Source organism: Mesobacillus subterraneus, from assembly GCF_020524355.2.
Classification (GTDB): Bacteria; Bacillota; Bacilli; order Bacillales; family Cytobacillaceae; genus Mesobacillus; species Mesobacillus subterraneus_C.
The window spans coordinates 2,537,550-2,595,220 of the sequence record NZ_CP129019.1 but is presented as its reverse complement, the minus strand read 5'-3'; the positions used below and the strand labels follow the sequence as shown (position 1 = coordinate 2,595,220).

The 57,671-nt window shown below is 43.6% G+C and carries 47 protein-coding genes, 5 pseudogenes and 1 other annotated feature (1 of these 53 only partly in view); of the genes and pseudogenes, 50 read left to right on the top strand and 2 right to left on the bottom strand.

Going from position 1 to position 57,671, the window contains the following annotated elements:
• The first annotated feature begins 188 nt into the window (after nt 1–188).
• From mraZ to LC048_RS13215, 43 genes and pseudogenes are all read left to right on the top strand, one after another.
• A pseudogene (mraZ, locus tag LC048_RS13425) lies at nt 189–621 on the top strand (division/cell wall cluster transcriptional repressor MraZ).
• Nucleotides 622–678: 57 nt separating this feature from the next.
• Nucleotides 679–1,617: a 16S rRNA (cytosine(1402)-N(4))-methyltransferase RsmH gene (rsmH, locus tag LC048_RS13420; RefSeq protein WP_306047935.1), complete on the top strand. Its 939-nt coding sequence runs from the start codon at nt 679–681 to the stop codon at nt 1,615–1,617.
• 30 nt (nt 1,618–1,647) lie between these two features.
• Entirely contained in the window at nt 1,648–2,007 is a 360-nt protein-coding gene (gene ftsL, locus LC048_RS13415) for a cell division protein FtsL (protein ID WP_371931901.1), read from the top strand.
• The gene (locus LC048_RS13410) at nt 2,007–4,217 is read left to right on the top strand and encodes a penicillin-binding protein (RefSeq protein WP_226600524.1); all 2,211 of its coding nucleotides are present in this window, start codon (nt 2,007–2,009) and stop codon (nt 4,215–4,217) included. Before ftsL ends, LC048_RS13410 begins: the two co-directional genes overlap by 1 nt.
• Nucleotides 4,218–5,498: 1,281 nt before the next feature.
• Nucleotides 5,499–7,412: a stage V sporulation protein D gene (locus tag LC048_RS13405; protein WP_226600525.1), complete on the top strand. Its 1,914-nt coding sequence runs from the start codon at nt 5,499–5,501 to the stop codon at nt 7,410–7,412.
• Between the two features lie 218 nt (nt 7,413–7,630).
• The gene (locus tag LC048_RS13400; RefSeq protein ID WP_226600526.1) at nt 7,631–9,091 is read left to right on the top strand and encodes a UDP-N-acetylmuramoyl-L-alanyl-D-glutamate--2,6-diaminopimelate ligase; all 1,461 of its coding nucleotides are present in this window, start codon (nt 7,631–7,633) and stop codon (nt 9,089–9,091) included.
• A 1-nt stretch (nt 9,092) separates the two neighbouring features.
• Nucleotides 9,093–9,542: a hypothetical protein gene (locus LC048_RS13395; protein ID WP_226600527.1), complete on the top strand. Its 450-nt coding sequence runs from the start codon at nt 9,093–9,095 to the stop codon at nt 9,540–9,542.
• Nucleotide 9,543: 1 nt separating this feature from the next.
• On the top strand, nt 9,544–10,518 hold the full coding sequence (gene mraY, locus LC048_RS13390) for a phospho-N-acetylmuramoyl-pentapeptide-transferase (protein ID WP_226600528.1): 975 nt from the start codon (nt 9,544–9,546) through the stop codon (nt 10,516–10,518).
• Entirely contained in the window at nt 10,519–11,871 is a 1,353-nt protein-coding gene (murD, locus tag LC048_RS13385) for a UDP-N-acetylmuramoyl-L-alanine--D-glutamate ligase (protein WP_226600529.1), read from the top strand. It abuts the gene before it with no gap.
• A 104-nt stretch (nt 11,872–11,975) separates the two neighbouring features.
• Nucleotides 11,976–13,077: pseudogene (gene spoVE / locus LC048_RS13380) on the top strand (stage V sporulation protein E).
• A gap of 612 nt (nt 13,078–13,689) precedes the next feature.
• On the top strand, nt 13,690–14,784 hold the full coding sequence (gene murG, locus LC048_RS13375) for an undecaprenyldiphospho-muramoylpentapeptide beta-N-acetylglucosaminyltransferase (protein ID WP_226600531.1): 1,095 nt from the start codon (nt 13,690–13,692) through the stop codon (nt 14,782–14,784).
• A 61-nt stretch (nt 14,785–14,845) separates the two neighbouring features.
• Nucleotides 14,846–15,754 (top strand): UDP-N-acetylmuramate dehydrogenase, encoded by a 909-nt coding sequence (gene murB / locus LC048_RS13370; RefSeq protein ID WP_226600532.1) that lies wholly within the window; start codon nt 14,846–14,848, stop codon nt 15,752–15,754.
• Nucleotides 15,755–16,176: 422 nt separating this feature from the next.
• Nucleotides 16,177–16,968, top strand: coding sequence for a cell division protein FtsQ/DivIB (locus LC048_RS13365; RefSeq protein ID WP_226600533.1), 792 nt, complete (start codon nt 16,177–16,179; stop codon nt 16,966–16,968).
• Nucleotides 16,916–17,650, top strand: a complete 735-nt coding sequence (locus LC048_RS13360; RefSeq protein WP_306050506.1) for a DUF881 domain-containing protein — start codon at nt 16,916–16,918, stop codon at nt 17,648–17,650. Before LC048_RS13365 ends, LC048_RS13360 begins: the two co-directional genes overlap by 53 nt.
• A gap of 176 nt (nt 17,651–17,826) precedes the next feature.
• Entirely contained in the window at nt 17,827–18,507 is a 681-nt protein-coding gene (locus LC048_RS13355) for a DUF881 domain-containing protein (RefSeq protein ID WP_226600655.1), read from the top strand.
• A complete protein-coding gene (locus tag LC048_RS13350; protein WP_226600534.1) occupies nt 18,507–18,857 on the top strand; it encodes a small basic family protein in 351 nt (116 codons plus the stop codon). Before LC048_RS13355 ends, LC048_RS13350 begins: the two co-directional genes overlap by 1 nt.
• A gap of 137 nt (nt 18,858–18,994) precedes the next feature.
• On the top strand, nt 18,995–20,278 hold the full coding sequence (ftsA, locus tag LC048_RS13345; protein ID WP_226600535.1) for a cell division protein FtsA: 1,284 nt from the start codon (nt 18,995–18,997) through the stop codon (nt 20,276–20,278).
• Nucleotides 20,279–20,318: 40 nt separating this feature from the next.
• Nucleotides 20,319–21,464, top strand: a complete 1,146-nt coding sequence (gene ftsZ, locus LC048_RS13340) for a cell division protein FtsZ (protein ID WP_226600536.1) — start codon at nt 20,319–20,321, stop codon at nt 21,462–21,464.
• Between the two features lie 584 nt (nt 21,465–22,048).
• On the top strand, nt 22,049–22,987 hold the full coding sequence (spoIIGA, locus tag LC048_RS13335) for a sigma-E processing peptidase SpoIIGA (RefSeq protein ID WP_226600537.1): 939 nt from the start codon (nt 22,049–22,051) through the stop codon (nt 22,985–22,987).
• Between the two features lie 44 nt (nt 22,988–23,031).
• Complete coding sequence (gene sigE, locus LC048_RS13330; protein ID WP_041966016.1) at nt 23,032–23,751, top strand: RNA polymerase sporulation sigma factor SigE; 720 nt, start codon at nt 23,032–23,034, stop codon at nt 23,749–23,751.
• A 169-nt stretch (nt 23,752–23,920) separates the two neighbouring features.
• Complete coding sequence (gene sigG / locus LC048_RS13325; protein ID WP_023614979.1) at nt 23,921–24,700, top strand: RNA polymerase sporulation sigma factor SigG; 780 nt, start codon at nt 23,921–23,923, stop codon at nt 24,698–24,700.
• Nucleotides 24,701–24,854: 154 nt separating this feature from the next.
• A complete protein-coding gene (locus LC048_RS13320) occupies nt 24,855–25,130 on the top strand; it encodes a YlmC/YmxH family sporulation protein (protein WP_226600538.1) in 276 nt (91 codons plus the stop codon).
• Nucleotides 25,131–25,199: 69 nt separating this feature from the next.
• A complete protein-coding gene (gene pgeF, locus LC048_RS13315; protein ID WP_226600539.1) occupies nt 25,200–26,030 on the top strand; it encodes a peptidoglycan editing factor PgeF in 831 nt (276 codons plus the stop codon).
• Nucleotides 26,030–26,716, top strand: coding sequence for a YggS family pyridoxal phosphate-dependent enzyme (locus LC048_RS13310; protein ID WP_226600540.1), 687 nt, complete (start codon nt 26,030–26,032; stop codon nt 26,714–26,716). The genes pgeF and LC048_RS13310 overlap by 1 nt, the downstream gene beginning before the upstream one ends.
• A gap of 1 nt (nt 26,717) precedes the next feature.
• Nucleotides 26,718–27,158, top strand: coding sequence for a cell division protein SepF (locus tag LC048_RS13305; RefSeq protein WP_226600541.1), 441 nt, complete (start codon nt 26,718–26,720; stop codon nt 27,156–27,158).
• A 5-nt stretch (nt 27,159–27,163) separates the two neighbouring features.
• Nucleotides 27,164–27,424, top strand: coding sequence for a YggT family protein (locus tag LC048_RS13300; protein ID WP_226600542.1), 261 nt, complete (start codon nt 27,164–27,166; stop codon nt 27,422–27,424).
• 67 nt (nt 27,425–27,491) lie between these two features.
• The gene (locus LC048_RS13295) at nt 27,492–28,265 is read left to right on the top strand and encodes a YlmH family RNA-binding protein (RefSeq protein WP_226600543.1); all 774 of its coding nucleotides are present in this window, start codon (nt 27,492–27,494) and stop codon (nt 28,263–28,265) included.
• 91 nt (nt 28,266–28,356) lie between these two features.
• Nucleotides 28,357–28,878, top strand: a complete 522-nt coding sequence (locus tag LC048_RS13290) for a DivIVA domain-containing protein (RefSeq protein ID WP_215031857.1) — start codon at nt 28,357–28,359, stop codon at nt 28,876–28,878.
• A gap of 49 nt (nt 28,879–28,927) precedes the next feature.
• Nucleotides 28,928–29,168, top strand: a binding site (T-box leader).
• Between the two features lie 79 nt (nt 29,169–29,247).
• Entirely contained in the window at nt 29,248–32,007 is a 2,760-nt protein-coding gene (gene ileS / locus LC048_RS13285) for an isoleucine--tRNA ligase (RefSeq protein ID WP_226600544.1), read from the top strand.
• Nucleotides 32,008–32,304: 297 nt separating this feature from the next.
• Nucleotides 32,305–32,592, top strand: coding sequence for a TraR/DksA C4-type zinc finger protein (locus LC048_RS13280; protein WP_226600545.1), 288 nt, complete (start codon nt 32,305–32,307; stop codon nt 32,590–32,592).
• Nucleotides 32,593–33,078: 486 nt separating this feature from the next.
• Nucleotides 33,079–33,570: a signal peptidase II gene (lspA, locus tag LC048_RS13275; RefSeq protein ID WP_226600546.1), complete on the top strand. Its 492-nt coding sequence runs from the start codon at nt 33,079–33,081 to the stop codon at nt 33,568–33,570.
• Complete coding sequence (locus tag LC048_RS13270; RefSeq protein WP_226600547.1) at nt 33,542–34,453, top strand: RluA family pseudouridine synthase; 912 nt, start codon at nt 33,542–33,544, stop codon at nt 34,451–34,453. Before lspA ends, LC048_RS13270 begins: the two co-directional genes overlap by 29 nt.
• A 233-nt stretch (nt 34,454–34,686) precedes the next feature.
• The gene (gene pyrR, locus LC048_RS13265; RefSeq protein WP_226600548.1) at nt 34,687–35,229 is read left to right on the top strand and encodes a bifunctional pyr operon transcriptional regulator/uracil phosphoribosyltransferase PyrR; all 543 of its coding nucleotides are present in this window, start codon (nt 34,687–34,689) and stop codon (nt 35,227–35,229) included.
• Nucleotides 35,230–35,376: 147 nt separating this feature from the next.
• Nucleotides 35,377–36,696, top strand: a complete 1,320-nt coding sequence (locus tag LC048_RS13260; RefSeq protein ID WP_306047934.1) for a solute carrier family 23 protein — start codon at nt 35,377–35,379, stop codon at nt 36,694–36,696.
• Between the two features lie 176 nt (nt 36,697–36,872).
• Nucleotides 36,873–37,817 carry an aspartate carbamoyltransferase catalytic subunit gene (locus LC048_RS13255; protein WP_226600550.1) on the top strand — a complete coding sequence of 315 codons (945 nt, stop codon included), beginning with the start codon at nt 36,873–36,875 and terminating at the stop codon, nt 37,815–37,817.
• Nucleotides 37,780–39,063 carry a dihydroorotase gene (locus LC048_RS13250; RefSeq protein ID WP_226600551.1) on the top strand — a complete coding sequence of 428 codons (1,284 nt, stop codon included), beginning with the start codon at nt 37,780–37,782 and terminating at the stop codon, nt 39,061–39,063. Before LC048_RS13255 ends, LC048_RS13250 begins: the two co-directional genes overlap by 38 nt.
• Nucleotides 39,060–40,157 carry a carbamoyl phosphate synthase small subunit gene (locus LC048_RS13245; protein ID WP_306047933.1) on the top strand — a complete coding sequence of 366 codons (1,098 nt, stop codon included), beginning with the start codon at nt 39,060–39,062 and terminating at the stop codon, nt 40,155–40,157. The genes LC048_RS13250 and LC048_RS13245 overlap by 4 nt, the downstream gene beginning before the upstream one ends.
• Nucleotides 40,144–43,356, top strand: coding sequence for a carbamoyl-phosphate synthase large subunit (gene carB / locus LC048_RS13240; protein WP_306047932.1), 3,213 nt, complete (start codon nt 40,144–40,146; stop codon nt 43,354–43,356). The genes LC048_RS13245 and carB overlap by 14 nt, the downstream gene beginning before the upstream one ends.
• Entirely contained in the window at nt 43,353–44,126 is a 774-nt protein-coding gene (locus LC048_RS13235; RefSeq protein ID WP_226600554.1) for a dihydroorotate dehydrogenase electron transfer subunit, read from the top strand. Before carB ends, LC048_RS13235 begins: the two co-directional genes overlap by 4 nt.
• Nucleotides 44,123–45,065: pseudogene (locus LC048_RS13230) on the top strand (dihydroorotate dehydrogenase). Before LC048_RS13235 ends, LC048_RS13230 begins: the two are co-directional and overlap by 4 nt.
• On the top strand, nt 45,037–45,753 hold the full coding sequence (pyrF, locus tag LC048_RS13225; RefSeq protein WP_306047931.1) for an orotidine-5'-phosphate decarboxylase: 717 nt from the start codon (nt 45,037–45,039) through the stop codon (nt 45,751–45,753). The pseudogene LC048_RS13230 and the gene pyrF overlap by 29 nt, the downstream one beginning before the upstream one ends.
• On the top strand, nt 45,750–46,397 hold the full coding sequence (pyrE, locus tag LC048_RS13220; protein ID WP_226600557.1) for an orotate phosphoribosyltransferase: 648 nt from the start codon (nt 45,750–45,752) through the stop codon (nt 46,395–46,397). The genes pyrF and pyrE overlap by 4 nt, the downstream gene beginning before the upstream one ends.
• A gap of 178 nt (nt 46,398–46,575) precedes the next feature.
• Complete coding sequence (locus LC048_RS13215; protein ID WP_226600558.1) at nt 46,576–47,223, top strand: VTT domain-containing protein; 648 nt, start codon at nt 46,576–46,578, stop codon at nt 47,221–47,223.
• Nucleotides 47,224–47,276: 53 nt separating this feature from the next.
• Here LC048_RS13215 and LC048_RS13210 read toward each other — a convergent pair whose 3' ends face one another.
• Nucleotides 47,277–48,986 (bottom strand): Rqc2 family fibronectin-binding protein, encoded by a 1,710-nt coding sequence (locus tag LC048_RS13210; RefSeq protein WP_226600559.1) that lies wholly within the window; start codon nt 48,984–48,986, stop codon nt 47,277–47,279.
• A 21-nt stretch (nt 48,987–49,007) separates the two neighbouring features.
• Nucleotides 49,008–49,166: a hypothetical protein gene (locus LC048_RS13205; RefSeq protein WP_306047930.1), complete on the bottom strand. Its 159-nt coding sequence runs from the start codon at nt 49,164–49,166 to the stop codon at nt 49,008–49,010.
• Nucleotides 49,167–49,300: 134 nt separating this feature from the next.
• Between LC048_RS13205 and LC048_RS13200 the strand changes: the two are divergent.
• The 7 genes and pseudogenes from LC048_RS13200 to priA form a co-directional block, all read left to right on the top strand.
• A pseudogene (locus LC048_RS13200) lies at nt 49,301–51,989 on the top strand (calcium-translocating P-type ATPase, SERCA-type).
• A gap of 413 nt (nt 51,990–52,402) precedes the next feature.
• Nucleotides 52,403–53,278 carry a YicC/YloC family endoribonuclease gene (locus LC048_RS13195; protein ID WP_226600561.1) on the top strand — a complete coding sequence of 292 codons (876 nt, stop codon included), beginning with the start codon at nt 52,403–52,405 and terminating at the stop codon, nt 53,276–53,278.
• 56 nt (nt 53,279–53,334) lie between these two features.
• Nucleotides 53,335–53,599, top strand: a pseudogene (remA, locus tag LC048_RS13190) (extracellular matrix/biofilm regulator RemA).
• A gap of 9 nt (nt 53,600–53,608) precedes the next feature.
• Entirely contained in the window at nt 53,609–54,223 is a 615-nt protein-coding gene (gene gmk, locus LC048_RS13185; RefSeq protein ID WP_226600562.1) for a guanylate kinase, read from the top strand.
• On the top strand, nt 54,224–54,448 hold the full coding sequence (gene rpoZ / locus LC048_RS13180; RefSeq protein ID WP_041965989.1) for a DNA-directed RNA polymerase subunit omega: 225 nt from the start codon (nt 54,224–54,226) through the stop codon (nt 54,446–54,448).
• 370 nt (nt 54,449–54,818) lie between these two features.
• Nucleotides 54,819–56,030, top strand: coding sequence for a bifunctional phosphopantothenoylcysteine decarboxylase/phosphopantothenate--cysteine ligase CoaBC (gene coaBC / locus LC048_RS13175; protein ID WP_226600563.1), 1,212 nt, complete (start codon nt 54,819–54,821; stop codon nt 56,028–56,030).
• On the top strand, nt 56,027–57,671 hold the 5' portion of the coding sequence (gene priA / locus LC048_RS13170) for a primosomal protein N' (protein ID WP_226600564.1). Its footprint extends 770 nt past the window's final position; the window shows 1,645 of its 2,415 coding nt (coding positions 1–1,645); the start codon lies at nt 56,027–56,029; its stop codon lies beyond the right edge, outside the window. Before coaBC ends, priA begins: the two co-directional genes overlap by 4 nt.

Sequence of the window (57,671 nt, the reverse complement as noted above, 5' to 3'; positions counted from 1 at the left end):
CACTTCTGCATTACCTGAAAGGAAGAGAAACGACGAGATATGTTAAAAGCAACTTTTTTGAAATGAAAGAAATTAGTGGAAATGAATTTTCCTGGAAGGATTTCAAGGGAGCGGGGAGAATATTTAATATAAGGTGGTGAAAAGTGGGGGAATGTGGTACATTGTATTTAGAAAGTGGGGGTAGTGGCATGTTCATGGGTGAATACCATCATAATGTTGATAGCAAAGGCCGATTGATCATCCCTGCCAAGGTCCGAGAAAACCTGGGAGAAATGTTCATTCTTACCCGTGGACTTGACCAGTGTTTATTTGGTTACCCCGTTTCTGAATGGTCTGTGATCGAAGATAAGCTAAAAGGACTTCCACTGACAAAAAAAAGATGCACGAGCATTTACCCGATTTTTCTTTTCGGGTGCTACCGAGAGTGAAATTGACAAACAGGGGAGAGTAAATATCCCTTCCCCGTTGATGCAGTACGCCAAGCTTGAGAAAGAATGTGTGATTTTAGGTGTTTCCAATCGAATTGAAATTTGGAGCAAAGCCATCTGGGAAGAATATTTCGCAGAATCTGAGGAATCTTTTGCTGAAATTGCGGAAAATATGATTGGATTTGATATTTAAGGGTAACATTATTCTGATATAATATTACCTGCTCCTCGATTGGAAAGGTGGATCATAATGTTCAAACATACAACAGTTTTGCTAGAAGAAACAGTAGACGGGCTGGGTATCAAGCCTGACGGTACATATGTGGATTGCACTCTCGGTGGCGCAGGCCACAGTGAATTAATTTTGTCCAAGCTTTCGGGAAATGGAAAGCTATACGCGTTTGACCAGGACGATATTGCGATTGCGAATGCAAAAGAAAAGCTTGCTGCTTATGGAGACAGACTGACAATTATTAAAAGCAACTTTCTCCATTTGAAGGAAGAACTAGAAAACCATGGTGTAACGGAGGTTGATGGTGTCCTATATGACCTTGGAGTCTCATCTCCACAGCTGGACACACCAGAACGAGGCTTCAGCTACCATCATGATGCTCCGCTTGATATGCGGATGGACCAGGACGCACCATTGTCCGCTTACGATGTCATTAATGAATGGTCATATGAAAAACTGGTCAAAATCTTTTTCCAGTATGGGGAAGAGAAATTTTCAAAGCAGATTGCCCGAAAGATTGAAGCAGCAAGGGAAATCAAACACGTTGAAACCACTGGTGAACTTGTAGAGTTGATTAAGGATGCGATTCCTGCACCTGCAAGAAGAAAAGGTGGTCATCCTGCAAAGAGAGTTTTTCAGGCGGTAAGAATCGCTGTTAATGATGAACTTGGTGTATTTGAAAAATCACTCGAACAGGCGATTGACCTACTTGATATAGGTGGAAGGATCAGTGTTATCACCTTCCACTCATTAGAGGACAGAATTTGTAAGGTTACCTTGAAGAAAGCGAGCGAAACACCCCCGCTGCCTCCAGGATTGCCAATCATCCCTGAAGAATACCAGCCGAAGTTGAAGCTGGTCACACGAAAGCCAATCCTCCCTTCAGAGGAAGAATTGGAGTTCAATAACAGGGCAAGATCCGCAAAACTGCGTATCGCTGAAAAAGTAAAAAAATAAAAATATAAAATATAATTTTCAGGAGGGAAAATGATGAGCAATCTGGCTAGAAAATTGCAGCAAGAGCAGCAACAGCAAACTGTTCAGGTACCGGCAAAAGCACCGGCGAAACGCAATTCGATATTAACGCCCGGCGAAAAAATCCTGATGTTTGTTTTCGGGACAATTGTTTGCTTCGGCGCAACATTCATGGTTTCAAAACAGGCAGCCATTTACGAAGTCAACAAAGAAATCCAAATCATTGAAGGCGATATTCAGGAGCAGCAAAAGATTAACAGTGATCTTGAAATCCAGATTAGCGAATTAAGTACCTATGAAAGAATTAAGAAGGTAACAGAAAAGCTCGGTTTAACATTGAATGAAGACAATGTTAAAGGTGTGGAAAACTGATGATCAAGAAACAGCCAAATATGAATGCAGGAGCAGCGGTATTATTCGTAATATTCAGCCTGCTCTTTTTTATCTTGATTTTCAGGTTTATTTCAATCCAGGTCACCGGGGAAGTGCATGGACAAGCCCTGGCTGCAAGGGCGCAGCAAAAGTACTCAAATGAAAAAATAATCGAGGCGACTAGAGGAACGATTTTTGACCGAAAAGGCGAAGTTGTTGCTGAGGATACAACAGCCTACACACTTGTCGCTATCCTTAATGAATCTGTGACAACGAATAAAAAGAAACCAAAGCATGTGAGCAATCCTGCGAAAACAGCAGCCGTGCTTGCTAAGTATATTGATATGAGTGAGTCGGAAATATATAAAAGACTGACAAAACAAGGCGCTTGGCAGGTTGAATTCGGAAAAGCCGGCCGCGACATTTCCCATCAGGCCAAACGTGAGATTGAAGAGGAGAAGCTGCCGGGGATTACTTTTTTACGAGATTCAAAGAGGTTCTATCCGAATGGTGTATTCTCATCCCACTTAGTCGGATTTGTGGAAAAGGAAGAAACTGAGGACGATAAAACGGTTACTTCTGGACAGCTCGGGATAGAAAAAACACTTAATAAGGAATTGACTGGTAAAAATGGCTCTCTTTCATTCGAAAGTGATTTATGGGGCTTCCTTTTACCTGATGGAGAGAAAAAAGTCACACCTGCCGAAGATGGCAGCAATGTTTTTTTAACGATTGATAAAAAAATCCAGACGTTCGTGGAGGATGCAGTCGATCGTGTAGACAAGGAATACAAGCCAAAGAAAATCATTGCAGTCGTGGCTGATCCGAAGACTGGTGATATTCTCGGGATGGCTCAACGACCGAGCTTCCACCCGACGACAAGGGAAGGGCTCGATAACAGCTGGCATAACGAGGTGGTCGAAACACCAATTGAGCCAGGTTCGACGATGAAAATCTTCACGCTTGCAGCGGCAATTGAGGAGAATAAATGGAATCCTAATGAGTGGTATAAATCTGGTTCCTATAAAGTTACTGAAAACTCAAAGCCGATTCGCGACCATAACGGCAGCGGATGGGGTTCAATTACCTATCTTGAAGGAATTCAGCGTTCCTCGAACGTAGCAGTGGCAAAGTTAGTAAATGAAAAAATCGGTACAGAAAAATTCCGTGAGTACCTTACTGATTTTGGGTTTGACGAGCCCACAGGCATCGACCTTCCTAATGAAACAGCCGGAACGATTGTCTATAGATGGCCGATTGAAAAAATAACGACATCTTACGGACAGGGTACTACTGTGACGCCAATACAGATGATCCAAGCCGCAACAGCAGTAGCAAATGATGGGAAGATGATGAAACCGCGAGTGATCGATAAGATAGTCGATCCAAACACAGGTGAAGTGATCAAGCAGGAAGAGCCGAAGTCTGTTGGGCAGCCTATATCCGCTGAAACAGCAAAAAAGGTGAGAGATGTTTTAGGTACAGTTGTAACTGGTGAACATGGTACTGGTAAATCATACGCAATCGAAGGTTACGAGGTTGCTGGTAAAACTGGTACTGCGAACTTAACAGCTAACGGCAGTTATTTAGCAGGGGCGAGCGATTACCTGTTTTCATTCCTGGGGATGGCTCCAAAAGATGACCCTAAACTTATCGTTTATGTAGCCGTTCAACAGCCGGAAATCGACCATTATTTTAAAGGATCGATTCCTACATCCATGATTTTTAAATCTGTGATGAAGAGCAGTCTTCAGTATTTGAATATTAAACCTGCTTCAATGGAAAAAGCTGATTCGATAAAGGTTCCTGATGTAACTGGCATGAATTCAGGAGAAGCAAAGAGTTTGCTAGAATCTAAAGGGTTTGAAACAGTGATTATAGGAGATGGCAGCCAGGTTGAGGAGCAGTTGCCAAAGGCAGAGATAATGGCTCTCGAGGGAGAGAAAGTCTTTATCAAGTCATCGGGAGTCATGACATACCCTGACATGACAGACTGGTCACTCAGGGACGTCTTGAAGCTGGCGCAAATTACAGGGATTAAGTTAAACAAAGCCGGCAGCGGTTATGTTACAAAACAAAGTCTTAAGCCAGGATTGCCAATCAATGAAGGTGAAAATTTGATTGTCGAGCTGGAAACCCCGCTGCAGCAATTTGAGAATTCATTAAAAACTGAGGAAGAAAATGAAGAGACAGAGGAAGTGGGCGGGTGAGCCCTGCCTCTGTTTTTTTTTGTTTTGTTGTCGCTCCTAATATTTTGATTCGCAGAAGTCCAAAGTTCGGACAAAATCGTGTTCGATTCTACTCGTTTTGTCCGAAGTAGCACCAGGTTCGACAAAATCATGGCCGGGTCTCCTCGTTTTGTCCGAAGTCACATCAGGTTCAGACAAAATCATGGCCGGGTCTCCTCGTTTTGTCCGAAGTAGCATCAGGTTCGGACAAAATCGTGTTCGATTCTACTCGTTTTGTCCGAAGTAGCACCAGGTTCGACAAAATCATGGCCGGGTCTCCTCGTTTTGTCCGAAGTCGCATCAGGTTCGGACAAAAATCGTGGTTGGGTCTCCTCATTTTGTCCGAAGTAGCATCAGGTTCGGACAAAAACGTGTTCGGTTCTACTCGTTTTGTCCGAAGTCACATCAGGTTCAGACAAAATCGTGGCCGGGTCTCCTTGTTTTGTCCGAAGTGGCACCAGGTTCGGACAAAAACGTGTTCGGTTCTTCTTATTTTGTCCGAAGTAGCACTAGGTTCGGACAAAAATGTGTTCGGTTCTTCTCGTTTTGTCCGAAGTAGCATCAGGTTCAGACAAAATAGTGGCCGGGTCTCCTTGTTTTGTTCGAAGTCGCATCAGGTTCGGACAAAATCGTGGTTGGGTCTCCTCATTTTGTCCGAAGTCGCATCAGGTTCGGACAAAAACGTGTACGCTTCTTCTCGTTTTGTCCGAAGTCGCATCAGGTTCAGACAAAATAGTGGCCGGGTCTCCTCGTTTTGTCCGAAGTCGCATCAGGTTCGGACAAAAATCGTGGTTGGGTCTCCTCATTTTGTCCGAAGTAGCATCAGGTTCGGACAAAAACGTGTACTCTTCTTCTCGTTTTGTCCGAAGTCGCATCAGGTTCAGACAAAATAGTGGCCGGGTCTCCTCGATTTGTCCGAAGTCACATCAGGTTCGGACAAAATCGCAGTCGGATCTCTTTGTTTTGTCCGAAGTCACATCAGGTTCAGACAAAATCGTGTTCGGGTCTCCTCGTTTTGTCCGAAGTAGCATCAGGTTCGGACAAAATCCTAGTCTGAACTCCTCACTTTGTATAAAGTAGCTTCAGGTTCGAAAATTCCCCTGAAAATTTTCCAAGGCAGTAGAATCTCCACGTCCTAAACAAACCTCAGCTTGTCTCCACTTCTTGTTATATTCGAATTCGTACAAGCATATATTTGAACGAGTGTCTGAGAGTTTCTCAGTTTACTATTGGATCAACTATAGAGGGAGGTTCGTTCATTATATGCGTGTATCAAACGTGACGGTCAGAAAAAGGCTGGCTCTCGTTCTGGTGGTTGGAATTTTGGTGTTTTTCATCATAGATGTCCGGCTTGGGTATGTGCAATTCATGCTAGGAGATTTTTTGACAGGAAAGGCGAAGGATTCGTGGAGCAGAAACGTCCCATTTGAGCCACAGCGCGGGGAAATAACGGATAGGAATGGAGTGGCGCTCGCAACGAATATTAGTGCACCGACTGTTTACGTGGTGCCGCGCCAGGTGGAGGATCCCGAGGCTGCAGCGGAAATATTAGCGAAGGCTTTAAATATGTCAAAAGAGAAGGCCTATCAACATATTACAAAAAGAGCGATGATTGAGAGAATTCCAGAAGGCAGAAAGATTTCTCACGAGAAAGCGAAGGAAATCAGGGCACTCGATATCAAAGGTGTATACATCGGTGAGGATTCCAAGCGCCATTATCCATACGGCAGTTACCTGTCCCATGTCTTGGGGTTTGCGGGAATTGATAACCAGGGATTGATGGGATTGGAACTTTACTATGATAAAGAATTAAAAGGGCAAAAAGGTTCTGTCCAATTTTATGCGGACGCAAAACAGCAGCGAATGAACAATATGGCGGATGACTACGAGCCGCCGGTGGACGGGCTTGATCTGAAGCTGACGATCGACAGCAGGGTGCAGACCATCGTCGAGCGAGAACTTGATATTGCCCAAGCAAAATATAATCCAGATGGCATCATTGCGGTCGCCATGAATCCTAATAATGGGGAAATCCTTGCAATGTCAAGCAGGCCTGACTTTGATCCGGCTAACTTCCGTAATGTAGCACCGGAAGTTTACAACCGGAACTTGCCGATTTGGAGCACGTATGAACCAGGTTCTACTTTCAAAATTGTTACCCTCGCCGCTGCACTTCAGGAAGGAAAGGTCGATCTTGAAAAAGATCACTTCCATGACTCCGGTTCTGTCGAAGTAGCTGGAGCGAGAATCCGCTGCTGGAAAAAAGGAGGACACGGAAGCCAATCCTTCCTCGAAGTTGTCGAGAATTCCTGCAACCCTGGATTCGTTGAGCTTGGCGATAGGCTAGGTAAAGAAAAACTGTTTAAATATGTGAAGGATTTCGGTTTTGGCGAGAAAACAGGAATCGACCTTCAAGGGGAAGGAAAAGGGATTATGTTCAACCTGGAGAGAGTCGGTCCAGTCGAGCAGGCAACAACTGCATTTGGTCAGGGTGTTTCTGTCACGCCAATCCAGCAAGTCGCTGCTGTTTCAGCAGCTGTAAATGGTGGAATACTGTATACACCGTTTATTGCTAAAGAATTGATTGATCCCGTTACTGGAGAGGTTGTCATGAAAAAATCTCCACAAGCAAAAAGAAGGGTGATTTCTGAAGAGACTTCCAAAGAAATCAGGCATGCGCTTGAGAGTGTCGTAGCTAAAGGTTCAGGTAAAAATGCTTACGTAGACTCTTACAGAGTTGGCGGCAAAACTGGTACAGCCCAGAAGGCGAAGGATGGCCGCTACCTCGAAAATAACCATATCGTTTCCTTCATAGGTTTCGCTCCTGCAGATGACCCGCAAATCGTTATTTATGTTGCGGTTGATAATCCGAAAGGTACAGTACAGTTTGGTGGCGTAGTAGCAGCTCCGATCGTTGGCGATATAATGGAGGACAGTCTGCGCGCTATGGAAGTGCCTCCGCGGAAGGATCAGATTGAAAAGGAATTGACATGGCTCGATACACCTATGGTGGAGGTGCCTGACCTGATTGGCTTATCCAAACAGGAACTAAGGCAACAATTGATCAACTTCAAGCTTGATATAGCAGGCGATGGTGAGAAGGTTGTCAAACAGCTTCCTTCACCAGGGGTAAAAATTAAGGAAGGGTCAACCATTAGAGTTTATATGAACGATTAACTAAGAGCTATCATTAAAACAGAAACTCATGGTGAGCAGGAGGCGGCAGGATAATCATCCGCCGCCTGCTTTAGACTGCTGGCCATTACACTTGTTGAGCAGCAGGCCGAAACATACTGACGTAAAAAGGGCTTGCTCTTTTCATCTCAACAATGGCTAATTTCAGCCTAATCATGTAAAATAAGAGTCGCCATGTTGTTTGAGAGGATTTGATATTTATGAAATTACACGAATTGATCGGTTACTTGCACCCGTTCGTGGATTATAAGGGAGAAAATCCCGAAATTACTTCAATTGAAAATGATAACCGCAGAGTGACTCCTGGAAGTTTATTCATATGCATAAAAGGTTATACAGTTGATGGTCACGATTTTGCTGAATCAGCCGTGAAGAATGGAGCAGCAGCCGTTCTCGCCGAACGAGAATTGCCAGTGAATGTACCAGTCATTGTCGTGAAGGACACTGTAAGGGCGATGGCAGTGCTTGCGGATGCCTTTTACGACCAGCCTAGCCAGAAGCTTCATATGATCGGAATCACAGGTACGAATGGAAAGACGACGACCAGCCATATTATTGAACAGATTCTCAAGGATGCAGATCAGAAAACCGGACTGATCGGTACGATGTACACAAAGATTGGCGAGCAAATCTTTGAAGTGAAAAATACAACACCGGAGAGCCTGACTCTGCAAAAGACGTTCAAAAGAATGGTCGACGAAAACGTTGATACTGCGGTAATGGAGGTATCTTCGCATGCGCTTGTTTATGGACGTGTTCATGGGACGGATTACAATGTTGCTGTTTTCACGAACCTGACGCAGGACCATTTGGACTACCACAAGACAATGGAGGAATACAGGAAAGCGAAGGGACTTTTGTTTTCACAGCTTGGAAATGGCTTCAACCATGAGAAACCGAAATTTGCGGTCCTGAATTCAGACGATCCTGCAAGTGATGAATTTGCTATGCTGACAACTGCCCATATATTAACATATGGGATTGACAACCATGCCGACTTGCAGGCAATCAACATCGAGATGACAGCCAGCGGAACCTCATTTGATTTGGTTAGCCCGTTTGGCGTGAAAAAGGTTAATATCCAGCTGATTGGAAAGTTCAGTATTTATAATGTACTTGCGAGCATCGGGGCAGCCCTCGTTTCTGGCATACCTTTAGAGGATATCATCGAATCTGTTGAAGGTGTTAAAGGAGTTTCTGGTAGGTTTGAAGTAGTCGATGCAGGACAGGATTTCTCTGTGATCGTTGACTATGCCCATACCCCTGACAGTCTTGAAAACGTCCTGAAAACAATTCAGCAATTTGCACAGAAAAGAGTTTTCTGTGTAGTTGGCTGTGGTGGTGATCGGGATCGTACGAAACGTCCGCTTATGGCGAAAATCGCTTGTGAATATTCTACAGATGCTGTTTTTACCTCGGATAATCCCCGCAGCGAGGATCCGGCAGAAATCATTAAGGATATGGAAGAAGGAGTCAAAGGCGAAGTCTATACTTCGATCATTGACAGGAAGGAAGCTATCCAGCATGCCATAAAAAATGCGAAATCTGGGGATGTGATCCTGATTGCTGGGAAGGGTCATGAAACATACCAGCAAATAGGTGACAGGACATTCGACTTTGACGACCGAATTGTGGCACGCGAGGCGATAGAGGAGATGTAATATGCTGACATACCAGGATGTTTCAAGTCTATTTTCAAGAGCAACTGGAATAGGGGATGAGAATATCCAGTTTCATACTGTAAGCAGTCTGGCTGTTGTTCAACAGCCTAAAGGGCTATTTGTGCCGGTATCGAATGATTCCGGAACTTTACAGGAGGCGATATCGAATGGTGCTGTGGCAGCTGTATGGCCTGAAGGTGAGCAGGTTCCCGCATACACACCAAACCACTTCCCGATTTTTTACACACAAGATAATTTGAAAGGCTTAGAGAAAATTATGAACTTATACTATGATTACTTAACACAATACGAAGACATCAACGCAAGAACCAAATTCATTTTCCTGAACAAAGCACTTCTTAATAAAGCTGATGAAACATATGATATAGCTGTGATGGCCGAAAACATCAATGGTTTTGGCAGCAATCGTAATAAGGCAGGTGAGGAATAGAATGCTGGAGCAAGTTATCTTTTTCACAATATTGATGGGTTTCCTTATCACTGTACTGCTTTCTCCAGTGTTTATTCCTTTTCTGAGAAGGCTTAAATTTGGCCAGAGCATCAGAGAAGAAGGACCGAAATCGCATCAGAAAAAAACAGGTACACCAACCATGGGCGGGGTCATGATTTTAATCTCCATTACAATCACTACCCTCGTCATGACAGGGAAGTTCTCCCAGCCTTCAGTGGAAACGTACCTATTGCTATTTGTCACTTTAGGATTTGGCCTGCTTGGCTTTATGGATGACTTCATCAAGGTTGTGATGAAACGAAACCTTGGCTTGACTTCAAAACAAAAACTGCTTGGCCAAATTATTATTTCCGTTATTTTTTACTTCATATTCAAGCAAAGTGACTTATCAACGGTCATCAGCATCCCATTAACTGACATCTCTTTTGATCTTGGATGGGGATATGCCCTGTTCATTATTTTCTGGTTGGTCGGTTTTTCGAATGCTGTCAACTTGACGGACGGGCTTGACGGGCTGGTTTCCGGTACTGCTGCCATTGCTTTTGGTGCATTTGCTGTACTAGCGTGGAGTCAATCTCAATATGAGCTTTCTATTTTTTCAGTAGCTGTTGTTGGAGCTGTTTTAGGATTCCTTGTATTCAATGCACATCCTGCTAAAGTGTTCATGGGAGACACCGGTTCTCTCGCTCTTGGTGGTGCCATTGCAACAGTAGCGATCCTTGCGAAGCTTGAAATTATCCTCATCATCATTGGCGGGATTTTTGTGATTGAAACATTATCCGTTATCCTGCAGGTTATTTCATTTAAAACTACTGGGAAAAGAATTTTCAGGATGAGTCCACTTCACCACCACTATGAATTGATTGGATGGTCAGAATGGCGTGTTGTTGTCACCTTCTGGACTGTGGGCCTTCTCTTCGCAATCCTTGGAATCTATATTGAGGTGTGGATCTAGATGAAAGATATCAAAACATATCAACATAAAAAGATACTTGTACTTGGCCTGGCCAAGAGTGGAGTCAGTGCGGCTGCTCTACTACATAAATTAGGGGCTTTTGTAACTGTCAACGATAGTAAGCCTCTTTCTGAAAATCCTGAAGCGCAAGGATTGCTAGAGCATGGAATCAAGGTTGTGTGTGGAAGCCATCCCATCGAATTGATGGACGAAGGCTTTGAACTCGTTGTTAAGAATCCTGGTATTCCTTACTATAACCCTATGATTCGAAAAGCGATTGAAAAAGAAATTCCGGTAATTACCGAGGTTGAGCTCGCATATCAGATTTCTGAGGCTCCCCTGATTGGTATTACTGGTACAAACGGAAAAACAACAACGACCACTCTTATATTCGAAATTCTGGAGGCGGGGAACAGGCATCCATTGATTGCAGGTAATATCGGCACAGTAGCATCAGGTGTCGCTCAGGAAGCAACCGTTGAAAATACGATTGTTATTGAACTGTCATCGTTTCAATTGATGGGGATTGACCAGTTCAAGCCTAAAATTGCCATCATTACAAACCTGTATGACGCACACCTGGATTATCACGGCACAAGAAACGAATATATTGGTGCTAAGGCCAGGATTACACAGAACCAGACTGAAGAAGACTTCCTGATTGTCAATGCAGACCAGGAGGAATGCATGGAAATTGCTCGCAATTCAAAAGCCCAAATCGTTCCTTTTTCAACAAGGAAGGTGCTTGAAAGTGGCGCTTATGTCAAGGATGGCTGGGTTTGTTTTAACGGAGAGCAAATTATTGAAACGAAGGATATCGTCCTGCCGGGCAAGCATAATTTGGAGAATATACTATCAGCAGTAGCCGCGACACTGTTGTCAGGTGCAAATAAAGAGGCCATCAGGATGGTGCTTACTACCTTTGCAGGTGTTCGCCACAGGCTCCAGTATGTGGCCACGATCGATGAACGTAAATTTTATAACGACTCAAAAGCAACAAATATTTTGGCTACGGAAAATGCCCTGGCAGCTTTCGACGCACCGATCGTCTTGCTGGCCGGCGGTCTTGACAGGGGAAATTCTTTTGATGAGCTTGTTCCTTCATTAAAAAATGTGAAGACATTGATTACTTTCGGAGAGACTGCTGAAAAAGTTGGACAGGCAGGACATATTGCAGGAATAAAAACGATTTTGCGGGCCGATAATGTGGAAAAGGCCGTTCCCATGGCATTTGAACATTCAGAGCCCGGTGATGTCATCCTGCTGTCTCCAGCATGTGCAAGCTGGGATCAGTACAAAACTTTTGAGGTAAGGGGAGACATGTTTATCGAGACCGTGCATAAGCTTAAGTAAGGGCTTGTCTTGAACAACATGACTCAGGTTGCTTGGCCTCTCAGGTGCAGGCTGGATGGGAAACGGCATATGAGCCCTAAATCATACAGCCGAGGTGTATTGCTTTGCCAACGAAAAAATCTACCCCAGACATTTTTCTGATGATTGTTACATTTACGCTTTTGGCAGTGGGCTTAATCATGGTCTATAGCGCAAGTGCTGTCTGGGCGGACTATAAGTTTAATGATTCGTTTTTCTTTGCGAAAAGGCAAATGCTGTTTGCTGGTGTTGGAATCATAGCGATGTTTTTCATCATGAATATTGACTATTGGACATGGCGAACATGGGCCAAGGTCATTTTGATTATTTGTTTTGTCTTGTTGATCCTTGTTTTGATCCCTGGAATCGGGAATGTGCGGAATGGATCAAGGAGCTGGATCGGTGTAGGTGCCTTTTCCGTTCAGCCATCAGAGTTCATGAAGATTGCGATGATCGCCTTTCTCGCTAAATTTTTGTCTGAGAACCAGAAAGCAATCACTTCATTTAAAAAGGGGCTTTTCCCTTCTTTAGGTCTTGTGTTTTTGGCTTTTGGCCTACACTATGCTTCAGCCTGATTTGGGAACAGGAACGGTAATGGTTGGTACTTCTGTAGTCATTATCTTTATTGCAGGTGCCAGGATAAGCCATTTTGTCGGACTCGGTCTGCTTGGGGTGGCTGGTTTTGTCGGCCTGATTATTTCTGCGCCATACAGGATGAAACGAATTACATCGTTCCTGGACCCATGGCAGGATCCCCTCGGTAGCGGGTTCCAAATGATCCAATCGCTGTATGCAATCGGCCCTGGAGGATTGTTCGGTCTTGGCCTTGGACAGAGCAGGCAAAAGTTCTTTTATCTGCCTGAACCTCAAACAGATTTTATATTCGCAATTCTCGCTGAGGAGCTTGGATTCATTGGCGGTTCATTGATTCTTCTTTTGTTCTCCTTGCTGCTTTGGAGAGGAGTAAGAATTGCGCTTGGGGCTCCTGATTTATTCGGAACTTTCCTTGCCACAGGGATTATTGCGATGATTGCCATCCAGGTCATGATTAATATCGGTGTTGTCACCGGCCTAATGCCTGTTACTGGTATCACTCTCCCATTCCTTAGCTACGGAGGATCATCCCTGACACTGATGCTGATGGTCGTCGGAGTGCTGCTGAATATCAGTCGCCACTCGAGATATTAACCTGTTAAAAAACAAAAGACCCTGCCATCAGGGTCTTTTGTTTTAGCTCTTTTCTCAAACTTTGTTGCATTCGACAACAAAATAGGATTGAATGACCTATGCTTCCTCACAAAAATTAAAGCTTTTTATGTGAAAAAAGCTTGCACATTAAATACCGAACTTCAAACTGGCTTGTTATCACGTTAAAATCAGCTTTAGGACTTTAACGACAGTCTTTGCGAAACGAGGCCACTGAAAAAGTCCTTTAAGGATAGTTTTATTAAATTGGTCGGATTTCAAACTGAGTCCTTATTTGCGGCTTTAGGAAACCAGCTTTTTTTTGATGACTTTTTCCTCTGTGAGTGATGATTTTAAAAGGAGCCGGAAATTCAGACACGCGATGAATATGTTAGGAAAATAGCTATGTTCATGCTATATTACATTTAAATAACAATATCTTTAAAAACTGTTCTTAAGTTTAGAATATAGTAGAATAGGGTAAAACCGGGGAGTGCCTTTTTTAAAGACTCCTTCTCACCATTCAAATTCATCACGTTACCCGAAAAAACTGGTGTTTACATGCATGCGTAATGGACACGATTAAAAAAGAGATAAGTTATTGAGGTGTGGAAAATGAGAATTGCAGTTAGCGGCGGCGGTACAGGTGGGCATATATATCCTGCGCTCGCACTAATAAGGGAAATTAAGAAAAAGGATGAAAAAGTCGAGTTTCTTTACATAGGGACAGAAAAAGGCCTCGAAAGCAAAATTGTCCCAAGGGAGAACATTCCATTTAAATCCATACATATCACAGGATTCAAACGAAAGATTTCATTTGATAACGTAAAAACAATCTTGCGATTCCTAAAAGGTGTCAGGGACAGTAAAAAAATGCTCAAGGAATTCAAGCCAGATGTGGTAATTGGTACTGGAGGCTACGTTTGCGGTCCAGTGGTCTATGGAGCTGCGAAAATGGGCATACCTACAATCGTCCATGAACAAAACAGCGTACCAGGTTTGACGAATAAATTCCTTAGCCGTTATGTGGATAAAATCGCGATTTGCTTTGAAGAAGCTAGAGAATTCTTCCCTGAACAAAAAGTTGTGTTGACCGGTAACCCTCGAGCATCGGAGGTATTGGGGCAAGATGGGATTAAAGGCAGATTGTCTGCCGGTTTAAAACTTAAAATGCCTACTGTCCTCATTTTTGGCGGAAGCAGGGGTGCGAGGCCAATTAATGATGCAGTCGTAAAAAGCCTAGCAGAATTAAGCGGCAAACCATATCAGGTTCTGTATGTTACTGGTGATGTTCATTTTGAAGATGTCCGGAAGGAAGTTGAGCTTGTTGGTAATCCTGAAAATGTCATCATCAAACCATTTATTCACAATATGCCCGAGGTGCTAGCTGGAGTTGATTTAACCGTAGCAAGGGCAGGAGCGACTACCCTTGCTGAACTAACCTCATTGGGAATCCCGAGCATATTGATTCCAAGCCCATATGTTACCGACAATCATCAAGAGAAAAACGCACGGGCTTTAAGTGAAAATGGAGCAGCGCGGCTCCTGCTTGAAAAGGACCTAACAGGTCCAAAGCTGGTCGAAAGTATTGACCACATTCTTAGCAATGAAGAAAAGCTGGCAGAAATGAAAAAATCAGCGAAAAAACTAGGCATACCAGATGCAGCCCAGAGACTGTACCGGGTCATGGAAGAACTGGCAGGAAAGTAGCTTAAAGGCATGCAGCTGCATAAAATGGTCAAAATAGCTGTATCGTGAAAGGAAGGTAATTATGAAGGATCTAGCTAACAAACTTAGGGAATTGAGCATCGGTTCGGTAAAGGAAAATGAACCGCTGGCAAACCATACATCAATGAAAATTGGCGGACCTGCTGACATACTTATTGAACCTTCATCAATTGAAAATTTAAGAAAAGCGGTTGAAGTCATTAAGGATTCCGGTGTTGAATGGACAGTAATCGGCAGAGGGTCGAATCTCCTCGTAACAGATAAAGGTATTGAAGGTGTTGTAATTAAACTCGGTTCCGGACTGGATGATTTGGAGATCGATGGCACTACAGTGACAGCCGGGGGAGGTCTTTCCCTGGTCAACTTTGCGATTACCATTAGCCGCAAAGGACTTTCAGGGCTTGAATTCGCAGGCGGAATTCCCGGGTCGATTGGCGGCGCGGTTTATATGAATGCTGGAGCCCATGGTTCTGATATCTCACAAATTCTCGAGAAAGCCTATGTGCTCTTTGAAGATGGCTCACTAGAGTGGCTCACTAACAAAGAGATGAAATTCTCTTATCGGACGTCTATCCTTCAGAAAGAGCGACCGGGTGTAGTCGTAGGAGCCATTTTCCAACTTCAAGAAGGCAACAAGGATGAAATTGTGGCAGAGCTTCAAAAAAACAAGGATTATCGCAAAGAAACCCAGCCGTATAACTTTCCTAGCTGCGGCAGTGTCTTCAGGAATCCACTGCCCAATTACGCTGGAAATTTAATTGAAAAATCAGGTTTGAAAGGACATCAAATCGGAGGGGCACAAATTTCGGAGCTTCATGCGAATTTCATTGTGAACAAAGGGAATGCAAAGGCTGAGGATGTCCTTGGTCTCATTCAGCATGTAAAGGATACAGTCCTTGATTTACATGGTGTGAAAATGGAGACAGAGGTAGAGATAATAGGTCGGAAATAGCAGGAAAATGGTTCAAGCTGTCAAATTCTGTGTTATAATAATTCATTAGATTAGGTGCTGTCCGGAAAACAAACGGCATGACAAATTCTCATGTCGTTTGTTCTTTTTACTGAATAAAAAAGTATAAACTCTTGGACTTATATTAGTGTCTAGCTCCAGCGCTAGCCCCTCGAGTCGCTTGTCTGGCTGCGGCTCCTAACTCCTCGAGACGTTTCGGTTCTGCCAATGAAGTCAAAGAGCGACTTCACTGTCAGGCACTCCAGCGCTTGTAGGGGCTGACAATGGCGCTTGCGCTTTTCTTATGTGCTTGGTACATAGCTTCTGATTCTAAAATTATTATATCGATGGCTTTAACCTGAAAGAACAAGAAAAAGATGTTATCTTATTGGAAATGGGTTCAGCCGATAAAGAGGGGATTGAAAATGGACAAGAGGAAAATCGTCTCAATTGAAGATCGGATTCCAAAGTTAAAACATCAAAGGCGCAAGAAAGCTAATCGCAGGCTTATCACGCTTCTGGCTTTGTTTTTTATATTGATTGCCGGTGTTATTTATTTTCAGTCACCGCTAAGCAAGGTGAAAGTGATTACTGTTTCAGGAAATGAATCCTTTTCCAAAGAGTATATCGTGGAGAAGAGCGGACTAAGCAACGATTCAAATGTGTGGAAAATAAGCAAAGGCGAAGTCGAAGAGAAACTGGAGAATATCCAGGAAATCAAGCAAGCTACTGTGAACGTAAAGTTTCCAAATAAAGTCGCCATTGAGCTTGAAGAATTTAGCCGGCTTGCCTACATTTCTAAGGGAAAGAATTTCTACCCGGTCCTTGAGAATGGAAATATACTAGCAGAAAAGCAGATTGATGAAATTCCTGTTAACGCTCCAATCTTAATAGGGTTCAAAGAAGGGAAGGTCCTGGATGAAATGATCGCTTCACTGGTGGAACTTCCTGAAGTTGTCATGAATTCAATCTCTGAAATTCACTCACAGCCCGTTAAAACGGATAAATACCTTGTTAAGCTGTATATGAATGACGGTTTCGAGGTAAATGCTACTCTCAGGACTTTTTCTGAAAAAATGGCACATTACCCTTCAATTGTCAGCCAGCTTGACCCTACTATAAAGGGTGTCATCGATCTTGAGGTTGGCTCTTATTTTAAAGCATATGAAGCAGAGGAAGCTGAGGAAGTTGAAATTGAAAAAGAAAGTGAACAGTAACCGTGTAATTCTTTCAATCGTTTCCCTGGTACTTGGCTTCATGATAGCTTTTTCATTTCGTGTCACACAGGACGAGGAAGAAAAAGTCCAGGGCTTGACAGACGGGCAATGGGAGAAGCAATTGAGTTTGAGGAACGATTTGATAGAACAGGAAGAAAAAAACCGCGATCTTCAGAAAGAGTTGAATGCCAAGCAGGAAAAGGTAAGAGAAATTGAAACCAGCCTTTCCAAAGAAGCTCAAGTTTTTTTCAACATGGCAGAGGACGCTGAGAAATACCGTATGTTCCTTGGCAAGGTAGAGGTCAGAGGCAAGGGAGTAAACGTAACCCTGGCTGATGGAGAGTATGATCCTGATGAGGAGAATATCAATAATTATCTTGTCCACGAGCACCATGTCTTCAAGGTGATCAATGAGTTGTACATTTCAGGAGCAGCAGCAATCGCTGTGAACGGGCAGCGGATTTCACACAATTCATATATATTGTGTACAGGCCCTGTCATCACTGTTGATGGCTACCAGCATCCTGCCCCATTCGAAATCACTGCTATTGGTGACCCCGATGTTCTTTCCTCCGCTCTGAATATTACCGGTGGGGTAAAAGATCAGCTTGTGAATGACCAGATTGTTTTTTCATTAGAAGAAAAGGAAGATCTTAAAATGGATCCAATTTTGGGTAAATGATCACAGCCATCGTTTTCTTCCCAAAATACGAACGCCGTACAAGAAAATAGGTTATCAGGCTGTTAGAATGGGATTGAATGAATATCACCAGAAATGGCCTAATAGAAAGCAAGGTGAATATATTGGTCCGACCTAACAATCTCAGCTTCAGTATTATAGCTGCAATAATTGGATTAATGGTCGCCATTCAGTTTCAAACCGTCAGGGAACCAGAAGTCAGGGATACACGTGACACTTGGCAGCTTCGTGAGGATTTAATGAAGGAGAAGGAATTACAGTCTAAGCTGCTTCTTGAAATCAGGTCCAATGAAGAGAAAATAGCTAAGTATGAAACTGAGCGGCAGCAAAGCAAGGAAGAGGTGCTGCGGGAAACCCTCGCAGAATTGAAGGATGAGGCTGGACTGACCGAGGTCACCGGTCCGGGGCTCTCTCTCTCGATCAAACCTGCTTTCAACCTGATCGTCGAAGGGGACAATCCGCCTTCGGTTTCTCCAGACATGCTTAAAAGGCTTTTGAATGAGTTGAATATGTATGGCGCGAAGTATGTTTCCGTTGATGGCGAGAGAATTATTAACACGACCGTCATCCGGGATATAAACAGAGTGACAAAAATCAACGGCCATTCTTTAAATCGTTTTCCTATTGAAGTTCGGGTTATTACCGAAAATGGAGACGCAGCCGAAAAGTTATACAATCGTATGAAAGTTTCCACGGTAGCCGATGATTTTTTCATCGATAACCTGGAAGTGATAGTAAACAGGCCTGAGAGCACGCTGGTTGTACCTGCATATCAAGATACAATCAGGATCAGGTACATGGAACCCGTTAAAACAGACAAAGGGGGAGGCAACGGATAATGTGGCTTCCAATCATGGGGTTGATCATCGGTGTCATCATTGGGCTATTGACCGATATCACAATTCCTGAAGAATACTCCAACTATTTATCAATCGCGATCCTTGCAGCCCTGGATACTTTGTTCGGAGGGATCCGCGCCCAACTGCAAAATATTTATGATGAAAAAGTTTTCGTATCAGGATTCTTTTTTAATATAGTATTAGCAGCAAGTTTAGCTTTTCTAGGTGTCCATCTTGGTGTAGACTTGTATTTAGCAGCAGTTTTTGCCTTTGGGGTAAGGCTATTCCAGAATATAGCCGTCATCCGGAGGATAATTTTGACAAAATGGTCAACGACAAGTGAAAAGTAGAAAAAAAAATGATATTTTAAAAGGGAAATATTTAATTGTGACGAATAAAGTAATGTAATTAAAAAATGAAACGCAATTAGATAGTGGCAAGAAATTGTTGTTCAACCACTAGGAATTATTGAAGGAGGTGCCACAGAATGAACAGCAATGATATATATGTCAGTCTTGACATCGGTACATCCAGTGTGAAGGTAATCATTGGGGAAATGGTCAGCGACACTTTAAATATAATTGGTGTTGGCAATGTAAAGTCCGAAGGGTTAAGAAAGGGCTCCATTGTTGATATAGATGAAACCGTTCATTCTATTAAAAGGGCAATCGAACAAGCTGAAAGAATGATAGGTTTAAAGATTAATCAGGTGATTGTAGGTGTCACCGGCAATCATGTTTCCCTGTTGCCATGCCATGGCGTGGTTGCAGTTTCCAGCGACAATCGCGAGATCACCAATGAAGATGTAGCCAGAGTCATTGATGCTGCACAGGTGGTATCGATTCCGCCAGAGCGAGAGATAATAGACGTGATTCCAAAGCAATTTATCGTTGACGGTCTTGATGAGATCAATGATCCAAGAGGCATGATCGGTGTCAGGCTTGAAATGGAAGGAACGATCATTACTGGATCAAAGACTATCTTACATAATACTCTTCGTTGTGTTGAGCGTGCTGGTCTTGAAATTGTGGATATCGGCTTGCAGCCGCTTGCTGCAGGAGCTTTCGCACTTTCAAAGGATGAAAAGAATATGGGTGTCGCGATGATTGATATCGGGGGCGGTTCATCGACTGTTGCCGTATTTGAGAACGGGCACTTAAGGGGTACATCTGTCATTCCGGTTGGAGGAGACCATATCACTAAGGACTTATCAATCGGTTTGCGTACGACAACTGAAGAAGCGGATAAATTGAAATTGAAGCATGGACATGCCTTTTATGACCATGCATCCGATGAAGAAATTTTCGAGGTTTCAATTATTGGCAGCGACCAGCAACAGCAGTTCAATCAGCTGGAAGTAGCCGATATCATAGAGGCAAGAATGGAAGAAATTTTCTCCCTTGTTCAGGATGAATTGAAACACATGAACATAAGGGACCTGCCAGGCGGCTTTGTTCTGACAGGTGGAACAGCCAATATGCAGGGTGTTCTGGAGCTAGCCCAGGATATTTTCCAAAGCAGGGTAAGAATCGCCATCCCGGATTATATTGGCGTAAGGGAACCCCAGTACACGACAGCAGTCGGCTTAATCCAATTTGCATATAAAAACGCAAAATTAAAAGGAAAGAAAATGGAAGCAGCTTTTAGTGAGATGGAACCGAAAGAAAAGAGAGTTCAAAAACAGCCGCATCCAAAATCGAAGCCCGAGAAACAGCCTGAAGAAAAAGTCACCACAAGAATGAAGAAATTTCTTGGCTACTTTTTTGAATAATCAGAGCTAACAGGAATTCGGCGAATTAGGAGGATTTGTCATGTTGGAATTTGATACAAATTTAGATTCACTTGCTACTATAAAAGTTATCGGTGTTGGCGGCGGCGGAAATAATGCGGTTAACCGAATGATCGAACACGGCGTACAAGGTGTGGAATTCATCGCTGTTAATACAGACGCCCAAGCGCTTAACCTTTCCAAAGCTGAGATCAGAATGCAAATCGGTGCAAAACTAACGCGTGGACTAGGCGCTGGTGCTAACCCTGAGGTCGGAAAGAAAGCAGCCGAAGAAAGCAAAGAACAAATTGAAGAAGTGCTAAAAGGCGCGGATATGGTATTCGTTACAGCTGGTATGGGCGGAGGAACAGGAACTGGTGCAGCTCCGGTTATTGCTCAAATTGCCAAAGACCTTGGAGCATTGACGGTTGGTGTTGTTACTCGTCCATTTACATTTGAGGGACGCAAGCGTGCAGGACAGGCTGGCGGCGGTATTTCCGCTATGAAGGAAGCAGTTGACACTTTGATCGTCATCCCTAACGATCGCTTGCTTGAGATTGTTGATAAGAGCACTCCTATGCTTGAAGCGTTCCGTGAAGCGGATAATGTTTTGCGCCAGGGTGTCCAGGGCATTTCAGACTTGATCGCTACACCTGGTCTGATCAACCTTGACTTTGCCGATGTTAAAACAATCATGTCGAATAAAGGTTCAGCGCTGATGGGAATTGGTGTAGCTGCGGGTGAAAACCGTGCTACTGAAGCAGCTAAAAAAGCTATTTCATCTCCATTGCTTGAAACATCACTTGATGGAGCACAGGGTGTCTTGATGAACATTACTGGCGGCACGAATCTAAGCCTTTATGAAGTACAGGAAGCCGCAGATATTGTTGCTTCTGCTTCAGACCAGGATGTAAACATGATCTTTGGATCAGTTATCAATGAGAACTTAAAAGATGAAATTATCGTTACGGTTATTGCAACAGGTTTCAATGAGGAGGTCGTCCAGCCTAAGCCGACAAGGCCAGGTTTTGGAGGGCAGCAGAAGCCAGGTATGGGTGCGATCAAGCGAGAACAGCCTAAACGTGAAGAAATTCAGCAGGAAGCATCAAGAAGCAGCAATCAGTCTCCACAAGGTGACGATGCTCTTGATATCCCAACATTCCTGCGCAATCGAAACAGAAGACGCTAATTTTATAAATCTGCAGGGCATAGCCGAAATGGCTATGCCCTTTTTTATATTATTTTTGAAATCTACTAAACAACTTCCATTGGAAAATATGGACTACTAAAAATTCAAGTGAATTTTATTCTTAAAGTTAATAATCTGAAAATTGACAAAATCCGAAGGGAAAAGTGAAAATCTCTGTTGTTTTGTTGCCAGATTATGACACACTTCATAGGTCATTGACGATATACTTTTCCGTAACGGAATGATAGAGCAAGAAGCAAATCGATTACCACTTGCTTCAACAGTGGGTGATAATCTTGCTCAGCGCCATGTTGGTTGTTACAGCTGTATTAGTTTGTGAGGTTTGCCAGATTGATCTGTCAATTAACGTTGGCTGGATCCTTATGATTAAGAGGGATGAAGGAGTCTGAATGGGATTCTGGTACAGTACTTTTAGCGGTCAAACCAGGCGTATGCAAATTCTGTACCTGTATAAGCGTATCGAGTTTATTCACTTAAATTAGTGTCTAGCTCCATCGCCTAGCCTATCTAGACGTTTGTCGGCGCTTAACAAGGTGCGTGCGCTTTTCTTAGGGGGATGAGAGGTGAAGATCTATCTGGATGTCATCTGGGCATTGAATTTATTATTTGATACATTCCTTCTTTACTTGACTGCCATCATCCTGAAAAGACAGGTTAAGCTATGGCGGCTATGTGTGGGAGGGACTATTGGTTCACTGCTCATTATATTAGCAATTACTCCGTTTCATGCTGCAGCAGGGCACCCAGCGGGGAAACTGTTCTTTTCAATATTGATGGTCCTGGCAGCCTTTGGCTATAGAAGATTCCGTTTTTTTTTCAAGGCACTGATGACTTTTTATGTGACGACTTTTCTGCTTGGGGGCACTTTGACAGGAGTGCATTACTTTATCCAATTTGATATGAACCTGGCATCGAATGTTGCCATGAACCATATTAAAGGGTTTGGTGATCCAATCAGTTGGATGTTCGTATTGCTTGGGTTTCCGCTTGCGTGGCATTTTTCAAAGAGAAATATTGAACAATTTGAAATGACCAAGATTCAATACGAATCACTGGCAGAAGTTGAAGTGAAGTTTATGGAGATGGATTTCAATATTAAGGGATTGATAGATAGCGGAAACCAGCTTTATGATCCAATCTCTAAGATGCCTGTCATGATTTTATCTATTTCAAATTGTTTGGAGCGCATGCCAAGTGAAATCAAAAGGATAGCTGAAAATCCTGATTGCATTTTGTCAGGTGATGGAAATTTCTCGCAGCAGCTAGAAAGTCGAATGAGAATTATTCCATGCAAGGTAGTCGGACAAGAGCATCAATTAATAATTGCTTTTCAACCTGACATGATCAAAATCACTACAGATGAAGGAACTTATCTTGCTGAAAAAGGGTTAATATCTTTTACTGCACAGGAACTTTCGGCTGATGGCAGTTTTCAATGTATTATCCATCCAAAAATGATGGCGGGGATGGCAAAACAAGAGCCAACCGTGAAGGTAAGCTAATATTACTATACTCAGAAATACATAATTTAGAAGGAGGACAATCAATGAAAAATTTACGGCTTCGGATATCCTATTACTGGTATAAATTATTAATGAAACTAGGCTTGAAAACAGATGAGATATATTATATCGGCGGTAGCGAAGCGTTGCCTCCTCCTTTAACGAAAGAAGAGGAAGAAGTGCTTTTAAACAAACTTCCAAATGGGGATAAAGCGGCGAGATCAATTCTAATCGAAAGAAATTTGAGACTCGTTGTCTACATCGCACGTAAATTCGAAAACACAGGCATCAATATTGAAGACTTAATCAGTATCGGTACAATCGGTTTAATTAAGGCAGTCAATACGTTCAATCCTGAGAAGAAAATCAAGCTGGCGACTTACGCTTCCAGATGTATTGAAAATGAAATCCTGATGTATCTGCGAAGGAATAATAAACTGCGGTCTGAAGTTTCCTTTGATGAGCCGCTGAATATCGACTGGGATGGAAATGAACTGCTTTTGTCAGATGTTCTTGGGACCGATGATGATATTATCACTAAGGATCTAGAGTCCAATGTAGATAAAAAATTACTGGTTAAAGCGCTTCAGCAGCTATCCGATCGTGAAAAACAAATCATGGAATTGCGATTTGGGCTTGGCAGCGGTGAAGAAAAGACACAAAAAGATGTGGCAGATATGTTAGGAATTTCACAGTCTTATATTTCTCGTCTGGAAAAAAGGATTATCAAACGACTGCGTAAAGAATTCAACAAAATGGTATAGCAGAAAAACTTTCTATAAAAAAATTTTCTCATTGAAAATAGTGATAACTTGGCGGTTTTTCTGCCGTATTCTTCCTGAAACCTGTCCAGGCTTTAGGTAAATAGTGCATATTTTTCCTTCTTGCGGAGATACTGATTTTTGACAGCAGCTCCTGTGAGGAGGGAAAAGATTGACACGAAACAAAGTTGAAATTTGCGGTGTTGATACATCAAAGCTTCCCGTTCTAAAAAACGAGGAAATGAGAAAACTTTTTAGAGAAATGCAAAGTGGTGACATCACAGCAAGAGAGAAACTTGTGAATGGGAACCTGAGGCTTGTTTTAAGTGTAATCCAGCGTTTTAACAACCGGGGCGAGTTTGTTGACGACCTATTTCAGGTCGGATGTATAGGCCTTATGAAGTCCATTGATAATTTTGATCTCGGGCAGAATGTTAAGTTTTCCACCTATGCCGTCCCGATGATCATCGGCGAAATAAGACGATATTTACGAGATAATAATCCAATCAGAGTCTCACGCTCATTAAGGGATATAGCTTATAAGGCGCTTCAGGTTCGTGAAAGGCTGATGAGTGAGGCGTCAAGGGAACCAACTGCGGAAGAAATCGCCAAGGTACTTGAGGTGCCTCACGAGGAGATTGTCTTTGCTCTTGATGCGATTCAAGACCCTGTATCGTTATTTGAACCGATCTATAATGATGGCGGAGATCCAATTTATGTGATGGACCAGCTGAGCGATGAACGAAACAAGGATACAAACTGGATAGAAGAAATCGCTCTGAAGGAAGGTATGAGACGCCTGAATGAGCGTGAAAAATTGATTTTAAGGAAGAGGTTCTTCCAGGGTAAGACACAAATGGAGGTAGCCGATGAAATCGGCATCTCGCAAGCCCAGGTGTCCCGACTTGAAAAAGCAGCCATCAAACAAATGAATAAAAATATCCAAAGCTAAGCTGCCTTTTGGCAGCTTTTTTATTTGCATCCTCAATGGAGGAATACTCTGTAAAATTTCAAGTTCCACTGAAGTAATTCATACATCAGTTTCCCGTTCATATATTTTATATAAGGGTTTAATAAAGCCAAAGTGAAAATCCGGAGGGATCTGTATGGTTAAGGTGACAGAGTTTCAAGTTAAGGATGTTGTGAATGTGTCCGATGGAAAAAGGCTTGGCAATATAGAGGATTTTGAAATTAATTTAAATACCGGGAAAATCGAAGCTGTTGTGATTGGGAGTTCAGGTAAGGTGCTGGGATTCTTCGGAAAGGAAGATGAAGTTGTGATTCCCTGGACTAATATCCTTAAAATAGGTGAAGATGTCATTTTAGTCCGATATAAAGACAGCGGGGGATATCTGCAACAGAAAAGTGAGGATGATCAGTAACAACGTAATACTGTTGTATTGCGGTTTGTATGTGATAAACTAGACAAAAAAAGTGTGAGGTTAAAAGCAATGGAGCCATTCATCTTAGAAAGTCAGGAATATTTTAAAATTAGAGAGTGGATGGAGCGTTATCCTGGACTTGAGGTTGGGTTCACGACGAAGAACGGGGGCGTGAGCCAGCAGGATGCTTTTTCGGGTTTGAACTTCGGCTTTCATGTTGGAGACGAGCAGAATGCTGTTTGCGAAAATCGTCTCCTGCTGGCCGAAAAGATCGAATTTCCTCTTTACAGCTGGGTTGGAGCGGAACAAACTCATGATATCAGCATTGCCAAAATTGGAAAATCAGATCAAGGCAGAGGCTCAACGACTTACGATTCCTCTTTTTCAGGAACAGATGGTTTTTTGACAGAAGAGGATGGAATCCTGCTGACACTTGTGTTTGCAGATTGTGTTCCGCTTTATTTCATTGATCCGGATACAAAGCTGATTGGGGTGGCTCATGCAGGTTGGAAAGGAACTGTTCACGGAATTGCAGCGGAAATGGTCCGCAAATTTCAGCAAAATGGGGCAAATATAGAAAAAATTTCTGCCATTATTGGCCCATCAATATGCAAAAAATGTTATATTGTTGATGAGAGAATCATCAATTTAGTGAAAAATATACTAGATGGTGTCGATGTGTTACCATATAATCAAGTGAGTGAAGGTCAATATTCTCTCGATTTAAAGGAATTGAACCGTCAGATCCTGTTACGGGCAGGGGTAGATGACAGGAATATACTTGTAACCGATTATTGCACCAGCTGCCATCATGAGCATTTCTATTCCCATAGACGGGATATGGGTAATGCAGGCAGAATGATGGCTTATATCGGCTGGAAGGAGGATAGCCGTCCATAATGAAAGTCAGAGAAAATCTGGAGGTTATCCAGAATCAAATAGCAGATGCCTGTAAAAAAACCGGGCGTGATCCAGGGGAAATAAAGATTATTGCGGTTACCAAATATGTTACATCAGAACGGGCTCAGGAAGCGATTGATGCTGGTGTCCCTCATCTTGGCGAAAATCGTGATGAAGGACTCCTTCAAAAGATGAACGAATTAGGGGACAAGCCGGTCTGGCATTTTATCGGGACGCTGCAAACTAGAAAAGTAAAAAACATCATTGAGCATATTACATATATCCATTCATTGGACAGGCTGTCACTTGCGAAGGAAATCAATAAGCGATCCGATTCCAAAGTGAAATGTCTGATCCAAGTCAATGCATCCGGCGAAGAGAGCAAGCATGGGTTACATCCGGATGATGTCATTGGTTTTGTACAAGAACTGAAGCAGTTTCAAAATATTGAAATCAGCGGATTGATGACGATGGCTCCTTTAACTGAGGATGAGCAATTGATCAGGGAAAGCTTCAGGACGATGAAAAGGCTGAGAGCAGAGATACAATCGCTTAAGTATGATTATGCACCATGTAATGAGCTGTCAATGGGAATGTCAAATGATTTTCAAATAGCTGTTGAAGAAGGATCAACAATGGTGCGTATTGGCACTGCCTTGGTAGGCAATGAATCGGAGGTGCAATAATATGAGCTTAAAATCAAAAATTAAGACATTTTTTTTCCTGGAAGATGAATATGACTATAATGATGAGGAAATGCTCGAGGAAGAAGCCGAGCCTTTCAAGCCCAATAAACAGCCTGTTCAGCAAAAGCAGAATATAGTAAGCCTGCAAAGTGTGCAAAAGTCTTCGAAGGTGATCCTGGTGGAGCCAAGAATGTATGCGGAAGCACAGGAAATTGCTGATCATTTAAAAAATCGCCGGGCAGTCGTTGTGAACCTGCAGCGTATTGAACAGGACCAGGCAAGGCGTATCGTGGATTTCCTCAGCGGAACAGTTTATGCAATCAGCGGGGATATTCAGCGGATCGGTATGAATATTTTCTTATGTACCCCGGATAATGTAGAAGTAACAGGAAATATTTCTGAATTGATGCAGGAGCGGGATTACCAAGAGTCGAGGTGGTAGATTAAATGGATTTAGTGATAGGTATTATAGCTCAACTAGTCAGTCTTTATCAGTGGGCCCTGATTATTTATATTTTCATGTCATGGTTCCCTAATGCCAGAGAAACAACGATCGGACAATTTTTAGCAAGGATTTGCGAACCTTTCCTGGAGCCTTTCCGACGGATTGTTCCTTCAATCGGTATGATTGATATTTCGCCGATCGTGGCATTCCTTGTGTTGCGTTTTGCCGTTGATGGCCTAAGGCAATTAGCACTATGGTTCTAACTAAGCAGGGTCTGATTCAGGCCCTGCTTATTTTCTATCGATGTTTTAAGAGTAAAAGGAGAACAAAATGAGTATTTATCAACATTTCCGTCCTGAGGAACGGGAATTTATCGATCAGGTGATTAACTGGAAGGAATATGTAGAACAAAATTATGCTCCGAAATTGACTGATTTCCTGGATCCGAGGGAGCAGCAAATACTGTCAACAGTCATCGGTAAGCATCCTGACGTTAAGTGGGAGCTGTTTGGCGGTCGACCAGGTACAGAGAGAAAGAGGGCACTTCTTTTTCCAGAGTATATGGAAGCTAAAGAAGAAGATTTTCAGGTAAAGCTTTTTGGAATTGATTATGCAAAGAAATTTGTGAATATTGAACACCGTCAAGTGTTGGGCAGCTTGATGTCCCTAGGATTGAAGCGAGGAAAATTTGGTGATATCCTGATTGACGGGGATAATGTGCAATTTTTTGCAGCTGAGGAGATCGCTGATTACATCCGTATCCAATTAGAATCGATCGGCAGAGCAGCGATTGGCTTATCAGAGCTTCCACTTGAAAAGGCAGTGGGAATTACTGAAGAGTGGAATGAGATGCACACGACTGTTTCATCATTACGGCTGGATACCGTCATGTCGGCTCTTTTCAATCTCTCAAGGCAAAAATCCCAGCTGCTCATCCAGCATGGCCAAGTAAAAGTGAATTGGACTGCGATTGAATATACTGCTTTTGAGTGTGGTGAAGGAGATATTATCTCCGCACGTGGATACGGCCGTGCAAAAATCATCACAATTGAAGGGAAAACAAAAAAAGATAAATATCGAGTTATTGCCGGGAGAAAAAAATAATTATATAGTAATAGTAGAAGGATTTTTAGTTTATTTGTCGAATCATTGCTTTAAGTACATAAAGGATTATAACTTAATGGGAGGTGGCGTCATGCCTTTAACGCCGTTAGATATACACAACAAAGAATTCAATAAGGGATTTCGCGGGTATGATGAAGATGAAGTAAATGAGTTTCTTGACAATGTGATCAAGGACTACGAACTAATTATCCGTGAAAAAAAAGAAATGGAAGAAAAGCTGAATGAAATGAATTCAAGGCTCGGCCATTTTACAAATATAGAAGAAACCTTGAATAAATCAATCGTCATTGCTCAGGAAGCTGGCGAAGAAGTCCGCCGCAACGCGCAAAAGGAAGCGAAGCTGATCGTCAAGGAAGCAGAAAAGAACGCTGACAGGATCATTAATGAATCTCTATCAAAGGCACGAAAAATCGCCCTTGAAATTGAAGAATTGAAGAAGCAGTCTAAAGTATTCAGGACAAGGTTCAAGATGCTAATTGAAGCGCAGCTTGATATGCTGAACACCGATGATTGGGATCATCTTCTTGAATATGAATTGGATTCAACTGAATTGAAGGCTGCTGCAAGAGAAGAGGAAGATTCACTAGCTTGACGCAGGCACGCTGTTTCGCATATAATTTCATAACAAAGTGCAATACATGACAGAAACGATGACAGGGACAGTATGGCGTTCCAGTTGCTTGCTTTTCAGCGAAATGGGGAAGGTGGAAGCCCATTGCAGGCGGATTGCCAGAAAATCACCCGATAGTTCCGAGCTGAACATCCTTTTAGGATCAGTAAGTACAGGCGTGACATTCGCGTTAAGAATGCTAAGAGGACAGGATGATGAATCCTTGTCTATTTAGGGTGGTACCGCGGGAATATAACCTTCTCGTCCCTTTTCAGGGATGAGGAGGTTTTTTTATTTTCAGAAATCGTATTCTTTCATGATTGCAACGGTAAAAATAGGAGGATCAACTTAATGGAGTATAAAGACACATTGCTCATGCCGAAGACGGAGTTTCCGATGCGCGGAAATCTTCCGAACAGAGAACCTGAAATCCAGGCAAAATGGGAAGAGATGAATATTTACGAAAAGGTTCAAAAGCACACAGAAGGAAGACCGCTGTTCATCCTTCATGATGGCCCACCATACGCTAATGGAGATATCCATATGGGTCATGCGTTAAATAAAATCCTTAAAGATTTTATCGTACGCTATAAATCAATGAGCGGTTTTTGTTCACCATATGTTCCTGGCTGGGATACTCATGGATTGCCAATTGAACAGGCGTTAACGAATAAGGGTGTAAAACGCAAAGAAATGACGGTCGCTGAATTCAGGAAGCTTTGTGAAGAGTATGCCTACGAGCAGGTTAACAACCAGCGTGAGCAGTTTAAGCGTCTTGGTGTAAGAGGAGACTGGGAAAACCCTTATATCACATTGAGGCCTGAGTATGAGGCGCAACAAATTAAAGTTTTTGGTGAGATGGCAAAACAAGGATACATCTACAAAGGCAAAAAGCCTGTTTACTGGTCACCATCAAGTGAATCTGCACTTGCTGAGGCTGAAATCGAATATCAGGATAAGCGTTCTGCCTCCATCTATGTTGGCTTCCCTGTAAAAGACGGCAAAGGTGTTCTGGACCAGGATGTCGAAATCATCATCTGGACGACTACACCATGGACAATTCCAGCCAACCTTGGAATCTCCGTCCATCCTGATTTAACATATGTTGTCGTAGAAGCTGACGGAAGGAAATTCCTTGTAGCTGAAGACCTTCTAGAAGCAGTAACGAATGAAATTGGCTGGGAAAATGCTACTGCAGTTAAGAAGATTGCTGGTAAAGAACTTGAAGGTGTTCTTGCAAAGCACCCATTATACGGCCGCGATTCACTTGTCATGCTAGGAGAGCATGTTACGACAGATGCTGGTACAGGTTGCGTACACACTGCACCAGGACACGGGGAAGATGACTTCCATGTTGGTCAGAAGTACGGGCTTGAAGTTTTATGTCCTGTAGATGATAAGGGTGTTATGACAGCTGAGGCAGAAGGCTTTGAAGGATTATTCTATGATCAGGCTAACAAGCCAATCACAGAAAAGCTTGCAGAAGCTGGCGCTTTATTGAAGCTAAGCTTCATCACCCACTCATACCCGCATGACTGGAGAACGAAGAAACCTGTAATCTTCCGTGCTACAGCACAATGGTTTGCATCGATCAAGGACTTCCGCGGTGAATTGCTAAAAGCCGTAGAAGAAACAAAATGGGTGCCAGCATGGGGAGAAACAAGACTGTTCAATATGGTCCGTGACCGCGGCGACTGGTGTATTTCACGTCAGCGTGCCTGGGGCGTTCCAATCCCGGTATTCTATGCGGAAAACGGGGAAGCAATCATTACGGATGAAACAATCGACCATGTCTCAAATCTTTTCCGTGAGCAAGGCTCTAATATCTGGTTTGAAAAAGAAGCTAAAGAATTGCTTCCTGAAGGCTTTAGCCATCCTGGCAGCCCTAATGGAGAGTTTACGAAAGAAACAGACATCATGGATGTTTGGTTTGACTCTGGCTCTTCTCACCAGGCAGTGCTAGTTGAGCGTGATGACCTCCAGCGCCCTGCAGACCTTTATCTTGAAGGATCTGACCAATACCGCGGATGGTTCAACTCATCATTATCAACTGCTGTTGCCGTAACAGGCAAAGCACCTTACAAAGGTGTCCTGAGCCACGGTTTCGCACTTGATGGCGAAGGCCGCAAGATGAGTAAGTCAATCGGTAACGTAGTCGTTCCTGCGAAGGTGATGAACCAGTTAGGCGCAGATATCCTTCGACTGTGGGTTGCATCTGTCGATTATCAATCAGACGTACGTGTGTCTGACGCAATCCTGAAGCAGGTTGCTGAAGTTTACCGTAAAATCCGTAACACGTTCAGATTCTTGCTTGGCAATCTTTCTGATTTCAATCCTGAAACGGATGCAGTACCATTCGAGCAGCTGCGCGAAGTTGATCAGTTCATGCTCGTAAAGCTGAACAAATTGACTAAATATGTGCGCAATGCATATGACAACTATGAATTTGCGAGCGTCTACCATGCGGTAAACAACTTCTGTACACTCGATCTAAGCTCATTCTACCTTGATTTTGCAAAGGATGTCCTTTACATTGAGGCTGCTGATAATGCAGAGCGCCGGGCAATTCAGACTGTATTGCATGAAAGCTTGATTGCTTTAGTTAAGCTGACTGCACCGATCCTTTCTCACACAGCGGATGAGGTTTGGGGATTCATCCCGTCAGCTGACAAAGACAGCGTCCAGCTGACAGATATGCCAGAAGCGAAGGAAATCGCAAATGCAGAAGCTCTTGAAACTAAGTGGAATGCATTCATGAAGCTTCGCGACGAGGTCCTTAAGGCTCTTGAAGAAGCACGGAACGAGAAAGTCATCGGTAAGTCGCTGACTGCAAAGGTTTCATTATACGTAAACGACAGCACAAAAGAGCTGTTGGATTCAATCTCTGAAAACTTAAGTCAGCTGTTTATTGTTTCAGGCTTCGAAGTGGCAGGAAGCTATGATCAGGCTCCTGACAACGCGATCAAGCTTGAAAATGCAGCGATTGTTGTTACCAAGGCAGAAGGCGAAACATGCGAACGATGCTGGGTTGTCACTCCTGAAGTAGGAAGTGTTGAAGAGCATCCAACACTATGTGAACGCTGTGCAACTGTTGTAAAAGAAAATTACTAATCGATCTGTTGAACTCCGGGTTTTTAACCCGGAGTTTTGTTATACAAAAGTATAATTTTTGGCACTAATATTGTGTCTAGCTCCAGCGCGTAGCCCCTCGGTCCTGCCAATGAAGTCAAAGAACGGCTTCTCTGTCAGGACCTCCATCGCTTGTCGGGGCTGACCAATGCGCTTACGCTTTTCTTTTTGCCAATTATCTTCCTGCTTGGGAAATCCTGCAGTACATGTAAAAAGTTTATCTGAGTCAGCATCATGCCTGTGGAAATAATAGCTGTAAACAGGAACGGGGGCAGATACATGGAAGGTAATCTTGATTACATTTACAATGAGCTCCGCGAAACGAGAACAGAATTGTTAGCGTACCTGAATCACAGCCAGAAAGACGAGAGGATTTTGCAATACATTGTTGATGAATTAAAAGATATAGAAACTGCATTGGAGAAAATGGAATTTGGTGAGTATGGGAAATGCGAAATTTCAGGAGAAAGTTTGCCATACGAGTTTTTGCAAAGAATTCCTACAGCAAGATCCGCTGTGGAGGTAGACCAAATTGAACAATACTACCGCAAGCCCATCTATTCATGAGTTTTATCAAGAATAAATTTGGTCCCGTAAAAATTATATAAGAATGCATTTTGAAGCTTAGAATTGGATTTCCACACAAACTGTACTGGAAAAAATCAATGCGAATTTCCAATTCGCTATAAAAAGGAAAAATTCGCTATGAAAAATATTTTTTCGCTATAAAAAGAAAAAATTCGCTATGAAAAATATTTTTTCGCTATAAAAAATAAATTTCCGCTATAAAAATGAATATAACCCAAATGAAAGCCAATTTGAATGTTCATTTTCGGTTAAAATCAAAATTCTAATTGCTATTTTTAAGTTGAACTATGTTGTCAGTAGTGTTTTCTTACTAAAAATTTGTAAAATCTGTTGTTTTGATTAAAAAAATAGAAAACCTATTTTACAACTAGAGAATTGTCCAGCTCCCAGCGCTTGTCGGCGCTTGCGCTTTTCCTAATATGTGCTAAAATTCAAAGGTAATGAATTGATGTGGAGGTTACCTTTGTGTTTTATTACATAATTGCACTGTTTGTTATTTTGCTTGACCAGGTTACTAAATGGTTTATTGTTAAAAACATGGAGCTTGGAGAGAGCATAAAGGTCATAGAGAATTTTTTGTATATTACTTCGCACCGTAACCGTGGTGCTGCATGGGGAATCCTGCAGGGACAAATGTGGTTCTTCTATGTCATTACCATCATTGTGGTGGTTGGCCTTGTCGTCTATATTCAAAAAGCAGCTAAAGGCAAACTTCTGCTTGGCGTTTCGCTTGGTTTCATGCTGGGCGGGGCGATTGGGAATTTTATCGACAGGGTATACCGAAAAGAAGTGGTCGATTTCATCAACACATATATTTTCGGATACGATTTCCCTATCTTCAATATTGCGGATGCTGCGCTGGTGATCGGCGTAGGGTTGTTGATGATTGACATGATTAGGGAAGAGAGAGAGGCGAAAAGAAAAGCTTATGGAGAAAATGGAACACATCATCAGTGAGGAACAGGCTGGTGACAGAATAGATAAAGTAGTTTCGACTCTTGATGCAGAATGGTCAAGGAGCCAGGTGCAGCAATGGATCAAGGATGGCAGCGTTCTTGTCAATGGAGCTCAAGTCAAAACGAATTATAAATGCAGCTTGAATGATAAGCTTGAAATCACCATTCCAGAACCAGAAGTGCTGGATGTAATTGCAGAGGAAATGGACCTTGAGATATTTTATGAGGATGCAGATGTTCTCGTTGTGAACAAGCCTAAGGGAATGGTCGTCCATCCGGCGCCAGGACATTTGACTGGAACACTTGTTAATGGGCTGATGGCGCATTGCAAGGATTTATCAGGCATTAATGGTGTTCTCCGCCCAGGAATCGTCCATAGGATTGATAAGGATACTTCTGGACTCTTAATGGTTGCTAAAAATGATATGGCGCACGAAAGCCTGGTGAACCAGCTCGTAGCCAAAAGTGTTACCCGCAAATACCAAGCGCTCGTTCATGGAAATATCCAGCATGATCATGGTACTATCGACGCACCGCTTGGGCGCGATCAAAAAGACCGTCAGAGCATGACAGTAGTCGATAATGGCAAGAATGCTGTCACACATTTTAATGTTCTCGAACGCTTCAAAGACTTCACTTTCGTTGAATGTCAGCTTGAAACAGGCAGGACACATCAAATACGTGTTCACATGAAGTATATCGGATATCCGCTGGCAGGCGATCCTAAATACGGACCAAAAAAGTCACTAGATATCGGAGGACAGGCTTTGCATGCTGGACTGCTTGGTTTTGATCATCCAAGGACAGGGGAGTATATAGAGTTTGAAGCTCCGCTACCTGAATATTTCGTGGAGCTTTTAAACGATTTTAGAGAAAATCGTTGACAAAGTTCAACAAGTATTTTAAGATGACTATAGTTTAATAAGTCCTTTAAAGACAGTCCCGTGAGGCTGAGAAGGAAACGGATTTGCACGCAGGCATATGATGTATGCTCTGCTGCATGCTAACACCACACGTTTACCCTCTTGCCTAAACAGACAAGAGGGTTTTTTATATCTAACGTAAGACGTGCTGAACTTCCGTTTTCATACCACAGACAGAGAAGGAGTGAAAACAAATGACTGAAAAAGCGGTTGTGCTTGACAACCAGGGAATCCGCAGGGCACTGACAAGGATAGCCCATGAAATCATCGAAAGAAATAAAGGAATCGAAGACAGCGTCATTGTGGGCATACGTACAAGAGGAATTTATATCGCCAAAAGGCTTGCGGAAAGGATCCGTGAGATCGAAGGAGCAGATATTCCGGTAGGTGAGCTTGATATCACCTTGTATCGCGATGACCTGACGAAGAAGACGGCTGACCATGAACCTGAGGTAAAAGGATCGGATATCCCGGTCGACATCTCGAATAAAAAGGTGATTTTGGTGGATGATGTCCTTTACACAGGAAGGACCGTCCGCGCGGCGATGGATGCATTGATTGACATCGGCCGGCCCGCGACTATCCAGCTTGCTGTCCTTGTTGACAGAGGACACAGGGAGCTGCCAATTAGGGCAGACTTTGTAGGCAAGAACATCCCTACTTCCAGCTCAGAAAGAATTGTCGTAGAACTACAGGAAGTTGATGAAGAAGAACGCGTAAGCATATTTGAAAAATAAATAGAGCCCTTTTAAATGCAGTCCAGAGAGGCTGAAAAGGGGGAACGCATGGCTGACGGCTTTGTGCGGGTTTTTTTTAGACCCATACCCTCTTTGTATCCACTGGCAAAGAGGGTTTTTGTTTTTAAAACAGAGAGGGGAATAAATATGAACAAACCAATCCTAGATATAAAAGATGTACCATCACCATTCCAATGGATCACACTTAGTCTTCAGCACTTATTCGCCATGTTCGGCGCAACGATACTGGTACCCTATCTGGTCGGCCTGAGCCCGGCAATCGCTTTAATTTCAAGCGGTCTTGGAACAATCGCCTTCCTGATCATCACAAAATTCCAGGTTCCCGCTTACCTCGGATCATCCTTTGCTTTTATAGCTCCTGTCATTGCTGCTAAAGCAGGCGGCGGTCCGGGTGCAGCGATGATTGGAACATTCCTTGCCGGACTCGTTTATGGAGTTGTCGCTCTTATCATCAAAAAGGCAGGCTACCGCTGGATCATGCGCCTGCTGCCCCCAGTCGTAGTCGGCCCAGTCATCATTGTTATCGGATTATCATTAGCAGGAACAGCGGTCAGCATGGCTATGAATGTACCAGGCACTACTGAGTACAGCTTGATTCACTTCTCAGCTGCTCTAGTAACATTGGCAGCTACAATTGTCTTCTCGATATACGGAAAGGGAATGCTTAGCATGGTTCCAATCCTTGCCGGTATCATTGTGGGTTATCTATACTCAATGGCAATAGGCATTGTCGATTTTAGTGGAGTGAAAGAAGCGGACATTTTCGAAATGCCAGACTTCATCTTCCCTTTCGTTCATTACAATGTAAGTATCAGCTGGGAAATTGTCATGCTGATGGTTCCGGTAGCAATCGTTACATTGTCCGAGCATATCAGCCATCAGCTTGTACTGAGCAAGGTTGTTGGCAGAGACTATATTAAAGAGCCGGGTCTTCATCGCTCCATTATGGGTGACGGAATGGCAACGATGATTTCCGGCTTGATTGGCGGCCCGCCAAAAACGACTTACGGTGAAAACATCGGTGTCCTTGCTATTACCAGAGTGTACAGCGTGTATGTTCTGCTTGGAGCAGCCGTCATTGCAACAGTATTCGGATTCATCGGCAAAATCACGGCATTGATCAGCTCCATCCCAACACCGGTGATGGGCGGCGTCTCAATCCTGTTGTTCGGTATCATCGCGTCATCCGGTTTGAGAATGCTGGTAGACAGCAAAATCGATTTTGGCAACACACGAAACCTTGTCGTCTCATCGGTCATCCTGGTTATCGGGATTGGCGGAGCATTCATTAAACTAAATGAAAACTTTGAAATACATGGTATGGCTTTAGCAGCTTTTATTGGGGTCATCCTTAACCTTGTCCTTCCTGGACGTCCGGAAATTGAAGAAGATATGTTTGAAGTCGAAAATGAAAAAAAAACTGAGCAAAAGAACGATGTAGCATAGTACCACCTTTTAAAAGAGTCCAGAGAGGCTTAAAAGGGTGTTATGAGCGAACCGGCCTATTCAAGATGCACGCAAACCCGGCAATACCGGGTTTATGCCGGCAAGCTCATGGTAAAGCACCCTGTTGAACAGAAAACAGGGTGCTTTTTTTCTTGCAAAAAGAAGGGGGATCTTCCATGAAATGGGACTTACTGACTACTTCACAGCTTGATACAAATGAAATACAGGAAATCATATTGGCTGCAAGTGAATTTGCCAAAGGAAAGACCTGGAAGCCAGAAGAAAAGCTGTTCATCTGCAATTTATTTTACGAACCAAGCACTAGAACGAAGTCCAGCTTTGAGATGGCTGAACGCAAGCTCGGACTCGAGGTGATTCCGTTTGAGGTCCAGACTTCCAGTGTACTGAAAGGCGAAACATTGTATGACACTGTAAAAACGCTTGAAGCGATTGGCACCGATGCAGTTGTAATCCGACACGATGCTGACAGTTATTTCTCAGAACTTGAAAAAGGGATTTCGATTCCCATCATTAATGCCGGCGATGGAAAAGGTCATCATCCAACACAATCACTGCTGGATTTAATGACAATCCAGCAAGAATTTGAAAAGTTTACCGGTCTTACAATCACGATCATTGGGGATGTCCTCCATAGTCGTGTTGCGAGGTCCAATGCAGATGCCCTTATGAGACTTGGAGCAAAAGTTGTTTTTTCAGGACCCGAGGATTGGGTGAATCTAAACGAACTCCCTGCTGGCTGCTTCTATAAGCCAGTAGACGATGCAATTGCGATGGCTGATGTGGTCATGCTCCTTCGTGTGCAGCATGAAAGGCATGATGGCAAAATTCTGTTTGATAAGGATGAGTACCACAGAAAATATGGCTTAACGCTTGAAAGAGAAAGGCTGATGAAAAATGGAAGCATCATCCTCCACCCAGCACCGGTCAATCGCGGTGTAGAAATCGCAGATGAGCTAGTTGAAAGTTCGAAGTCACGGATTTTTAAACAAATGGAAAATGGTGTGTACATTAGGATGGCAGTGTTAAAAAGAGCACTAGAAAATAGAAATGGGGGAACGGAATATGTCAATGCTGATCAAAAATGGCAAACTAGTTACTGAAAATGGGTTTGAATCAGTAGATATTTTAATAGAAAACGGAAAAATCACAGAAGTTGGCACTCAAATCTCTGCAGATGCAAAACAAATTATTGATGCTGAAGGTAAGCTGGTGGCGCCAGGATTGGTTGACCTTCATGTCCACCTGCGCGAGCCGGGCGGCGAGAAAAAAGAAACCATTGCTACAGGCACAATGGCTGCAGCAAGGGGAGGCTTCACTACAGTAGCTGCAATGCCGAACACAAGACCTGTTCCGGACTCAAAGGACCAAATGGAATGGGTTCAGAGAAAAATTGACGAAACAGCTTCCGTTAGAGTTCTGCCGTATGCTTCGATTACGGTCCGCGAGCTTGGAGAGGAGCTCACTGATTTCGCAGAACTAAAAGCAGCCGGAGCCTTTGCCCTGACTGATGACGGTGTGGGAGTCCAGTCAGCAGGAATGATGCTTGAGGCAATGAAAAGGGCAGCAAAGCTTGATATGGCAATCGTCGCTCATTGCGAAGACAATACATTGATTAATAAAGGCTCTCTCCATGAGGGAAGAAAAGCTTCTGAACTGGGAATTAACGGAATTCCGTCAGTGTGTGAATCTGTACATATAGCAAGGGACATTTTGCTCGCGGAAAAGGCAGACTGCCACTACCATGTTTGCCATATCAGTACGAAGGAATCCGTCAGGGCAGTAAGGGACGCAAAAAGATATGGCATAAAGGTCACTGCAGAAGTAACTCCACATCATTTGCTTTTAGATGAAGATGACATTACTGGAAATGATGCCAACTATAAAATGAATCCACCGCTAAGGAGCAAGGCTGACCACGAGGCGTTGATTGAAGGACTGCTTGACGGGACGATCGATTTTATCGCAACTGACCACGCACCCCATACTAGTGAGGAAAAAGAAGAGGGAATACAGCTTGCACCTTTCGGGATTGTCGGACTTGAAACAGCATTCCCGCTTTTATATACGCATATGGTCGAAACAAACATCATTACTTTAAAACAATTGATTGAATTTTTGACTGTAAAACCAGCGAAAGCCTTCGGATTACCTTATGGAGAGCTAAAAGCTGGAGCGCCGGCGGATGTGGTATTGATTGATCTTGATGAAGCAAAGGAAATCAATCCAAGTGAATTTTTATCAAAAGGAAAAAATACACCATTTTCAGGATGGAGCTGCAAGGGATGGCCTGTTCTGACGATTGCTGAAGGAAAAATAGTCTGGGAAAAGGGAGTTGTGACAGCATGAAAAAACAGTTGATTTTGGAAGACGGCACAGTTTTTGTTGGAGAAAGCTTTGGAAGTGATGCGGCGAGCGTTGGGGAAGTTGTTTTCAACACAGGAATGACCGGCTACCAGGAAATTCTTTCTGATCCATCATACTGCGGGCAAATTGTGACGCTGACCTATCCGTTAATCGGAAACTACGGTATCAACAGGGATGACTTTGAATCGATCAGCCCTGCGGTCCAGGGTCTCGTCGTAAAGGAAAATGCTGAATATCCATCCAATTGGAGATCAGAACTGTCTTTGGACGCTTATCTTAAAATGAAAAACATCCCGGGCATTGCTGGAATTGATACTAGGAAGCTGACAAAAATCATTCGCAAACACGGAACTTTGAAGGGTTCTATTTGCGGGATTGATGAAAATCCCCAGAAGGTTATTGCAGCTCTTAAGGGCAAAACGCTGCCAACCAATCAAGTAATGGAAGTTTCAACGAAAACTGCTTATCCGAGTCCTGGGAGAGGCCACAGGGTTGTCCTTGTTGATTTTGGCCTTAAGCATGGAATTTTGAGAGAACTGAAAGACCGGAACTGTGATGTGATTGTCGTTCCTTACAATACCACTGCGAAAGAAATCCTCAGCCTGAGTCCGGATGGCATCATGCTGTCAAATGGACCTGGAGACCCGAAAGATGTTCCTGAAGCAATCGAAATGATCCAGGGCCTACTGGGCAAGGTTCCAATGTTCGGAATTTGTCTCGGCCACCAGTTGTTCGCGCTTGCCTGCGGTGCAAATACAGAGAAAATGAAGTTCAGCCATCGTGGTTCAAATCATCCGGTTCAGGATTTACGAACAGGGAAAGTAGCGCTGACATCGCAAAATCATGGATATACAGTTACTGAAGACTCTATCACGGAGACAGAGCTTGAAGTAACGCACATAGCTTTGAATGATGGAAGTGTCGAGGGCCTTGCCCATAAAACCGCTGCCGCATTCACTGTCCAATATCATCCGGAAGCATCACCAGGACCGGAAGATGCGAACGGATTATTCAACCAATTCCTGGAGCTAGTTGAAGCAGAAAAAAAGGAGGCTATCACAAATGCCAAAGCGTAAAGATGTTAACAGTATATTAGTCATTGGGTCAGGCCCGATCATCATCAGCCAGGCGGCAGAATTCGATTATGCAGGAACACAGGCGTGCATCGCTTTGCGTGAAGAAGGCTACAAGGTAATTCTTGTTAACTCGAATCCTGCTACAATCATGACTGACACGGAAATTGCGGATGTAGTGTACATTGAACCTCTTACTCTAGAGTTTGTGGCAAGGATCATCCGAAAGGAGCGTCCGGATGCCATCCTGCCGACACTTGGAGGACAGACAGGACTTAACCTTGCTGTTGAGCTCGCTAAATCAGGTGTTTTGGATGAATGTGGAGTGAAGATCCTAGGTACAAAGCTTGAAGCGATCAACCAGGCGGAGGACAGGGAATTATTCAGGAACCTGATGAATGAACTCGGCCAGCCGGTCCCTGACAGCGACATCATTCACAACCTTGAAGAGGCCTATACTTTTGTGGAGAGAATCGGATATCCCGTGATTGTCCGCCCTGCTTTTACGATGGGAGGAACAGGTGGCGGTATCTGCAGCAACGAGAAAGAATTGATTGAGATTGTGTCAAGTGGTATTAAAAACAGCCCTGTAGGCCAATGTTTGCTTGAAAAGAGCATTGCCGGGTTCAAGGAAATTGAATACGAAGTGATGCGTGACAGCAATGACAATGCCATTGTAGTCTGCAATATGGAAAACTTCGATCCGGTCGGAGTCCATACAGGAGATTCCATCGTCGTGGCACCGAGTCAGACATTGAGCGACCGCGAATACCAGTTGCTTAGGAATGCCAGTCTGAAAATTATCAGGGCCCTAAAAATCGAAGGCGGCTGCAATGTTCAGCTCGCACTTGACCCTGACAGCTTTAACTATTATGTGATCGAAGTGAATCCGCGAGTCAGCCGGTCCTCTGCCCTAGCATCGAAGGCGACAGGCTACCCAATCGCCAAGCTTGCGGCAAAAATTGCTGTAGGGTTGACACTTGATGAAATGCTGAACCCGGTGACAGGAAAAACATATGCCTGCTTTGAGCCTGCGCTTGATTATGTTGTAACAAAAATCCCGCGCTGGCCTTTTGACAAGTTCGAATCCGCGAACCGTACACTTGGAACACAGATGAAAGCAACCGGTGAAGTGATGGCAATCGGACGCACGTTCGAAGAGTCATTACTGAAAGCGATTCGTTCGCTTGAAGCAGATGTGATCCACCTTTCTTTGAATAATCAAAAAGAAATCAACGATGAATTGATTGAAAAGAGAATCCGCAAGGCTGGAGACGAGAGATTATTTTACCTGGCAGAAGCTATCAGAAGAGGAATCAAAATAGAAACTCTTCACAGCTGGAGCAAAATCGATTTATTCTTCCTTCATAAATTAGAAAGAGTAATAGCTTTTGAGCACGAGCTTGCTGAAAATAAGTTTGACTTTGAAACAGCGAGATTAGCAAAGCGAAAAGGCTTTTCCGATAAGGTCATTGCGAATCTGTGGAAGGTCGAAGAACAGGCAGTATACCAATGGCGGCTTGAAAACAATCTGATTCCCGTTTTTAAAATGGTCGATACCTGTGCCGCTGAGTTCGAGTCGGAAACGCCATACTTCTACAGCACATATGAAGAAGAAAATGAATCTGTAGTGACAGATAGAAAAAGCGTCATTGTGCTCGGCTCCGGGCCAATCAGAATCGGGCAGGGAATCGAGTTCGATTATGCAACTGTTCACTCCGTAAAAGCGATCAAAGAGGCGGGTTATGAGGCAATCATCGTCAATAATAATCCTGAGACGGTCTCTACTGATTTTAGCATCTCGGATAAGTTGTACTTTGAACCGTTAACCATTGAGGATGTCATGAACATTATCAATCTAGAAAACCCAATTGGCGCCGTCGTTCAATTCGGCGGCCAAACAGCGATTAACCTGGCTTCAAAGCTTGTGGACAGAGGAGTGAAGATTCTCGGAACAAGTCTGGAAGATTTGGATCGTGCGGAGGACCGTGATAAATTTGAACACGCACTTTCTAACCTGCAAATTCCTTTGCCGAAGGGAAACACGGCGAAATCAGTCAGAGAAGCAGCGTTGATTGCATCAGAAATCGGCTATCCAGTTCTAGTTCGTCCATCCTATGTACTCGGCGGCAGGGCGATGGAGATTGTTTATAAGGAAGAAGAACTTCTTCATTACATGAAAAACGCGGTCAAAATAAATCCGGAATATCCTGTGCTGATTGACCGTTATTTGACTGGAAAGGAAGTGGAAGTCGATGCGATTTCAGATGGGGAGAATGTACTGATCCCTGGAATCATGGAGCATATTGAAAGAGCTGGTGTCCATTCTGGTGACTCGATCGGTGTCTATCCGCCGCAAAGCCTCAGCGAAGAAATTAAACAAAAGCTAATGAACTATACGATTGAACTTGCAAGAGGGCTGAACATTGTCGGTTTGCTGAATATTCAATACGTCATTGCAAATGAAGAGGTCTATGTGCTCGAAGTGAACCCTCGCTCTAGCCGTACGGTACCATTCCTGAGTAAAATCACGAATGTTCCGATGGCAAAAATCGCTACAAAGGTCATTCTTGGGCAGAGCCTGCCTGAGCAGGGGTACGAAACAGGACTTGTTCCAGAGCAGGATGGAGTTTTTGTAAAGGTACCGGTGTTCTCATTTGAAAAATTACGCCGGGTGGACATTACTCTCGGGTCAGAAATGAAATCAACAGGGGAAGTTATGGGCAAGGATACGACACTCGAAAAAGCTTTGTATAAAGGGATGATTGCTGCTGGTATGAAAATTAAGGAATTCGGCACAGTCCTGCTTACGGTTGCAGATAAGGACAAAGAAGAGACATTGGCACTTGCGAAAAGATTCTCGAACATTGGTTATCAATTGATGGCGACAGAAGGTACAGCGAAATACCTGGAGACTGCCGGTATTAAGGTGAAAACAGTCGGAAAGATCGGATCAGAAGGCTTGAATCTGATCGATGTCATCCGTAAGGGAGAAGCACAGATGGTCATCAATACGCTGACAAAAGGGAAGCAGCCAGAACGTGATGGATTCAGGATCCGCAGAGAATCTGTTGAAAATGGTGTTCCATGCCTTACATCACTGGACACTGCAAAAGCGATTTTAAGAGTCATTGAATCTATGACATTTTCAGCAGATGCCTTAAAGCCGATGGAGCCAGCCAAAGAAGGTGTGCTTTCATGATCAGGCAGGAAAACTGCAAAATAGTCAGCAATAGACAAATTGCAGATAACATCTTTGAACTAGTCCTGGCTGGTGAACTTTCCAGTGAAATGAAACAGGCCGGACAGTTTGTCCATGTAAAGGTGGCCGACGGATTAGATCCCCTTCTTCGCAGGCCGATCAGCATCGCTTCAATCAATGATGGGTCGTTTACGATTATTTACCGAAGGCAGGGGAAAGGAACCTCCCTGCTTGCCGAAAAATCCACAGGAATGACAGTTGATGTCCTCGGACCATTAGGCAATGGCTTTCCAGTAGATGAAGCGGAGCCAGGACAGACAGCTGTCCTGGTTGGCGGCGGCGTCGGTGTTCCGCCCATGTATGAGCTGGCCAAGCAGCTGGCTCGAAAAGGAGTAAACGTCGTTAGCATTATTGGATTCCAGTCATTTGAGTCTGTTTTTTATGAAAAAGAGCTATCAGAATTCGGAGAAGTTTTTGTGGCGACTGTGGACGGGTCTTACGGAAGAACAGGATTTGTCACTGATATTCTTGAAGGATTAGAGGTTCAAGCAGATATTGTCTTTGCTTGCGGCCCGACACCAATGTTGCGGTCAATTGAGAATGGTCAGTATGCACAGAAGACCTATTTGTCGCTTGAAGAACGGATGGGCTGCGGTATCGGTGCATGCTTTGCATGTGTTTGCCATACGAAGGATGATCCAAAAGGACTTCCGTATAAAAAGGTCTGCAGCGATGGACCAGTATTTCAGGCAGGGGAGGTTGTCATATGAGTTCGCTATCAATTCAGCTGCCAGGGCTGAACCTGAAAAATCCAATTATGCCTGCTTCAGGCTGCTTCGGCTTCGGCAGGGAATTCAGCCAGCTATATGATTTGAGTCTCTTAGGGAGCAATCATGATAAAAGCGACGACGCCGGAGCCTCGATTCGGGAATCCAACTCCAAGAGTTGCCGAGACGCCGGGCGGGATGCTCAATGCCATCGGCCTGCAGAACCCAGGCTTAGAAAAAGTATTTAATGAAGAGCTTTCATGGCTTGAGCAGTTTGATGTACCAATCATTGCGAACATTGCCGGTTCAACGGAAGATGATTATGTAAAAGTAGCAGAACAATTATCCGCGGCTCCGAATGTCAATGCCCTCGAACTGAATATATCATGTCCCAATGTAAAAACTGGCGGGATCGCTTTTGGTACGGACCCAGACATGGCCAGGGCACTTACTAGAAAGGTGAAGGAAGTATCTGCAGTGCCAGTATATGTTAAGCTCTCTCCAAACGTATCTGACATTGTCCAGATCGCAAAGGCAGTTGAGGATGGCGGTGCTGATGGGATAACAATGATCAACACTTTGCTTGGCATGAGAATTGATCTTATGACAGGAAAGCCGATCCTTGCGAACAAAACGGGTGGGTTATCAGGCCCTTCCGTGAAGCCAGTCGCCATCAGGATGATTTATGAAGTCAGCCAGCATGTTTCCATCCCGATCATTGGAATGGGGGGGATTCAATCAGCTGAAGATGTCATCGAGTATTTCCTTGCCGGTGCAAGCGCGGCTGCTGTTGGAACCCAGAACTTTGTCGATCCATATATATGTCCGAAAATCATTGAAGAGTTACCGGAATGGCTAGATAAGCTCGGTGCAGACCATATTTCGGAATTAACGGGAAGGAGCTGGAAGAAGAATGAAAGACTCGCTTATTATCGCCCTTGATTTTCCTGGGAAAAGCCAGGTCATGGAGTTCTTGATGCCATTTGAGCAGGAACAGCTGTTTGTAAAGGTCGGTATGGAGCTCTTCTATTCGGAGGGTCCTGCCATCATCGAGGAGTTGAAAAAGCATGGACACCAAATCTTCCTGGACTTAAAGCTTCACGATATCCCCAATACTGTAAAGAGCTCGATGAAGGTGCTGGCTGGACTGGGGTGTGACCTTGTCAATGTACATGCTGCTGGAGGTTCGGAAATGATGGCAGCAGCAATCGAAGGTCTTGATGCAGGCACTTCGGCAGGTCTCAAGCGTCCTGATTGCATTGCGGTCACCCAATTGACAAGTACTTCAGAAATCCAGGTCAATTCTGAACAGCTCATCAGGGTAACGTTACAGGAGTCCGTATTAAATTACGCCGCACTAGCGAAAAAATCCGGACTGGATGGGGTTGTCTGTTCCCCTTATGAAGCCGGGTCCATCCATAGCCAATTGGGTCCGGAATTCTTGACCGTCACGCCAGGTATCCGCCCAGAAGCCAGCAGCCAATACGACCAGAAGCGTACGGCAACTCCTGAGTTTGCAAGAGAACAAGGAATTTCGGCAATCGTAGTCGGGAGGCCAATTACTCGTGCTGCCAATCCGTTTGAAAGCTACCTTAAGATTAAAAATGAATGGAAGGGTGTTTACCAATGAAAAGAGAAATAGCAGAAGCATTGCTAGAAATCGAAGCCGTTAGCTTGCAGCCTGAAGACCCATTTACTTGGTCTTCGGGAATGAAGTCGCCGATCTACTGCGATAACCGACTCACACTATCCTACCCATCTATTCGCAGAAAAGTAGCTGAAGGGCTGAAAAGTTTGATTGTTGAGCATTTTCCAGAGGCTGAAATGATTGCTGGGACGGCTACTGCTGGTATACCTCATGCCGCCTGGGTCAGCGAACTGCTTGATTTGCCGATGAGTTATGTCCGCTCGAAAGCTAAGGGGCATGGAAAAGGAAATCAAATCGAAGGAAAGGTGACCGAAGGCCAGAAGGTCGTCGTTGTCGAGGATCTGATCTCAACTGGTGGCAGCGTCATTGAAGCGGTTGAGGCATTGCGAGAATCAGGCTGCGAAGTACTCGGGGTTGTATCGATTTTTACATATGGATTGGAAAAAGGTACGCAGAAGCTTAAGGCTGCTGATATCACAGCTTATTCTTTAACGGATTTTAATGTACTATCAACTATTGCTGAGGAAAAAGGGATGATCACGGGTGAAAACCAGAAAAGCCTGGTTCAATGGCAGAAGAATCCAGCAGAATGGTTAGCTGTAAAAAGTGATACTTATAAAGTATAAAAAAGAAAAAAAGTTTATTATTTGCGTATCCTTGAATGAGGGTACGCTTTTTTCATGGAAGAGAATACATTAATAAGATAGTATGCGTTTCATTCAGTGGCAAAGCAGCCAATGTATGTGTTTCAATATGATTAGAAAGTTGTTGATTGTATGCCAAGTAGAGGGGACGGTGGAAAGCATGGACGAAATTATTCAAGTGCTGAAAAATATTGATAGTAGTCTCCACTACTATATCGATGAGTTTGGGGCAGCGATTTACATCATGCTGTTTTTGATTGTTTATTTTAAAACGGGTTTTGTCATCCTCACTTTTTTGCCAGGAGATTCAATGGTCTTTGCAAGCGGTACTCTTGCCGCGACCGGAGACTTGAATTTTAAAACCTTGTTTATCTTATTTGCGGCTGCTACGATCCTTGGTGACAGCCAGAATTTCTTGATTGGCAAGCTGTTAAGGAAGTTAAACTCAAAGAAACATTATTTAAACCGTCTAACATCAGATAAATCTATTGGTAAGGCGAAGGATTTCTTGTCTGATTATGGCAAGATAGCCATTTCTGCCTCACGTTTCGTCCCGCTCATGAGAACCTCTGTACCTTTTGTATCAGGGTACACGGGATATGAATTTAGAACATTTTTAAGCTACAACCTTATCGGAGGGCTGATATGGACGACTTTATGGCTGACTGCAGGGCATTTGCTTGGGAATATTGACTGGGTAGTGAATAACTTATTTTTCACCTTATTGATGGTATCTTCTACTGCGTTCATTCCTGCAATCATTGGTTTTATAAAACAATATAAAAAGAAAAAAGAGGCAATCGCCTGAAATGGATATATAATCTAAAACCCGCCTCTAAAATCAAGGCGGGTTTCTTAATGTTACTGTTTCAATTTCAGGATCATATCTTCATCCGGCGTGACGTATACGGTCTGCTGCTGATCGTATATAACAAACCCAGGCTTTGCGCCTGCTGGCTTCTTTACATGTCGCACCTTAGTGAAGTCTACAGGAACAGAGCTGGAATTTCGTGCTTTACTGAAATAGGCCGCAATCTGGGCTGCTTCGAGAATCGTTTCTTCAGATGGCTCTTTGCTGCGGATGACAACATGGGATCCCGGTATATCTTTTGTATGGAGCCATATTTCATCACGTGCTGCGACCTTGTTAGTTAGATAATCATTTTGCTTATTATTCTTCCCGACAAGGAGTTCAGTTCCGTCGGAAGAACTGTATTTTTCTAGAAGCGGCTTAAGGTTTTGTTTGTTTTTATTCCCCTTTTTCTGCCGGGCGCGAATATATCCGCCTTCAATCAACTCTTCCCTGATCTCCTCAATATCCTTTGGGGAAGCGGCTTCAACCTGCTGAAGAAGAGAATCGAAGTAGGTGACTTCAGCTCTGGCTATTTCAATTTGTTCTTTAACAATATTCACGGATTTCTTCGCCTTTTGATACTTTGTAAAGTATCTTTGGGCATTTTCCGAAGGTGTTTTCCGTTGCTCCAGCGGAATTGTGATCGAAGCACCGTCTTCATCATAATAATTAACAACGGTGATTTCCTTCATGCCTTTTTTAGCCATGAAGATGTTGGCGGTCAGTAGCTCTCCATATAATTGATACTGCTCAGCCTTTTTTGCATCTTCAAGAGTCAATTCAAGCTTTATGATCTTCTTCTCATTTTTCTCCTTCTCATTTGCAATCAGGCGCTCCAGATCATTGCCCTGCTGCTTGACGCGGTCACGTTCCGCTTTGCCAAAATAATAACGGTCGAGCAGACTGCTTAGAGATTCAAAGGATTTTGTTTCACCCTTCAAATGTTCAAGCGGAATCAGGTAAAATGCCTCTTTATTGCCACCATTCGTAATGGAAGGCTGGTAGTGGTGTTCTTTGAACTCACTCAACACTGAGATGAAGGCCTTTGGAAGGGTCGTGCGGTTCGCAAGGCCAGCTTTAAACACTATTTCCCTAGCCAATACCGGTGATACTCCAGCAAAACTTGAAACGAGTTGCTTATCGAGTTTGCCTGCATTAAAATCGATGGCTCTTAGTACGTCTTCTTCCTGGGCTTCAAACGGGTTCATTTTCTCCTGTTGCGGAGGCATGACGTATTCTTGCCCAGGCATGATGGCCCTGTGTGTATTCACGGCAAATGATACATGCTTGATGCTGTCTAGGATCATGTTCCTGTTCTTATCGACGATGATAATGTTGCTGTGGCGTCCCATAATTTCAACAATCAGCTGCTTGTATGATATATCGCCGATTTCATTTCTTCCTTTTACGTCAAAAATTATCATCCGGTCAAGTCCGGCCTGCTTGATATCTTCTATTATGGAGCCTTCAAGATGCTTGCGGAGAAGCATACAGAACATTGGTGGTTCGTTTGGGTTATCATATTGCTCGTTTGTAACTTGAACCCTGGCGTAGCTCGGATGAGCAGACAAAAGCAGCTTATGGTTAACTCCATTTGCCCTCACAGCCAGGATCATTTCATTTTTATACGGCTGGTGGATTTTATTGATTCGTCCCCCTTTAAGAAGGAAGGAGAGTTCGTTTGTAATGGCTCTTGTAAACAATCCGTCAAATGACATGTGAAATACATCCTTTTCTATTTATCTCTCGTGCAATTGTATATGTCTGCATCGCTTTTCTAATACTCCAACGCTTGTCGGAGCTGACCAAGGCGCTTCCGCTTTTCTATTGTCCAGCCGCGGCTCCCTAACTCCTCGAGTCGCTTCGGTCCTGACAATGAAGTCAAAGAACGACTTCAATGTCAGGCCCTCCAGCGCTTGTCGGAGTTGGACAGTCGCCTCCGCTTTTCTATAAACATCTTATCATTTTTTTGGACAGGGCTGAATAAGCTTTCTTTAGAGTAGGACAAACAAGGAGGAAGTGTGATGGCCCCATGAAGTTCCATGAGATGAATGAAAGTGAAATAGCTAGTGCCTTAAGAACAGATTTTACAGAAGGATTGGACGAAAAGGAAGTAAAACGCAGAAGTGAACAGCATGGATATAATGTATTGGCCGAGGGGGAGAAACAATCGGCCCTGTTATTATTCTTCAGCCAGTTCAAGGATTTCATGGTACTGGTGCTCCTTGCAGCAACGTTGATATCAGGACTTCTCGGTGAAATGGTCGATGCGATCGCAATCATAGCCATTGTTCTTGTAAATGGCATTTTAGGGTTTTTCCAGGAAAGAAAGGCGGAAAAATCACTTGATGCCCTGAAAGAGCTTTCTGCTCCGCAAGTCCATGCTTTGCGTGATGGAGAGTGGACCAAGATTCCGTCAAAGGAAGTCGTACCTGGAGATATCCTCAAATTTATTAGCGGGGACAGGATTGGTGCGGATATTCGCTTGATTGAATCCAGAAGTCTTGAAATTGAAGAGTCAGCGCTTACGGGAGAGTCGGTCCCAGTACAAAAAAAACACAAGTCCGTTGAGGATTCCTAACCCGGGACTGGGTGATATGGAAAACATGGCGTTTATGGGTACGATGGTGACAAGGGGAACTGGAACTGGTGTTGTTGTTGCGACAGGTATGAAAACAGCAATGGGCCAGATTGCCGATTTGCTCCAGACGGCCGAAACACAGGAAACTCCGTTGCAGCGCAGACTTGAACAGTTGGGAAAGACCCTGATTACAGCAGCTCTTTTCTTAACCCTATTAGTAGTAGGGATTGGAGTGCTTCAGGGGCATGATTTATATACGATGTTCCTAGCGGGCGTCAGCTTGGCAGTGGCTGCCATCCCTGAGGGCCTTCCAGCGATTACAGTGGCATTGTCACTCGGTGTTCAAAGAATGATCAGGAAGAATGCGATCGTCAGGAAGCTGCCGGCAGTGGAGACACTTGGCTGTGCCTCTGTCATTTGTTCTGACAAAACAGGTACAATGACACAGAACAAAATGACTGTCACTCATCTATGGAGTGGTAATAAAACCTGGACTGTCGATGGTGTAGGCTACTCACCGACAGGCTTGTTCTTTCATAATGATAAATCCGTGGATCCGCAAAATGAAAAATCTCTGCAGCAGCTGCTGACATTTGGCATGCTATGCAACCACGCTGAAATGATTGACAAAGATGGTGAATACGCCATTGATGGTGACCCAACTGAAGGTGCTCTGCTGGTTGCCGCAATGAAGGCCGGCTACAAAAGAAAGAACTTGCTTAGCCAGTTTGAAATTGTGAATGAGTTTCCATTCGATTCTCAACGAAAAATGATGAGCATGATCGTGAAAGATCATTCGGGACGTAAATTCGCTGTAGTAAAAGGCGCTCCGGATGTCCTGATTGGATTAAGTGATTCGATCCTTTGGGACGAAAGGCAGCAGCGCCTGACAAAAGATTTGACTGCTAAAGTCCAGGGTGCGATTGACGAGCTGGCTGGCAACGCATTAAGAACGATTGCAATTGCCTTCAAACCGATTCCGCACAACACAGTAGTCCTTCATGAAAATGAAGCTGAAAAAGATCTGGTTTTCATCGGGTTACAGGGTATGATCGACCCGCCGCGTCCTGAGGTGAAGACAGCTGTAAAAGAATGCCGCGACGCAGGTATTAAAACAGTGATGATTACTGGTGACCACGTCATTACTGCCAAGGCAATTGCGAATCAGTTAGGCATTTTAACCAAAGGCAGCAAAGTATTGGATGGAAAAGCGTTATCAGAGATGTCAGTTTCTGAGCTGGAAGATATCGTCGATGATGTCTCTGTTTTTGCACGAGTTTCTCCAGAACATAAACTGAAAATCGTCAAGGCACTGCAAAACAGAGTCCATATCGTTGCCATGACAGGCGATGGTGTAAATGATGCACCTGCGATTAAAGCTGCAGATATTGGGGTGGCTATGGGGATTGCGGGTACAGATGTAGCGAAGGAAGCTTCTTCACTCGTACTTCTGGATGATAACTTTGCCACTATAAAAGCAGCAATAAAAGAAGGTCGGAATATTTATGAAAATATCAGGAAGTTCATCAGATACCTACTTGCTTCCAATGTTGGGGAGATATTGGTCATGCTTTTCGCGATGATCATAGGTTTGCCGCTGCCGCTAGTGCCGATACAGATCCTGTGGGTGAACCTGGTTACAGATGGCCTGCCTGCGATGGCATTAGGGCTAGACCAGCCTGAGGAAGATGTAATGAAAAGGTCGCCGCGCCACCCTAAGGAAGGGGTATTTTCCCGCGGATTAGGCTGGAAAGTCATCTCAAGAGGTTTCTTGATTGGGCTGATGACTTTATTCGCATTCATGATTGTTTATAATAGAAATCCGGATGACCTGGTATATGCCCAGACGATTGCATTTACGACACTCGTGATGGCGCAGCTGATCCATGTATTCGACTGCCGAAGCGAAAAATCAATTTTCGCCCGCAACCCGTTTGAAAACAAATATTTAGTTTGGGCTGTCATTTCATCTTTGGTCATGGTCCTTGCAGTTATTTATTCACCTGTCCTGCAGCCAATATTCCATACCGTTCCAATCCTGGCGGCGGACTGGTTATTAATCATTGGCTTATCGGCAATTCCTACATTTTTGCTTGCAGGAACATTTTTTGCAAGAAAAACAAAGAGAAATATGATATAATCCGTTAGGTAATAGAGAAGGCTCTATTGCCTTTCTTTTTTTCTCAATACTTTCTTGCCGTTACGGCCAAAAGTATTTTGAAGATTAGTTCGTCCTGGACTCGAGATTCCCTCTCGAGGATAGAGCGAGAAAAACGAGTATTAGCGATTACATAAATGAACAAGCCTGTTCCACGGGTATACAGAAAACTCGACTTTTTAGAAGGCTCTTTTCTCAAACTTTGTTGCTATTGACTGCATAATAGGAGTAAATGACCTATGTTACTTCACAAAAATCAAAGATTATTAAGAGAAAAGAGCTAGCATACTTAATATCGAACTACAAAATGGCATTTATCACGTTAAAATCGGCGTTAGGATTTTAACAAACAATTTTACGCAAACAGCCTTATAGCAAGAATGGATGTGTCTGAAATGGTCGTCAGTATGACTGGGTTTGGAAGGAGCAGAGCTGAATCTGAGAGGTTCAGTGTCACAGTCGAGGTGAAAACGGTCAATCACCGTTTTTGTGAATTCCATATTCGCATGCCCCGGCAGCTCTTGAAAACAGAAGAAAAAATAAAGAAGAAACTTGGCGAACACATAAAAAGAGGGAGAGTCGAAGTATTTGTAACTTTGGAGGGCGAAGGCATAGTAAGCCGAAGTGTACATATTGACTGGAAAGCCCTGGACGAATTAGTTCATCACATATCAGAAATTAAAAACAGGTACAGCATAACGGGGGAAATTGAGCTCCGTGATATTGTCAGCAGGGAAGAAATCATCCATATTGAAGAACTAGAAGCTGAAAATGAAGAACTTGAACTTCTTGTTCTTTCTGCCGTTGAGGGTGCAGGCAGCCAACTGGTCCAAATGCGCAGGTTGGAAGGATCAGCACTTGAAAAGGATGTATTGCAGTATATCGAACAGCTCAAAGAGAACATTTCGAGCGTGAACAAGCTGGCACCGAATGTTGTAGAGCAATACCGTGAAAGGCTTCATAAGAAAATGGCTGAACTTATGGATAACCAGGCAGATGAGGATAGAATCCTCACCGAGGTTGCCTTCTTTGCAGATAAAGCTGACATCAGCGAAGAGATTGCCCGGCTTGAAAGCCATGTAAGTCAATTCAAAGATATAGTGAAGACGGATGAGCCGCTTGGCAGGAAACTTGATTTTCTGCTTCAGGAGATGAATCGCGAGGTCAATACAATCGGTTCCAAGGCGAATGATTCAAAAATTGCCAGGGAAGTTGTCGAAATGAAAAGCCTCCTGGAAAAGGTTAAGGAACAAGTGCAAAATATAGAGTAGCGTTTAGAAATGGCCTTTAAAGGTCAAAATAAATAACTGATGATTGGGGGACCATCATGGCTATAAAGCTTATAAATATAGGCTTCGGCAACATTGTTTCAGCTAACCGGATCATTTCAATCGTAAGTCCTGAATCAGCTCCCTATTAAACGGATCATCCAGGACGCACGCGACCGTGGATCATTAATAGATGCTACATACGGCAGAAGGACAAGGGCTGTCATCGTCATGGACAGCGACCATGTCATTCTCTCTGCAGTACAGCCGGAAACGGTAGCGCATCGCTTGAATGACCGTGATGATATTATTGATGAAGGGTAGGACTTATTAATGCAGGAAAAAGGATTGTTAATTGTTCTTTCAGGACCATCAGGAGTTGGCAAAGGCACAGTCCGGAAAGAATTATTTTCCCAGCACGATACAGCTTTTGAATATTCCGTATCCGCGACAACGAGGCTGCCGCGTGAGGGTGAGCAAAATGGAGTGGATTATTTCTTCAAGACAAGGGAAGAGTTTGAGGAGATGATCAGAGAGGACCAGCTTCTAGAGTATGCAGAGTTTGTTGGCAATTACTATGGAACTCCAGTCGAATACGTCCGCGAAACGCTCGATGCAGGAAGGGATGTTTTCCTTGAGATTGAAGTGCAGGGAGCAAGTCAGGTCAGGAAGAAATTCCCTGAGGGACTTTTCATTTTCCTTGCACCGCCCAGCCTTTCAGAGCTTGAAAACCGGATTGTCACTCGAGGCACAGAAACGGAAGATATTATCAAAGGCAGGATGAAAGCTGCAAGAGAAGAACTAGAAATGATGGAATTATATGATTATGTGGTTGAAAACGATCATGTTGAAAACGCAGCCGATCGAGTTAAATCAATCGTGGCAGCGGAACACTGCCGCAGGGAACGCGTTCAACATCGTTATAAAAAAATGCTGGAGGTAGAATAAATGCTTAACCCTTCTATTGATTCTTTAATGACTAAAATTGATTCGAAATATTCATTGGTATCGGTTGCTGCAAAGCGCGCGCGCAGCATGCAGGTGCACATGGATGCTAAATTAGATAAGTATGTTTCTCACAAATTCGTTGGCAAGGCGCTTGAGGAAATCAACGCAGAAAAGCTCCACTTCAAGACAGCAGGAAGCCATGAAGAGTTAAATATCAACGAATAACACCGCGATAACAACCTATTTATTGGGTTGTTATTTTTTTGTTTCATAGGAAGTTATAAAGTAATTTCGTTGCGGAGGCCCTCCGCGCTTTTCAGGGCTGAACAAGGCGCTTGCCTTTTTGTTTTTATAACCTTATGGAGAATAGATTAGATCTATAGGCACGAATCGTGAATTTTTTTAAAAAAGGCTTCATAGCCAATCACAATAATCAAATATAGCGACCCAGTATAGGCTGTCAAAACGTATGGTTCTGTAAATGCGATGGCGATTATATTTAAGTAACTGCCTTGCCTATTTCATGCTTAATCTGTGAAAAAATGTTATAGTTCAATCATAATGAAAGTTTGTTGTAAATTGGGGGTTCTCTGACATGCTGAACGGTAAAAAAATTCTATTATGCGTGACCGGCGGGATCGCTGTATATAAGGGTGCTGCACTGACGAGCAAGCTTACCCAGGCCGGCGCTGAAGTGAAAGTGATCCTGAGTGACTCAGCGGCCAAATTTGTAACTCCGCTCACTTTTCAGGCATTGTCCAGAAGTGAAGTTTATACAGATACATTCGATGAGAAAAATCCTGAAAATATCGCCCATATCCATTTAGCTGACTGGGCTGATTTGATTATAATTGCACCTGCAACTGCCAACATCATCGGTAAACTTGCAAACGGAATCGCAGACAACATGATTTCAACTACACTCCTGGCTGCAACTGCACCGGTATGGGTTGCACCAGCGATGAATGTACATATGTATCAACATCCTGCGGTTCAGAAAAACATGGAGACTCTTAGGAACTTCGGGTATGAATTTATTGAACCGGGTGAAGGGTATCTAGCGTGTGGTTATACAGGCAAGGGCCGTCTAGAGGAGCCTGAGAAAATCGTAGAGCTTGCACACCATTTTTTCAATAATCAGGGAGGGGAGCTTTCAGGAAAAACCTTTTTAATTACAGCGGGTCCTACGAGGGAGAAAATCGATCCTGTCCGTTATCTAACCAACCATTCAACTGGAAAGATGGGGTATGCGTTGGCAGGAGAAGCTGTGAAAATGGGAGCAAGAGTGATCCTAGTTTCTGGGCCAGTCAATCTTGGACCTCCAAGTGGAGTTGAATTGATTAAAGTTGAAAGTGCTGAGGACATGTATCAGGCAGCAATAGCACATTTTGATGAAGCAGATGTTATGATTGGCACCGCAGCCGTTGCGGATTACCGTCCGAAATATATATTTGAAGAGAAAATGAAGAAAAAGGAAGGCGACCAGGCTCTAGAGCTGGAGAGAACGAAGGATATCCTTTATGAGCTTGGTCAAATGAAAAAGGGCCAAGTGATTGTGGGATTCGCGGCTGAAACAAATGATGTCGAAAACCACGCAAAGGGCAAGCTTGCCAGAAAAAACGCAGACATGATTGTCGCGAATAACGTTAAGCAAGATGGTGCTGGATTTGGTGCTGATACAAATATCGTCACCATATACAAAAAAGAGGGGACGCACATCGAGCTGCCCTTAATGCCAAAAGCAGATGTAGCCCGAAATATCCTTTCCGAAGTTCTCCAATTGTTAAAAAAGGACGAAAGCATATGAATATAGCAAGTGTTATTGTCGATGTGCCTGCAAAGCAAACCGACAAAACCTTTGACTATAAAATTCCTGAAAAATACAAAGATGTGATCAAGCCCGGGACAAGGGTGATTGTCCCATTTGGACCAAGAAAGATTCAGGGATTTGTCAGGGACCTTAAGGGAGAGTCCAGTTTTTCGAAGCTGCGGGCAATTATCGAGCCACTTGATTTGGCACCGGTATTGAATGAAGAGCTACTTCAGCTGGGTGACTGGTTGACTGAGCATACATTAAGCTATAAAATCTCCTCTTATCAGGCAATGCTTCCAGCCGCATTAAAGGCTAAATATGAAAAGAAAATTGTGCTGGCAACAGGAACAGAGTTAACCGACATGCCTGAAAATTTAATAGAATTATTCAGAGAAAATAGAGAAATTAATTGGGAGGATGCCGTTTCGAAGGGGCTTATCCAGCAACTCCAAAAAGAGGCGGCATCTGGCAGGGTAGATGTTGTTTACCAGGTGAAGGACAGGGTGCGGAAAAAGCTGCTCAAGCATGTTTCCCCAGCAATCGACCCAGAACATCTGAAGGAGACACGGGACAAACTTCCACCTCAGGCGTCAGGGCAACAATCTGTGCTCGACTTCTTCCTTGAGCATCCGGAACCTGTAGAACAGAGGCTAATACTCACCACTCTTGGAATCTCCCAGGGATCAATTCAATCACTTGTTAAAAAAGGTATCCTGAAAGTGCAAGAGATGGAGGTTTACAGAGACCCATATTCAGAACGAGAATTCGAACGGAAATTTGCTCTGAAACTGACTGTGGAGCAAGAAAAGGCTATTAGCCCGATCCTTTCTTCAATTGAAAAGGATTTGCATGAAGTCTTTCTATTGTATGGTGTAACAGGCAGCGGGAAGACGGAGATTTATCTGCAATCCATCCAGGAAGTCTTGAGTAAAGGCAAGGAAGCGATTGTACTCGTGCCGGAAATTTCCTTAACGCCACAAATGGTGACACGTTTTAAGGAACGGTTTGGTGATTTGGTGGCTGTCATGCACAGCGGCCTGTCGGCTGGAGAGAAATATGATGAATGGCGCAAAATCCAGCGTAAGGAAGTAAAAGTTGTTGTAGGTGCGAGGTCAGCGATCTTTGCTCCATTTGAGAATATCGGCATCATCATCATCGATGAAGAACATGAAACGAGCTACAAGCAAGAAGAGAACCCGAGATACCATGCAAGGGACGTGGCGATCCAGCGGGCTAAAACAAATGCTTGTCCAGTTGTTCTTGGCAGTGCAACACCGTCACTAGAATCATTTGCGCGGGCGCAAAAAGGAAGGTATACTCTGCTATCCCTGCCAAAGCGGATGAACAATCAGGCGCTGCCAACAGTTGAGATTGTTGATATGCGAGAGGAATTGCGGACTGGAAACCGGTCGATGTTTTCGGTAAAGCTTTTTGAAAAGATAAAAGACAGGCTTGAGAAAAAAGAACAGACTGTCCTGTTTTTAAATAAACGCGGGCATTCGTCGTTTGTGATGTGCCGTGATTGCGGATATGTCATGAACTGCCCGCATTGCGATATTACGCTGACATATCACCGGTATAATGAGCAGATGAAATGCCATTATTGCGGCTATGAAGACAGGGTGCCGACTATTT

Coding starts and splice junctions, on each gene's coding strand:
- LC048_RS13405 (WP_226600525.1), top strand. CDS start 5,499: ATGCGTGTATCAAACGTGACGGTCAGAAAAAGGCTGGCTCTCGTTCTG.
- rpoZ (WP_041965989.1), top strand. CDS start 54,224: ATGCTTAACCCTTCTATTGATTCTTTAATGACTAAAATTGATTCGAAA.
- ftsA (WP_226600535.1), top strand. CDS start 18,995: ATGAACAGCAATGATATATATGTCAGTCTTGACATCGGTACATCCAGT.
- LC048_RS13215 (WP_226600558.1), top strand. CDS start 46,576: ATGGACGAAATTATTCAAGTGCTGAAAAATATTGATAGTAGTCTCCAC.
- pyrF (WP_306047931.1), top strand. CDS start 45,037: ATGAAAGACTCGCTTATTATCGCCCTTGATTTTCCTGGGAAAAGCCAG.
- LC048_RS13360 (WP_306050506.1), top strand. CDS start 16,916: ATGAAGCAGAGGAAGCTGAGGAAGTTGAAATTGAAAAAGAAAGTGAAC.
- LC048_RS13295 (WP_226600543.1), top strand. CDS start 27,492: ATGAGTATTTATCAACATTTCCGTCCTGAGGAACGGGAATTTATCGAT.
- LC048_RS13250 (WP_226600551.1), top strand. CDS start 37,780: ATGTCAATGCTGATCAAAAATGGCAAACTAGTTACTGAAAATGGGTTT.
- murB (WP_226600532.1), top strand. CDS start 14,846: ATGAAGGATCTAGCTAACAAACTTAGGGAATTGAGCATCGGTTCGGTA.
- mraY (WP_226600528.1), top strand. CDS start 9,544: ATGCTGGAGCAAGTTATCTTTTTCACAATATTGATGGGTTTCCTTATC.
- murG (WP_226600531.1), top strand. CDS start 13,690: ATGAGAATTGCAGTTAGCGGCGGCGGTACAGGTGGGCATATATATCCT.
- LC048_RS13400 (WP_226600526.1), top strand. CDS start 7,631: ATGAAATTACACGAATTGATCGGTTACTTGCACCCGTTCGTGGATTAT.
- LC048_RS13290 (WP_215031857.1), top strand. CDS start 28,357: ATGCCTTTAACGCCGTTAGATATACACAACAAAGAATTCAATAAGGGA.
- LC048_RS13410 (WP_226600524.1), top strand. CDS start 2,007: ATGATCAAGAAACAGCCAAATATGAATGCAGGAGCAGCGGTATTATTC.
- gmk (WP_226600562.1), top strand. CDS start 53,609: ATGCAGGAAAAAGGATTGTTAATTGTTCTTTCAGGACCATCAGGAGTT.
- LC048_RS13395 (WP_226600527.1), top strand. CDS start 9,093: ATGCTGACATACCAGGATGTTTCAAGTCTATTTTCAAGAGCAACTGGA.
- LC048_RS13305 (WP_226600541.1), top strand. CDS start 26,718: ATGAGCTTAAAATCAAAAATTAAGACATTTTTTTTCCTGGAAGATGAA.
- pgeF (WP_226600539.1), top strand. CDS start 25,200: ATGGAGCCATTCATCTTAGAAAGTCAGGAATATTTTAAAATTAGAGAG.
- LC048_RS13320 (WP_226600538.1), top strand. CDS start 24,855: ATGGTTAAGGTGACAGAGTTTCAAGTTAAGGATGTTGTGAATGTGTCC.
- LC048_RS13280 (WP_226600545.1), top strand. CDS start 32,305: ATGGAAGGTAATCTTGATTACATTTACAATGAGCTCCGCGAAACGAGA.
- ftsL (WP_371931901.1), top strand. CDS start 1,648: ATGATGAGCAATCTGGCTAGAAAATTGCAGCAAGAGCAGCAACAGCAA.
- LC048_RS13245 (WP_306047933.1), top strand. CDS start 39,060: ATGAAAAAACAGTTGATTTTGGAAGACGGCACAGTTTTTGTTGGAGAA.
- LC048_RS13210 (WP_226600559.1), bottom strand. CDS start 48,986: ATGTCATTTGACGGATTGTTTACAAGAGCCATTACAAACGAACTCTCC.
- murD (WP_226600529.1), top strand. CDS start 10,519: ATGAAAGATATCAAAACATATCAACATAAAAAGATACTTGTACTTGGC.
- LC048_RS13195 (WP_226600561.1), top strand. CDS start 52,403: ATGGTCGTCAGTATGACTGGGTTTGGAAGGAGCAGAGCTGAATCTGAG.
- sigE (WP_041966016.1), top strand. CDS start 23,032: ATGAAAAATTTACGGCTTCGGATATCCTATTACTGGTATAAATTATTA.
- LC048_RS13270 (WP_226600547.1), top strand. CDS start 33,542: ATGGAGAAAATGGAACACATCATCAGTGAGGAACAGGCTGGTGACAGA.
- LC048_RS13365 (WP_226600533.1), top strand. CDS start 16,177: ATGGACAAGAGGAAAATCGTCTCAATTGAAGATCGGATTCCAAAGTTA.
- LC048_RS13255 (WP_226600550.1), top strand. CDS start 36,873: ATGAAATGGGACTTACTGACTACTTCACAGCTTGATACAAATGAAATA.
- LC048_RS13235 (WP_226600554.1), top strand. CDS start 43,353: ATGATCAGGCAGGAAAACTGCAAAATAGTCAGCAATAGACAAATTGCA.
- LC048_RS13310 (WP_226600540.1), top strand. CDS start 26,030: ATGAAAGTCAGAGAAAATCTGGAGGTTATCCAGAATCAAATAGCAGAT.
- ileS (WP_226600544.1), top strand. CDS start 29,248: ATGGAGTATAAAGACACATTGCTCATGCCGAAGACGGAGTTTCCGATG.
- carB (WP_306047932.1), top strand. CDS start 40,144: ATGCCAAAGCGTAAAGATGTTAACAGTATATTAGTCATTGGGTCAGGC.
- LC048_RS13300 (WP_226600542.1), top strand. CDS start 27,164: ATGGATTTAGTGATAGGTATTATAGCTCAACTAGTCAGTCTTTATCAG.
- LC048_RS13260 (WP_306047934.1), top strand. CDS start 35,377: ATGAACAAACCAATCCTAGATATAAAAGATGTACCATCACCATTCCAA.
- rsmH (WP_306047935.1), top strand. CDS start 679: ATGTTCAAACATACAACAGTTTTGCTAGAAGAAACAGTAGACGGGCTG.
- LC048_RS13355 (WP_226600655.1), top strand. CDS start 17,827: ATGGTCGCCATTCAGTTTCAAACCGTCAGGGAACCAGAAGTCAGGGAT.
- ftsZ (WP_226600536.1), top strand. CDS start 20,319: ATGTTGGAATTTGATACAAATTTAGATTCACTTGCTACTATAAAAGTT.
- pyrR (WP_226600548.1), top strand. CDS start 34,687: ATGACTGAAAAAGCGGTTGTGCTTGACAACCAGGGAATCCGCAGGGCA.
- coaBC (WP_226600563.1), top strand. CDS start 54,819: ATGCTGAACGGTAAAAAAATTCTATTATGCGTGACCGGCGGGATCGCT.
- LC048_RS13350 (WP_226600534.1), top strand. CDS start 18,507: ATGTGGCTTCCAATCATGGGGTTGATCATCGGTGTCATCATTGGGCTA.
- pyrE (WP_226600557.1), top strand. CDS start 45,750: ATGAAAAGAGAAATAGCAGAAGCATTGCTAGAAATCGAAGCCGTTAGC.